Annotated in this window: 50 protein-coding genes, 3 pseudogenes and 1 riboswitch (2 of these 54 running past the window's edge); of the genes and pseudogenes, 31 read left to right on the top strand and 22 right to left on the bottom strand. The window is 73.2% G+C overall.

Going from position 1 to position 56,802, the window contains the following annotated elements; translation table 11 throughout:
• From ABZ128_RS00240 to sucD, 4 genes are all read left to right on the top strand, one after another.
• Positions 1-1,507 carry the 3' portion of a DUF5682 family protein gene (locus ABZ128_RS00240; protein ID WP_356845079.1) on the top strand. It extends 779 nt beyond the left edge of the window, so 1,507 of the gene's 2,286 nt are visible here — the last part of the coding sequence; its start codon lies beyond the left edge, outside the window; its stop codon occupies positions 1,505-1,507.
• Between the two features lie 156 nt (positions 1,508-1,663).
• Positions 1,664-2,857, top strand: a complete 1,194-nt coding sequence (locus ABZ128_RS00245) for a VWA domain-containing protein (RefSeq protein WP_356845081.1) — start codon at positions 1,664-1,666, stop codon at positions 2,855-2,857.
• A 289-nt stretch (positions 2,858-3,146) separates the two neighbouring features.
• Entirely contained in the window at positions 3,147-4,325 is a 1,179-nt protein-coding gene (gene sucC / locus ABZ128_RS00250; protein WP_356845083.1) for an ADP-forming succinate--CoA ligase subunit beta, read from the top strand.
• 21 nt (positions 4,326-4,346) lie between these two features.
• Positions 4,347-5,237 (top strand): succinate--CoA ligase subunit alpha, encoded by an 891-nt coding sequence (gene sucD / locus ABZ128_RS00255; RefSeq protein ID WP_054227728.1) that lies wholly within the window; start codon positions 4,347-4,349, stop codon positions 5,235-5,237.
• Between the two features lie 2,555 nt (positions 5,238-7,792).
• On the opposite strand, the pseudogene ABZ128_RS00260 reads toward sucD, so the two are convergent.
• Positions 7,793-7,987, bottom strand: a pseudogene (locus ABZ128_RS00260) (helix-turn-helix transcriptional regulator); the annotation flags it as partial.
• Between the two features lie 123 nt (positions 7,988-8,110).
• On the opposite strand from ABZ128_RS00260, the gene ABZ128_RS00265 reads away from it, so the two are divergent.
• Positions 8,111-9,808, top strand: coding sequence for a DUF6350 family protein (locus tag ABZ128_RS00265; RefSeq protein WP_356845085.1), 1,698 nt, complete (start codon positions 8,111-8,113; stop codon positions 9,806-9,808).
• A 30-nt stretch (positions 9,809-9,838) separates the two neighbouring features.
• Here the strand turns inward: ABZ128_RS00265 and ABZ128_RS00270 are convergent, their stop codons facing one another.
• Positions 9,839-10,426 (bottom strand): hypothetical protein, encoded by a 588-nt coding sequence (locus tag ABZ128_RS00270; RefSeq protein WP_356845087.1) that lies wholly within the window; start codon positions 10,424-10,426, stop codon positions 9,839-9,841.
• 243 nt (positions 10,427-10,669) lie between these two features.
• Between ABZ128_RS00270 and purN the strand changes: the two genes are divergently transcribed.
• Both purN and purH read left to right on the top strand, forming a co-directional pair.
• Positions 10,670-11,293 carry a phosphoribosylglycinamide formyltransferase gene (purN, locus tag ABZ128_RS00275; RefSeq protein ID WP_356845089.1) on the top strand — a complete coding sequence of 208 codons (624 nt, stop codon included), beginning with the start codon at positions 10,670-10,672 and terminating at the stop codon, positions 11,291-11,293.
• The gene (gene purH, locus ABZ128_RS00280; protein WP_356845091.1) at positions 11,290-12,885 is read left to right on the top strand and encodes a bifunctional phosphoribosylaminoimidazolecarboxamide formyltransferase/IMP cyclohydrolase; all 1,596 of its coding nucleotides are present in this window, start codon (positions 11,290-11,292) and stop codon (positions 12,883-12,885) included. Before purN ends, purH begins: the two co-directional genes overlap by 4 nt.
• Positions 12,886-13,006: 121 nt before the next feature.
• Here purH and ABZ128_RS00285 read toward each other — a convergent pair whose 3' ends face one another.
• Positions 13,007-13,663 carry a hypothetical protein gene (locus ABZ128_RS00285; protein WP_356845093.1) on the bottom strand — a complete coding sequence of 219 codons (657 nt, stop codon included), beginning with the start codon at positions 13,661-13,663 and terminating at the stop codon, positions 13,007-13,009.
• Positions 13,664-13,921: 258 nt separating this feature from the next.
• On the opposite strand from ABZ128_RS00285, the gene ABZ128_RS00290 reads away from it, so the two are divergent.
• The 6 genes from ABZ128_RS00290 (at position 13,922) to ABZ128_RS00315 (ending at position 19,593) form a co-directional block, all read left to right on the top strand.
• Positions 13,922-14,785 (top strand): bifunctional methylenetetrahydrofolate dehydrogenase/methenyltetrahydrofolate cyclohydrolase, encoded by an 864-nt coding sequence (locus tag ABZ128_RS00290; protein WP_356845095.1) that lies wholly within the window; start codon positions 13,922-13,924, stop codon positions 14,783-14,785.
• The gene (locus ABZ128_RS00295) at positions 14,775-15,197 is read left to right on the top strand and encodes a DUF3017 domain-containing protein (RefSeq protein WP_356845097.1); all 423 of its coding nucleotides are present in this window, start codon (positions 14,775-14,777) and stop codon (positions 15,195-15,197) included. Before ABZ128_RS00290 ends, ABZ128_RS00295 begins: the two co-directional genes overlap by 11 nt.
• A 239-nt stretch (positions 15,198-15,436) precedes the next feature.
• Positions 15,437-16,426: a malate dehydrogenase gene (locus tag ABZ128_RS00300; RefSeq protein WP_356845099.1), complete on the top strand. Its 990-nt coding sequence runs from the start codon at positions 15,437-15,439 to the stop codon at positions 16,424-16,426.
• A 136-nt stretch (positions 16,427-16,562) separates the two neighbouring features.
• Positions 16,563-18,338 (top strand): hypothetical protein, encoded by a 1,776-nt coding sequence (locus ABZ128_RS00305; protein ID WP_356845101.1) that lies wholly within the window; start codon positions 16,563-16,565, stop codon positions 18,336-18,338.
• A complete protein-coding gene (locus ABZ128_RS00310) occupies positions 18,328-18,699 on the top strand; it encodes a hypothetical protein (RefSeq protein ID WP_356845103.1) in 372 nt (123 codons plus the stop codon). Before ABZ128_RS00305 ends, ABZ128_RS00310 begins: the two co-directional genes overlap by 11 nt.
• A 3-nt stretch (positions 18,700-18,702) precedes the next feature.
• On the top strand, positions 18,703-19,593 hold the full coding sequence (locus ABZ128_RS00315; protein WP_356845104.1) for a hypothetical protein: 891 nt from the start codon (positions 18,703-18,705) through the stop codon (positions 19,591-19,593).
• A gap of 6 nt (positions 19,594-19,599) precedes the next feature.
• Here the strand turns inward: ABZ128_RS00315 and ABZ128_RS00320 are convergent, their stop codons facing one another.
• A complete protein-coding gene (locus ABZ128_RS00320; RefSeq protein ID WP_356845106.1) occupies positions 19,600-20,124 on the bottom strand; it encodes a carboxymuconolactone decarboxylase family protein in 525 nt (174 codons plus the stop codon).
• A 46-nt stretch (positions 20,125-20,170) separates the two neighbouring features.
• Here ABZ128_RS00320 and ABZ128_RS00325 point away from each other — a divergent pair, with 46 nt between their 5' ends.
• Positions 20,171-21,568, top strand: coding sequence for a PLP-dependent aminotransferase family protein (locus ABZ128_RS00325; protein WP_356845107.1), 1,398 nt, complete (start codon positions 20,171-20,173; stop codon positions 21,566-21,568).
• 2 nt (positions 21,569-21,570) lie between these two features.
• Here ABZ128_RS00325 and ABZ128_RS00330 read toward each other — a convergent pair.
• Positions 21,571-22,393: pseudogene (locus ABZ128_RS00330) on the bottom strand (hypothetical protein).
• A gap of 103 nt (positions 22,394-22,496) precedes the next feature.
• Between ABZ128_RS00330 and ABZ128_RS00335 the strand changes: the two are divergent.
• Positions 22,497-22,814, top strand: coding sequence for a hypothetical protein (locus tag ABZ128_RS00335; RefSeq protein WP_356845109.1), 318 nt, complete (start codon positions 22,497-22,499; stop codon positions 22,812-22,814).
• A gap of 5 nt (positions 22,815-22,819) precedes the next feature.
• Positions 22,820-24,016 (top strand): glutathionylspermidine synthase family protein, encoded by a 1,197-nt coding sequence (locus tag ABZ128_RS00340; RefSeq protein WP_356845111.1) that lies wholly within the window; start codon positions 22,820-22,822, stop codon positions 24,014-24,016.
• 9 nt (positions 24,017-24,025) lie between these two features.
• Here the strand turns inward: ABZ128_RS00340 and rocD are convergent, their stop codons facing one another.
• Positions 24,026-25,231, bottom strand: coding sequence for an ornithine--oxo-acid transaminase (rocD, locus tag ABZ128_RS00345; protein ID WP_356845113.1), 1,206 nt, complete (start codon positions 25,229-25,231; stop codon positions 24,026-24,028).
• Between the two features lie 144 nt (positions 25,232-25,375).
• Positions 25,376-25,466, top strand: a riboswitch (ZMP/ZTP riboswitch).
• Between the two features lie 35 nt (positions 25,467-25,501).
• Here rocD and glyA point away from each other — a divergent pair.
• From glyA to ABZ128_RS00365, 4 genes are all read left to right on the top strand, one after another.
• Positions 25,502-26,767 (top strand): serine hydroxymethyltransferase, encoded by a 1,266-nt coding sequence (gene glyA / locus ABZ128_RS00350; RefSeq protein WP_356845115.1) that lies wholly within the window; start codon positions 25,502-25,504, stop codon positions 26,765-26,767.
• A gap of 332 nt (positions 26,768-27,099) precedes the next feature.
• Entirely contained in the window at positions 27,100-28,113 is a 1,014-nt protein-coding gene (gene trpS / locus ABZ128_RS00355) for a tryptophan--tRNA ligase (protein ID WP_356845117.1), read from the top strand.
• A 97-nt stretch (positions 28,114-28,210) separates the two neighbouring features.
• Positions 28,211-28,828, top strand: a complete 618-nt coding sequence (locus ABZ128_RS00360; protein WP_356845118.1) for a 2'-5' RNA ligase family protein — start codon at positions 28,211-28,213, stop codon at positions 28,826-28,828.
• 169 nt (positions 28,829-28,997) lie between these two features.
• Positions 28,998-29,939, top strand: coding sequence for a YihY/virulence factor BrkB family protein (locus ABZ128_RS00365; protein ID WP_356845120.1), 942 nt, complete (start codon positions 28,998-29,000; stop codon positions 29,937-29,939).
• Positions 29,940-29,946: 7 nt separating this feature from the next.
• Here the strand turns inward: ABZ128_RS00365 and ABZ128_RS00370 are convergent, their stop codons facing one another.
• A complete protein-coding gene (locus tag ABZ128_RS00370; protein ID WP_356845122.1) occupies positions 29,947-31,218 on the bottom strand; it encodes a D-alanyl-D-alanine carboxypeptidase in 1,272 nt (423 codons plus the stop codon).
• Positions 31,219-31,339: 121 nt separating this feature from the next.
• On the opposite strand from ABZ128_RS00370, the gene ABZ128_RS00375 reads away from it, so the two are divergent.
• Both ABZ128_RS00375 and ABZ128_RS00380 read left to right on the top strand, forming a co-directional pair.
• Positions 31,340-31,600 (top strand): hypothetical protein, encoded by a 261-nt coding sequence (locus ABZ128_RS00375; protein ID WP_356845124.1) that lies wholly within the window; start codon positions 31,340-31,342, stop codon positions 31,598-31,600.
• Entirely contained in the window at positions 31,597-32,904 is a 1,308-nt protein-coding gene (locus ABZ128_RS00380; RefSeq protein ID WP_356845126.1) for a metallophosphoesterase, read from the top strand. The genes ABZ128_RS00375 and ABZ128_RS00380 overlap by 4 nt, the downstream gene beginning before the upstream one ends.
• 25 nt (positions 32,905-32,929) lie before the next feature.
• Here the strand turns inward: ABZ128_RS00380 and ABZ128_RS00385 are convergent, their stop codons facing one another.
• Positions 32,930-33,577: a TetR/AcrR family transcriptional regulator gene (locus tag ABZ128_RS00385; protein ID WP_356845127.1), complete on the bottom strand. Its 648-nt coding sequence runs from the start codon at positions 33,575-33,577 to the stop codon at positions 32,930-32,932.
• A gap of 109 nt (positions 33,578-33,686) precedes the next feature.
• Between ABZ128_RS00385 and ABZ128_RS00390 the strand changes: the two genes are divergently transcribed.
• Complete coding sequence (locus tag ABZ128_RS00390) at positions 33,687-34,676, top strand: NAD(P)-dependent alcohol dehydrogenase (protein WP_356845447.1); 990 nt, start codon at positions 33,687-33,689, stop codon at positions 34,674-34,676.
• Between the two features lie 27 nt (positions 34,677-34,703).
• Here the strand turns inward: ABZ128_RS00390 and ABZ128_RS00395 are convergent, their stop codons facing one another.
• The 11 genes from ABZ128_RS00395 to ABZ128_RS00445 form a co-directional block, all read right to left on the bottom strand.
• A complete protein-coding gene (locus ABZ128_RS00395) occupies positions 34,704-35,438 on the bottom strand; it encodes a TetR family transcriptional regulator (protein ID WP_356845129.1) in 735 nt (244 codons plus the stop codon).
• Between the two features lie 11 nt (positions 35,439-35,449).
• Positions 35,450-35,899 carry a DCC1-like thiol-disulfide oxidoreductase family protein gene (locus ABZ128_RS00400; RefSeq protein WP_356845131.1) on the bottom strand — a complete coding sequence of 150 codons (450 nt, stop codon included), beginning with the start codon at positions 35,897-35,899 and terminating at the stop codon, positions 35,450-35,452.
• 3 nt (positions 35,900-35,902) lie between these two features.
• A complete protein-coding gene (locus tag ABZ128_RS00405) occupies positions 35,903-36,307 on the bottom strand; it encodes a hypothetical protein (protein WP_356845133.1) in 405 nt (134 codons plus the stop codon).
• Positions 36,308-36,410: 103 nt separating this feature from the next.
• The gene (locus ABZ128_RS00410; RefSeq protein ID WP_356845448.1) at positions 36,411-38,333 is read right to left on the bottom strand and encodes a bifunctional metallophosphatase/5'-nucleotidase; all 1,923 of its coding nucleotides are present in this window, start codon (positions 38,331-38,333) and stop codon (positions 36,411-36,413) included.
• Positions 38,334-38,537: 204 nt separating this feature from the next.
• Positions 38,538-39,125, bottom strand: a complete 588-nt coding sequence (locus ABZ128_RS00415) for a hypothetical protein (protein ID WP_356845134.1) — start codon at positions 39,123-39,125, stop codon at positions 38,538-38,540.
• A 42-nt stretch (positions 39,126-39,167) separates the two neighbouring features.
• The gene (locus ABZ128_RS00420) at positions 39,168-40,262 is read right to left on the bottom strand and encodes a serine hydrolase domain-containing protein (RefSeq protein ID WP_356845135.1); all 1,095 of its coding nucleotides are present in this window, start codon (positions 40,260-40,262) and stop codon (positions 39,168-39,170) included.
• Between the two features lie 160 nt (positions 40,263-40,422).
• Positions 40,423-41,190: a succinate dehydrogenase iron-sulfur subunit gene (locus ABZ128_RS00425; RefSeq protein WP_356845137.1), complete on the bottom strand. Its 768-nt coding sequence runs from the start codon at positions 41,188-41,190 to the stop codon at positions 40,423-40,425.
• The gene (gene sdhA, locus ABZ128_RS00430; protein ID WP_356845139.1) at positions 41,190-42,944 is read right to left on the bottom strand and encodes a succinate dehydrogenase flavoprotein subunit; all 1,755 of its coding nucleotides are present in this window, start codon (positions 42,942-42,944) and stop codon (positions 41,190-41,192) included. Before sdhA ends, ABZ128_RS00425 begins: the two co-directional genes overlap by 1 nt.
• Before the next feature lie 24 nt (positions 42,945-42,968).
• Entirely contained in the window at positions 42,969-43,451 is a 483-nt protein-coding gene (locus ABZ128_RS00435; RefSeq protein ID WP_356845141.1) for a succinate dehydrogenase hydrophobic membrane anchor subunit, read from the bottom strand.
• Between the two features lie 5 nt (positions 43,452-43,456).
• The gene (sdhC, locus tag ABZ128_RS00440) at positions 43,457-43,837 is read right to left on the bottom strand and encodes a succinate dehydrogenase, cytochrome b556 subunit (RefSeq protein WP_356845143.1); all 381 of its coding nucleotides are present in this window, start codon (positions 43,835-43,837) and stop codon (positions 43,457-43,459) included.
• A gap of 133 nt (positions 43,838-43,970) precedes the next feature.
• A complete protein-coding gene (locus ABZ128_RS00445; RefSeq protein ID WP_356845144.1) occupies positions 43,971-44,609 on the bottom strand; it encodes a 2-oxo-4-hydroxy-4-carboxy-5-ureidoimidazoline decarboxylase in 639 nt (212 codons plus the stop codon).
• A gap of 400 nt (positions 44,610-45,009) precedes the next feature.
• On the opposite strand from ABZ128_RS00445, the gene ABZ128_RS00450 reads away from it, so the two are divergent.
• Complete coding sequence (locus ABZ128_RS00450; protein WP_356845449.1) at positions 45,010-45,765, top strand: RNA polymerase sigma factor; 756 nt, start codon at positions 45,010-45,012, stop codon at positions 45,763-45,765.
• Complete coding sequence (locus tag ABZ128_RS00455) at positions 45,765-46,751, top strand: hypothetical protein (protein ID WP_356845146.1); 987 nt, start codon at positions 45,765-45,767, stop codon at positions 46,749-46,751. Before ABZ128_RS00450 ends, ABZ128_RS00455 begins: the two co-directional genes overlap by 1 nt.
• 330 nt (positions 46,752-47,081) lie before the next feature.
• Here the strand turns inward: ABZ128_RS00455 and ABZ128_RS00460 are convergent, their stop codons facing one another.
• The gene (locus tag ABZ128_RS00460; protein ID WP_356845148.1) at positions 47,082-47,915 is read right to left on the bottom strand and encodes a L,D-transpeptidase family protein; all 834 of its coding nucleotides are present in this window, start codon (positions 47,913-47,915) and stop codon (positions 47,082-47,084) included.
• Between the two features lie 211 nt (positions 47,916-48,126).
• Between ABZ128_RS00460 and ABZ128_RS00465 the strand changes: the two genes are divergently transcribed.
• The gene (locus tag ABZ128_RS00465; RefSeq protein WP_356845150.1) at positions 48,127-49,707 is read left to right on the top strand and encodes a methylmalonyl-CoA mutase family protein; all 1,581 of its coding nucleotides are present in this window, start codon (positions 48,127-48,129) and stop codon (positions 49,705-49,707) included.
• Between the two features lie 45 nt (positions 49,708-49,752).
• A complete protein-coding gene (gene leuE / locus ABZ128_RS00470; RefSeq protein WP_356845152.1) occupies positions 49,753-50,403 on the top strand; it encodes a leucine efflux protein LeuE in 651 nt (216 codons plus the stop codon).
• Positions 50,404-50,446: 43 nt separating this feature from the next.
• On the opposite strand, the gene ABZ128_RS00475 is transcribed toward leuE, so the two are convergent.
• The gene (locus ABZ128_RS00475) at positions 50,447-51,811 is read right to left on the bottom strand and encodes a polysialyltransferase family glycosyltransferase (protein ID WP_356845154.1); all 1,365 of its coding nucleotides are present in this window, start codon (positions 51,809-51,811) and stop codon (positions 50,447-50,449) included.
• The gene (locus ABZ128_RS00480) at positions 51,811-52,797 is read right to left on the bottom strand and encodes a glycosyltransferase family 2 protein (protein ID WP_356845155.1); all 987 of its coding nucleotides are present in this window, start codon (positions 52,795-52,797) and stop codon (positions 51,811-51,813) included. Before ABZ128_RS00480 ends, ABZ128_RS00475 begins: the two co-directional genes overlap by 1 nt.
• A gap of 176 nt (positions 52,798-52,973) precedes the next feature.
• Between ABZ128_RS00480 and ABZ128_RS00485 the strand changes: the two genes are divergently transcribed.
• The 4 genes and pseudogenes from ABZ128_RS00485 to ABZ128_RS00500 form a co-directional block, all read left to right on the top strand.
• A complete protein-coding gene (locus tag ABZ128_RS00485) occupies positions 52,974-54,323 on the top strand; it encodes a DUF6716 putative glycosyltransferase (RefSeq protein ID WP_356845157.1) in 1,350 nt (449 codons plus the stop codon).
• A gap of 14 nt (positions 54,324-54,337) precedes the next feature.
• Positions 54,338-54,700 (top strand): annotated as a pseudogene (locus tag ABZ128_RS00490) (acylneuraminate cytidylyltransferase family protein); the annotation flags it as partial.
• A gap of 327 nt (positions 54,701-55,027) precedes the next feature.
• A complete protein-coding gene (locus ABZ128_RS00495; protein ID WP_356845450.1) occupies positions 55,028-55,951 on the top strand; it encodes an N-acetylneuraminate synthase family protein in 924 nt (307 codons plus the stop codon).
• A gap of 60 nt (positions 55,952-56,011) precedes the next feature.
• On the top strand, positions 56,012-56,802 hold the 5' portion of the coding sequence (locus ABZ128_RS00500; RefSeq protein ID WP_356845159.1) for a hypothetical protein. The gene runs 367 nt beyond the window's last position; 791 of the gene's 1,158 nt are visible here — the first part of the coding sequence; the start codon lies at positions 56,012-56,014; its stop codon lies off the right edge, out of view.

Here is a 56,802-nt window from a genome sequence, read left to right on the forward strand (position 1 = left end):
CTCGCCCGGTTGGTACGCCCACCTCTTCGCGGCCCGGGACCGGCCGGTGGAGCGCTGGCTGACCAAGGTCGCCGGTCTGCTCCGGGAGGAGGACCGGCAGGTCTCCTCGGCGCATGTCATCGAGGCGGTCCGGCTGGCCGAGACGCTGGCGGCCGTGCGCGGCCGGCCCCTGCCCGGGCTGGCGGAGACCCTGGAGGCCGTCCGGGCGGTGATGTGCGACGGCTCCGACGTACCGCTCGCGCTCGTCGAGGACCGGCTGGTCGTCGGCGACGTCCTCGGCGAGGTGCCCGACGCGGCCCCCGTCGTCCCGCTCCAGCGGGACCTGACCCGGCAGCAGCGCTCGCTGAGGTTGAAGGCCGAGGCGCAGGACCGCGAGCTGGAGCTCGACCTGCGCAAGGACACCGACGCGGCGAAGTCCCTGCTGCTGCACCGGCTGCGGCTGCTCGGCATCGAGTGGGGCACCCCGGCCGCCTCCCGCGGGAGCACCGGCACCTTCCGTGAGACCTGGCGGCTGCGCTGGGAACCGGAGCTGTCGGTACGGGTCGCCGAGGCGGGCATATGGGGGACCACCGTCCTCGCCGCGGCCACGGCCAAGGCCGAGGCGGAGGCGGCCGGGGCGGCGGAGCTGGGCGAGGTCACCACGCTGGCCGAGCAGTGCCTGCTGGCCGGACTGGCCGGCGCCCTGCCCGGCGTGCTGCGCGCCCTGGCCGACCTGGCCGCGCTGGACACCGACGCGGCCCGGCTCGCCAAGGCGCTGCCGGCCCTCGCCCGTTCCCTGCGCTACGGGGACGTCCGGGGGACCGACGCCTCCGCCCTGGGCACCGTGGCGACCGGCCTGGCCGACCGGATCTGCGTCGCGCTGCCCGCCGCGTGCGCCGCCGGCCTCGACGCCGACGGGGCGGCGGAGCTGTGCGGCCATGTGGATGGGGTGCACCGGGCGATCGGGCTGCTGGCGGACACCGGGACGGCGGACGGCCTGTGGGAGCGCTGGTCGGCGGTGCTCGGTGCGCTGGCCGGCCGGGACACCGTTCCCGGGCTGATCCGCGGCCGGGCCGCGCGGCTGCTGCTGGACGAGGGACGGCTGCCGGCCGAGGAGACGGCCCGTCTGATGGGCCTGGCCCTGTCCCCGGCCGCCGCGCCCCCGGATGCGGCGGGCTGGATCGAGGGCTTCACCGGCGGCGGAGCGGGCGGCGGCACCCTGCTGGTCCACGACGACCGGCTGCTGGGCCTGATCGACACCTGGCTGGTGTCGGTGCCGGAGCGCGCGTTCATCGACGTACTGCCGCTGCTGCGGCGGACCTTCGGGGCGTTCGAGCCGGGCGTGCGCCGCAGCCTGGGCGACCTGGTCCGCCGGGGCCCCGGAGCCGCCCCGGCCGCGGGCTCCGGCTCCGGGCAGGCCCCGGCGGGCTTCGCCCCGGAGCTGGACCCGGCGCGTGCCGACGCGGTGCTCGACGTGGTGCGGCTCCTGCTCGACGGGCCGGAGCGGATACCCGCGACCCCCGGCTGAGCCGGGGGTCGGGGACCAGCGACGCCGACGCACGCGCCGACGGCTCGGCCCACAGGCCCGGCACCCGGGCCCGGGCACGGCGAGCCCGGCACCCCGGGCCCTGCACACGGCCCGGCACACAGCAACGACGAACGACACGGACAGGGGGACGGACAGATGGTCGGCACGGGAATCCCGGCGGCGCCGAGCGAGGCCGCTGGGGCGGGTGGAAGCGACCGGCTGCGGCGGTGGCGGATGGTGCTCGGCGGCGGCGAGGCCGACGGGACCGGGCACGCGCTCAGCGGGCGGGACGCCGCCATGGACGCCGCACTGGGCGCGCTGTACGGGGGCGCGGGCGGCGGCAGCCGCTCCCGCAGGACGGCGGGGGAGCGCTCGGCGGGGCTCGGCGGATCCGCGCCCGGCGTGGCGCGCTGGCTCGGCGACATCCGTACGTACTTCCCCGGCTCCGTCGTCCAGGTGATGCAGCGCGACGCCATCGAGCGCCTCGGCCTGTCCGCGCTGCTGCTGGAGCCCGAGATGCTGGAAGCCGTCGAGCCGGACGTCCATCTCGTCGGCACCCTGCTCTCCCTCAACAAGGCCATGCCGGAGACGACCAGGGAGACGGCGCGCGCCGTGGTCCGCGCGGTGGTCGAACAGCTGGAGAGGAAACTGGCCTCCCGGACACGGGCCACCCTGACCGGCGCACTCGACCGCTGCGCCCGGATCAGCCGGCCCCGCCACCACGACATCGACTGGGACCGGACCATCCGGGCGAATCTGAAGAACTACCTGCCCGAGTACCGCACCGTGGTCCCCGAGCGGCTCATCGGGTACGGCCGTTCGGCCCAGTCGGTGAAGAAGGAGGTGATCCTCTGCATCGACCAGTCCGGTTCGATGGCCGCCTCCGTCGTCTACGCCTCGGTGTTCGGGGCGGTGCTCGCCTCCATGCGTGCGATCGCGACCCGCCTCGTCGTCTTCGACACGGCCGTCGTGGACCTGACGGATCAGCTCGACGATCCGGTGGACGTTCTCTTCGGAACCCAGCTCGGCGGCGGCACCGACATCAACCGCGCCCTCGCCTACTGCCAGTCGAAGATCACCCGGCCTGCCGACACCGTCGTGGTCCTGATCAGTGATCTGTACGAGGGCGGCATACGCAACGAGATGCTGAAGCGGGTCGCCGCGATGAAGGGCGCGGGTACCGAGTTCGTGACCCTGCTCGCCCTGTCCGACGAGGGCGCGCCCGCCTACGACCGCGAACACGCCGCGGCCCTCTCCGCACTGGGCGCCCCGGCGTTCGCCTGCACCCCCGACCTGTTCCCGGAGGTGATGGCCGCGGCCCTGGAGAAGCGCCCCCTCCCGGTCCCCTGAACGGCTTCCCGCAGCACTCGGCGCGGCCCCCTGCCCATCGGCAGATCACACGAAGTTCCAGTTCAACCGTGAGGTGTTCTGTGACAGGTATCACCGCTCAGGTGTGAGCTGCGATTTAGGGACCCACGGCCCGCGGGGATAACCTGCGGGACGGACATGCCGCGTCCACGGTCACCGTGTGCGCATCCCCTGTGACAGCGCCGTCACGTTGCCCTCCGCGGCACGCCCACGCAGATAGCAGACAACCGCGATCACTGCGAATCTTAAAAAAGACAAGGGACGGACGCGCGTGGACCTGTTCGAGTACCAGGCGAGGGACCTCTTCGCCAAGCACGGTGTACCGGTGCTGGCCGGTGAAGTCATCGACACGCCTGAGGCGGCTCGCGAGGCCACCGAGCGGCTGGGCGGCAAGTCGGTCGTCAAGGCGCAGGTGAAGGTCGGCGGCCGCGGCAAGGCCGGTGGCGTCAAGCTCGCCGCGACCCCGGACGAGGCCGTCGCCCGCGCGACGGACATCCTGGGCATGGACATCAAGGGCCACACGGTCCACAAGGTGATGATCGCGGAGACCGCTCCCGAGATCGTCGAGGAGTACTACGTCTCCTACCTGCTCGACCGCACCAACCGCACCTTCCTGGCCATGGCCTCGGTCGCGGGCGGCATGGACATCGAGCAGGTCGCCGAGGAGACCCCCGAGAAGCTCGCCAAGGTCCCGGTGAACGCCAACGAGGGCGTGACCATCGAGAAGGCCCGCGAGATCGTCGCCCAGGCGCAGTTCCCGGCCGAGGTCGCCGAGAAGGTCGCCGAGGTCCTCGTGACCCTGTGGAAGACCTTCATCGCCGAGGACGCGCTCCTCGTCGAGGTCAACCCGCTCGCGAAGGTCGCCTCCGGCGAGGTCATCGCGCTCGACGGCAAGGTCTCGCTCGACGAGAACGCCGAGTTCCGCCAGCCGGGCCACGAGGAGTTCGTGGACCACGCGGCCGCGAACCCGCTTGAGGCCGCCGCCAAGGCGAAGAACCTCAACTACGTCAAGCTCGACGGTGAGGTCGGCATCATCGGCAACGGCGCGGGTCTCGTCATGAGCACCCTCGACGTCGTCGCCTACGCCGGCGAGAACCACGGCGGCGTCAAGCCCGCCAACTTCCTGGACATCGGCGGTGGCGCCTCCGCCGCCGTCATGGCCAACGGTCTTGAGATCATCCTCGGTGACCCGGACGTCAAGTCCGTCTTCGTCAACGTCTTCGGTGGCATCACCGCGTGCGACGAGGTCGCCAACGGCATCGTCCAGGCGCTGGCGCTGCTGGAGGAGAAGGGCGAGGCGGTCACCAAGCCGCTCGTCGTCCGTCTCGACGGCAACAACGCCGAGCTGGGTCGCAAGATCCTCTCGGACGCCAACCACCCGCTGGTCCAGCGCGTGGACACCATGGACGGTGCGGCCGACAAGGCCGCCGAGCTCGCGGCTGCGAAGTAAGGGCAGAGGTCACAGACTCACATGGCTATCTTCCTCAACAAGGACAGCAAGGTCATCGTCCAGGGCATGACCGGTGCCACGGGCATGAAGCACACCAAGCTGATGCTGGCTGACGGCACCAACATCGTCGGTGGCGTGAACCCGCGCAAGGCCGGCACGTCCGTCGACTTCGACGGCACCGAGGTCCCGGTCTTCGGCTCGGTCGCCGAGGCGATGGAGAAGACGGGCGCCAACGTCTCCGTCCTCTTCGTCCCGCCGGCCTTCGCCAAGGCCGCCGTCGTCGAGGCCATCGACGCCGAGATCCCGCTGGCCGTCGTCATCACCGAGGGCATCGCGGTGCACGACTCCGCCGCCTTCTGGGCGTACGCGACCGCCAAGGGCAACAAGACCCGGATCATCGGCCCCAACTGCCCGGGTCTGATCACCCCCGGCCAGTCCAACGCCGGCATCATCCCGGGCGACATCACCAAGCCCGGCAAGATCGGTCTCGTGTCCAAGTCCGGCACGCTGACCTACCAGATGATGTACGAGCTCCGTGACATCGGCTTCACCTCCGCCGTCGGCATCGGTGGCGACCCGGTCATCGGCACCACGCACATCGACGCCCTGGAGGCCTTCGAGGCCGACCCGGAGACCGAGCTCATCGTCATGATCGGCGAGATCGGCGGCGACGCCGAGGAGCGTGCGGCGGACTTCATCGCGAAGAACGTCACCAAGCCGGTCGTCGGCTACGTCGCGGGCTTCACCGCCCCCGAGGGCAAGACCATGGGCCACGCCGGCGCCATCGTCTCCGGTTCTTCTGGCACCGCACAGGCCAAGAAGGAGGCCCTTGAGGCCGCCGGCGTGAAGGTCGGCAAGACGCCGACCGAGACCGCCAAGCTGGCGCGCGAGATCCTGAACGCCGCGCAGTAGTCGCCTGCCGCTGCGGTACTGCGGTACGGCGTAGGCGCCGTGCCGGCCGTGCACACGGGCGTGGCCCGCATCCCCTCGGGGGGTGCGGGCCACGCCCGTTTCGCGTACCTGCGCGCGGCCGCCTACTCCATCTCCGGGGCGAGACGGGCAGGGCCGGCGTCCGGATCGGCGCGCAGTTTGTCGTGGAGCTCCTTGTTCTGCTGGGTGAGCTGCTGGGGGCCGCTGAGCGGGGGCACCCCGGAGACGCTGACGCCCGGGGCGATCGGGGGCTCGTACTGGCGGGGCGCGGTCACGGTGGTGTACGCGGTCGCGACGGCGATCACCGTGGTCAGGCCGAAGACCGCCCGGCTCCAGCGGCGGGCCCGGTACTCGGCGGCCCTCCGTACGACGGCCGCGGGGCGCGGGACCAGCGGGGCCGGTGGCCGCACCGCGCCGAGCCGCTCGCGCAGCACCGCGGACCGCCTCTCGGGCGGGGCGGCGGCCAGGTCGGGGATCCGGTCGGCCAGCTCGGCGTGGGCGGTGAGGAGGCGGTAGCCGACGATGGGGGTGCTGCACTCGGTCTCGGCGGCGGTGTCCGGGAGGTCGAGGCCGACACCGTCGTAGAGCAGGACGGTACGCCGGTGGGTCGGCGGCAGCGCGAGCATCGCGTCCATCACGATCCGGTCGGCGGGGTCCGCCGGGGGCTCCTCGGGGTGCTTGTGGGAGCGGCGCAAGCGGTGCCAGGGGGAGAGGGCGTACTCGTACGCGACTGCGCGCACCCAGCCGACGGGGTCGGGATCGGTGGCCACCTCGGGCCAGCGCGCCCAGGCCTGCTCGAACGCCCGCTCCACGGTTTCCCGGGCCAGTTCGCGGCGGCCGGTGAGCAGGTAGAGCTGCCGCACGAGGGAGTACGCGGCCGCCTGGTGCAGCCGGTCGAACGCCCCGGCAGGCCCCCGCTCCACGGGCCCCGCGCCCGCCGCCTCGCCCTGCTCCCGCCCCGGGTCGCCGGTGTCCTGGGCGTCGCCCCCCTCCCCGACGACCCCGACCCCGACCCCTCCCCACACCCCGACCCCGAACACGACCTCGGCCGCAACCTTGGGATCGACCACCTCCCCGACCCCGCCGTCGGCTTCGGCCCCGACCCCCTGCCCGGCGTCGTCACCGACCTGGGCTTCGCACGCGGCCTCGGCCCCGTCGCCCGCACCGGCCCCGCGCCGGGCATCGTCCCCGGGCCCGGCCCCCTGCCCGGCCCGGGCCTCGGCGTCGCCACCGGCCCCGGCGTCCCCACCGGCCTCGGGCCCGGAGTCGGCACCCGCCCCGGGCGCGGCCGCGCCACCGGCACTGGCGCCGTGCCCGGCGCCGACGCCGGCTCCGGTCCGCCCGTCCACACCGGTCCCGGTCATAACCTCGGCCGAGGCGTCGGTGTCGCTCCCGTGCCGTGCCTGGGCCTGAGCCTCGGGCGGGGCGTCGCCACCGGCTTTGGCGCCGTGCCCGGCGTCGGCACCGGTCCCGGACACGGCCTTGGCTCCGCCGTCGGCATCGCTCCCGCGCCCGGCTCCGCGTGCGGCGTCGTCATTGCTCCCGGCCCCGTGCCCGGGCTGGGCTCCGGCCGCAGGCGCGGCCGCGACACCGGCGTCGGTACCGGCCTCGGTCCGGCCGTCGACACCGGTCTCGGACGCGCCCTCGGCCCCGGAGCCCGTACCGGTCCCGGGTCCGGCTCCGGCCCCGGCGTCGGCACCGGGCTCGCCCCCGTACCCGGGCTGGGCTTCAGCCTCGGGCGCGGGCGCGGCACCGCGCCCGCCCGCGGCACCCGCCCCCCGTGCGGCGTCGCCATCGGCCTCGGGCGCTGCCTCGGGCCCGGAGCCCGTATCGGTCCCGCGGCCGGCTGCTGGCCTGGCGTCGGCACCGGGCTCGGCCCCGTGCCCGGCCTGATCCTTGGCCGCGGGTGCGGCGTCGACACCGGCCTTGGCGCCGTGTACGGCGTCGGTACCCGCCTCAGGCTCGGCGTTGGCAGCGGTCCCGGACGCGGCCTTGGCCCTGGCGTCGGCACCCGGCCCGGCCCCGGGCCCGGGCTGGGCTCCGGCCTCGGGCGCGCCACTGGCGCCGGCTCCGTGCCCGCCCTCGGCGCTCGCTTCGCGCGCGGCGTCGCCCTCGGCCCCGGAGCCCGTATCGGTCCCGCGTCCGGCGTCGGGCCTGGCGGCGATGGCCTTGGGTGCGGGAGCGGGGGCGGTACCGGTGTCGGCGGGGACGCCCGCCGGGGACGTGGCACCGCCGGGGGTTTCCGCCTCGGGCCGGGGGTCGCCCCCGGAGTCGTCCCCCGCCTCGGCCACTGCCTGCGGAGGCCCGGACTCCACGCCGGCCTCGGCGTCGCCAGGGGGGTCGGTCTCTGCACCCGTATGGGGGAGCGTCCCGGCTTCGGCGTGCGGTGCGGCAAGGGGCTCGCCCCCGGCGTCGCCGGCCCGGGCCTTGGCGCCCGTACCGGTCATGCCCTCCGCAGGGGCTGCGGGGGGCGGGGTGGCAATCGGGGCCGGGGAGCGGGGAGTGGACGCGGCGTCAGCCCGGGTGGGGCGGCGCAGGGGGGAGAGGAAGGCGGCGTACGCGCGGCGCTGGCGGCCGCGGGGGGTCGTGCGGCCCGCTTCCCAGGAGCGGACCGTCGTGGCGGTCACCCCGACCGCCGCCGCCACCTCCGCACGCGTCAGGCCCGCCGCCTCGCGCAGTCTGCGGCGTTCCTTCGGCGAGGGGAGCCTCGGCTCCTCGACGCTCTGTGTCATGCCACGCTCCCCGCGACCTTCCGACCGTCCTGGGCGAAAAAATACATAAAACGTATATTGGGCGACACCACGGACATTCGCCTATTACCCGCCCATAGCGCGTGTCGTTGGCACCATGGCGGGGTGACCCAAGTGACCGAACACGGGACCCCGTTGCCCCCGGCCCCCCTGCCCACGGCCCCGACCCCGGCCCCGTCGGCCCCGGCCCCGCGCCCCGCCGCCCGGCGGCGCCGTTCGCCGGCGGCCGCCGCCTGTGTCCTCGGCGGTGCCGTTGCCGCCGGGCTGGGGCTCGGCTTCCTCGCCGTGCTCGTGATCGTGCTGTGGATCAGCTCCCCGTACCCCGACAGCGGCCCCGGCGGCGCCCTGCACCTCGCCGCCGGACTGTGGCTCCTCGCCCACGGCACCGAGCTGGTCCGCTACGAGACCCTGTCCGGGATGCCGGCCCCGGTCGGGGTGACCCCGCTGCTGCTCGTCGCGCTTCCCGCGCTGCTCATGCGGCGTGCCGCGCGGCTCGGCAGCGCCGCCGACGACGGGGACGAGGTCCTGCCCGGCAGTGCCATCTTCTCGGCGGTGACCTGCGGTTATCTGAGCGTCGGCTCGCTGGCCACCGTCTACGCGGCCGGCGGCCCGATGCCCGCCGACCCGCTCAGCGCAGCCTGGCACGTCCCGCTCGTCGCCGTCCTCGCGGCGGGCGCCGGCGTGTGGTCGGCCAAGGGGCGCCCGCTCGGGCCGCTGCCCCGCTGGGTGCCCGGGGCGCTGCGGCAGGCCGTTGCCCGGCCCCGCTACGCGCTGGCGCTCCGGGCGGGGACCGCCGGAGCCCTCGTGCTGCTGGGCGGCGGCGCGGTGCTCGTCGGGGCCTCGCTCGTCTGGCACGGCGCGGAGGCGCGGTCCTCCCTCATGACGCTGACCGGGGTGTGGTCGGGCCGGTTCGCCGTGCTGCTCCTCACGCTCGCGCTGCTGCCGAACGCCGCCGTCTGGGGCGCCGCCTACGCCCTCGGGCCCGGTTTCGCCCTCGGGACCGGCGTCACCGCCACCCCGCTCGGCCTGGCCCGTCCGCCGTCGCTGCCGCGGTTCCCGCTGCTGGCGGCGCTGCCGCCGGAGGGGCCCGGCACCCTGCTGACCTGTGCGACCGCGGGGCTGCCGGTGCTGGCGGGGCTGGCGGTGGGGTGGTTCGCGGTCCGCCGGGCGCGTGAAGTGACCTGCGGTGAAGCTGCCCTGACGGCGGCTCTGGGCGCCGTGGTGTGCGGGCTGCTGATGGCCGGCCTCGCCGCCGCCTCGGCCGGGCCGCTCGGCTCCCGGCAGCTGGCGAGCTTCGGGCCGGTGTGGTGGGCGGCCGGGGCGGCGGCCTTCGCGTGGACGCTGCTGCCCGCCGTACCGGTGGCGGCGGCGGTCCACTCCTGGCGCAACCGCCCGGCCCGAGGGGACGCCGCCGTGGAGGACGACTGGCACGACAGCGGCGTACGGGAGGTCCGCTGGGAGGCCCTGCGCCGCACGGCGGTGGCCCTGGTCCCCGAACTGCCCGGGGACACGGCCCCGGCCCCGGCCCCGGCTCCGGTGCCGGCCCCGGCCGCTCACCCGGGCCCGCCCGCCCGGGTGAAATCCCCGCGCCCGGTGACGGTGGTGACGGGGCTTCAGCTGGACCTGGCCGCGCTCAAGGCGGCGCCGGCCCTCCCGCCACCGGCTGCCTCCGCGCCGGCCGCCTCCGCGCCGGCCGCCCCTATGGCGCCGGCCGGGCCGCCGCCGCAGCCACCGGCCGGGGAGCCGCTCGTACCGCCCGTCGCGGGCGCGCGCGTCCTGGCCCGCCGCAGGCCCCCGGCCTGAGCCGACGCACCGGCAGGTCCGGGCCGGATCCTAGGTCCGGACCTTGAGGTACGTGCCGAGCAGGTTGTCCGGCAGCAGCCTGTTGCACTGCAGTTCCGCCGTCTGCGTGAGGGCGTCCTCGCGGCAGACGTAGAAGTCCTTGTACGCGAGCTGCACGGCGTACGAGCTCAGCGCCAGCAGGATCGCCAGCGAGGCCGTGACCAGGCCGCTGATCGCAGCGGTCCGCTGGGGCCGGGCGGCGGGCCCCAGGGCGGCGAGCCCGCCCCGGGCGGCCGCCCCGTCCGAGCCCGGCTCCGCCGGGGCCACGGGCCTGCCGCGCAGTCCGCTGATGCCCCAGTACAACGCGAGCGCACCGAGCAGCAGCCCCACCGAGGGGATGTCGAAGAGCCCGAAGAAGAAGCCCCACATGCCGGCCAGCAGTGCGTACCGGGCGTGGCGCTGGATCGGGTCCGTCGGGTCCCAGCGCACCGGCCCCTCGGGGCCCGTGCCGGGCTCCCCGGCCGGGCCGCCGCCGTCACCGCCGCCGCGCGGCTGCCACGGCTGGTCGGGCCGGCCTTCCGGGGGAGCCGCGAAGGGGTTGTCGTCGGTGGAGGAGTCGGGCTGACGGCGGTCCGGCATCGAGTGCGTTACTTCCCCTGTGTCATGGACACCCGTGGTGGGCGTCGAGTGCGGCGCGGGCGTGTACGGCATGCATGCCGCACGCTACCCCTCGGCCGTCCCCCCGTCCCTCGGGGGCTGTCCGGTGTGCCGGTATCGTTGCAGGCGGTCGGTGGCTTCGTATGGTCCCCCGTATACCGGGGCCCCGAAGTTTCGTATGACCACACAAGACGAACGACGTGTTCCCGCGAGAAAGGGCCTCCCATGGCCGCCTCCCGCCTGGTCGTGCTGGTCTCCGGCTCCGGCACCAACCTCCAGGCCCTGCTCGACGCCATCGACGCCCACCCCGGGGGGCCCGAGGGCTTCGGGGCCGAAGTCGTCGCCGTGGGGGCCGACCGCGAGAACATCGTCGGCCTGGAGCGGGCCGAGAAGGCCGGGATCCCCACTTTCGTGTGCCCGGTCAAGGCGTACGCGAGCCGCGAGGAGTGGGACGTCGCCCTCACCGAGGCGACCGCCGCCCACGCACCGGACCTCGTGGTGTCCGCCGGGTTCATGAAGATCGTGGGCAAGGAGTTCCTCGACCGCTTCGGCGGCCGGTTCGTCAACACCCACCCCGCCCTCCTCCCGGCCTTCCCGGGCGCCCACGGCGTACGGGACGCCCTCGCCTACGGCGCGAAGGTCACCGGCTGCACCGTCCACTTCGTGGACTCCGGCGTGGACACCGGTCCGATCATCGCCCAGGGTGTGGTCGAGGTCCGGGACGAGGACGACGAAGCCGCTCTCCATGAGCGCATCAAGGAAGTCGAGCGCCAGCTGCTCGTCGATGTCGTGGGGCGCCTGGCCCGGCACGGCTACCGCATTGAGGGACGAAAGGTAACGATCCAGTGACCGCCGTAGAGAGCAGCACCACCTCGTCGAAGCGACCGATCCGGCGCGCGCTCGTCAGTGTCTACGACAAGACGGGACTGGAGGAGCTGGCCCGCGGCCTGCACGAGGCGGGCGTCACGCTCGTCTCCACCGGCTCCACCGCCTCGCGGATCGCCGGGGCCGGCGTGCCCGTCACCAAGGTCGAGGAGCTCACCGGTTTCCCCGAGTGCCTGGACGGCCGGGTCAAGACCCTGCACCCGCGCGTGCACGCCGGCATCCTCGCCGACCTGCGCCTGGAGGACCACCAGCGCCAGCTCGCCGAGCTGGGCGTCGAGCCCTTCGACCTGGTCGTCGTCAACCTGTACCCGTTCCGGGAGACCGTCGCCTCCGGCGCCACCCCCGACGAGTGCGTGGAGCAGATCGACATCGGCGGCCCGTCCATGGTCCGCGCCGCCGCCAAGAACCACCCGTCCGTGGCCGTCGTGACCAGCCCCGACCGCTACTCCGACGTCCTCGCCGCGGTCCAGGGCGGCGGCTTCGACCTCCCCGCGCGCAAGCGGCTGGCGGCCGAGGCCTTCCAGCACACCGCCGCCTACGACGTCGCCGTGGCCTCCTGGTTCACGAATGCGTACGCCCCGGAGCCGGAGGCCGTGCTGCCCGAGTTCCTGGCCGGTGCGTGGGAGCGCAAGTCCACCCTCCGTTACGGCGAGAACCCGCACCAGGCCGCCGCCCTCTACACCGACGGGCAGCCGGGCGGGCTCGCCAACGCCGAGCAGCTGCACGGCAAGGAGATGTCCTTCAACAACTACGTGGACACCGAGGCCGCGCGCCGCGCCGCCTACGACCACGACGAGCCCTGTGTCGCGATCATCAAGCACGCCAACCCGTGCGGCATCGCCGTCGGCGCGGACGTGGCCGAGGCGCACCGCAAGGCCCACGCCTGCGACCCGCTCTCCGCGTTCGGCGGCGTCATCGCCGTCAACCGCCCCGTGACGGTCGAGCTGGCCGAGCAGGTCGCGGAGATCTTCACCGAGGTCATCGCGGCGCCCTCGTACGAGGACGGGGCCGTCGAGGTCCTCGCCAAGAAGAAGAACATCCGCGTCCTGAAGGTGGACGGCCACCCGCACCAGCCGGGCGACCTCAAGCCGATCTCGGGCGGCGTGCTGCTCCAGCAGTCCGACACGTTCGGACCGGAAGGGGCCCAGGCGGAGGGCGACGACCCGCAGAACTGGACCCTCGCCACCGGCGAAGCCCTCTCCGCGCAGGAGCTCGCCGAGCTCGCCTTCGCGTGGAAGGCCTGCCGCGCGGTCAAGTCCAACGCCATCCTGCTCGCCAAGGACGGCGCCTCGGTCGGCGTCGGCATGGGCCAGGTCAACCGGGTGGACTCGGCGAAGCTCGCCGTCGAGCGGGCGGGCGCCGAGCGCGCGCAGGGCTCGTACGCCGCCTCCGACGCCTTCTTCCCGTTCCCCGACGGGCTGGAGATCCTGACCGCCGCGGGCATCAAGGCCGTGGTCCAGCCGGGCGGTTCGGTCCGTGACGAGCAGGTCGTCGAGGCCGCGAAGGCGGCGGGCGTGACCATGTACTTCACCGGGACCCGGCACTTCTTCCACTGAGCCGGCACCCCGAGTACGGCGAAGGCCGCCATCCGCAGCAGTGCGGGTGGCGGCCTTCGCCGTGTACGCCGTGAGGACGGCGGTGCTTCCGGTGCCCGGTGCTTCCGGTGCCGCGCCGCCCTCAGTACTGCGGGCGGCGGAAGTACGCGCCGGCGGCCGAGTTGGCCAGGCCGACGAGCACCCACAGGGCCAGGCCGAGCTGGATCAGGGCCAGGAGCAGCGAGAACACGACGGCGCCGGCGGCCGTGTCGCTGCCGAGCGCGGCGAGGTTCATGATCACGCTGAGCCCGGAGAAGAGGGTCATCAGGGAGCCGTAGATGATGCCGGAGACGCGGACACCGCCGCGGCCCTTGCCCAGCTTGGCGGCGGTCAGGAGCGGCCACAGCGCGAAGGCGAGGCAGAAGATGCCGGCGACGACGATCACGCCGCCCGCCAGCGTCCCCGCATCACTCGCCGAGGAGCTGGAGGAGTCCGCGAAGAGGGAGGCGAAGAACGCCCCGCCGAGGAGCAGGACCACGCCGCCCAGGACCTGCAGGCCTCCGACGATGAACAGGATGACGCGAGCCGCCTTCACACCGCCCGGCATGGGCATCTGGGCGCCCGGGACGGGGTATCCGCCGGGGGCCGCCGGGTACGCCGGGTAGGCCTGCGGGGCCTGCTGCGGGTAGGCGTAGCCGCCCTGCGGCGGCACGCCCTGCGGGGCCTGCTGCGGGTAGCCGTAGCCGGGCTGGCCCTGGGGCTGCTGCCCGTACGGGTTGTTCGGGTCGCCGAAGCTCATCTGGGGTGTTTCCTCCGTGGAAGTGCGGGGACGCACGGCACGCGCGAGGGAAAAACACCCTGGTCTACGGTCCGCCCCCCGGCAGTGCCCGCGGCACTCTTTCGGCCATCGTCTTCCGACCGGGCGGGACTTGTCCAGCGAGCGCGTCATCGGGCCGTCACTTGTTGTGCAAGTGCAATGAATGGTTCAAGCCTGTGACGAACCGGCGGGGAGCGCCACGACTGGAACCGGGGCCGCTCCATCCGGGAGGATGGGTGCATGACCGCCCAGATTCTCGACGGCAAGGCCACCGCAGCCGCGATCAAGTCCGAACTGGCCGCCCGCGTGTCGGCCCTCAAGGCCCGGGGCATCACCCCCGGACTCGGCACCCTGCTGGTCGGCGACGACCCGGGCAGCCGCTGGTACGTCAACGGCAAGCACAAGGACTGCGCGGAGGTCGGCATCGCCTCCATCCAGCGCGAACTGCCCGGGACGGCCTCCCAGGAGGACATCGAGGCGGTCGTACGCGAGCTCAACGCGAACCCGGAGTGCACGGGCTACATCGTCCAACTCCCGCTGCCGAAGGGCATCGACACCAACCGGGTCCTGGAGCTGATGGACCCGCTGAAGGACGCCGACGGCCTGCACCCGATGTCGCTGGGCCGCCTCGTGCTCAACGAGCCCGGCCCGCTGCCCTGCACCCCGTACGGGATCGTCGAACTGCTCCGCCACCACGGCGTGGAGATCAACGGCGCGCACGTCGTGGTCCTCGGCCGCGGCATCACCGTCGGACGCTCCATGGGCCTGCTGCTGACCCGCAAGTCGGAGAACGCCACCGTGACCCTGTGCCACACCGGCACCCGCGACCTGCCCGCGCAGCTGCGCCAGGCCGACATCGTCGTCGCGGCGGCCGGCGTACCGCACCTGGTCAAGCCCGAGGACGTGAAGCCGGGCGCGGCCGTCCTGGACGTGGGCGTCAGCCGCGACGAGCACGGCAAGATCGTCGGGGACGTGCACCCGGGCGTCGCCGAGGTGGCGGGCTGGATCTCCCCGAACCCGGGCGGCGTCGGGCCGATGACCAGGGCGCAGCTCCTGGCCAACGTGGTCGAGGCGGCGGAACGGGCGACGACCAGTGCAGGCTGACCCCGACGCGCAGGAGCCCGCGGCCCCCCGGTCCCGGCGCTTCCCGCCCGTCACCCAGGACACCGCCCGTCCCGAGGGCGCCGGCCGCGCCGCGCCCGGGGACGCGCTCGCCGCCCGCCAGTGGCCGATGCTCAGCGTGCTCACCGCGACCGCGGTCGGCCTGCTGCTCACCGCGGTCGGCCACCCCCGGGTCGGCTGCCTGGTGATCGGCGTGGCCCTCATCGCGGCCGCCGTCCTGCGGCGCGTCCTGCCCTCGGTGGGCATGCTCGCGGTGCGCTCCCGGTTCACGGACATGGTCACGTACGGGGTGCTGGGCGTGGCGATCACGCTGCTCGCGCTGGTGATCGCCACGCCCAAGCCGTGGCTGGACATCCCGTTCCTGGAGGACGCGGTCCACTTCACCGTCCGCTGAGGCCTGCGTACACCCGTCCGGCGGGTGCCCGCAGTCCCGGAATCCGGGGCGAAGTCCCGCCCGCGCCTTCGAACTCCCGGTCCGTGTGCCGTGCACCACACGGACCGGGGGATTGGGTCGCTCCAAGGTCGGATAGCCTGACGCCGGATGTCTCTTCACATCAAGATTCGCAGGGGAGCGGCGTCCGCCAGCACATGGGGCACGGACGCCCCACCGCCAGCTGTCTAACGGAGAAGGCCATGACCCGCACTCCCGTGAATGTCACCGTCACCGGCGCCGCCGGCCAGATCGGCTACGCGCTGCTCTTCCGCATCGCCTCCGGCCACCTGCTCGGCGCGGACGTGCCGGTCAAGCTCCGCCTCCTGGAGATCCCCCAGGGCATGAAGGCCGCCGAGGGCACCGCCATGGAGCTCGACGACTGCGCCTTCCCGCTGCTGAAGGGCATCGACATCTTCGACGACCCGAACCAGGGCTTCGAGGGCGCGAACGTGGCCCTGCTCGTGGGCGCCCGCCCGCGGACCAAGGGCATGGAGCGCGGTGACCTGCTCTCCGCCAACGGCGGCATCTTCAAGCCGCAGGGCGCCGCGATCAACGCGCACGCCGCGGACGACATCAAGGTCCTGGTCGTGGGCAACCCGGCCAACACCAACGCGCTCATCGCGCAGGCCGCCGCCCCGGACGTCCCCGCCGAGCGCTTCACCGCGATGACCCGCCTGGACCACAACCGCGCGATCTCGCAGCTCGCGAAGAAGACCGGCGCCGACGTCACCGACATCAAGCGCCTGACCATCTGGGGCAACCACTCGGCCACCCAGTACCCCGACATCTTCCACGCGGAGATCGCCGGCAAGAACGCCGCCGAGGTCGTCGCCGACGAGCAGTGGCTCGCCGACGCCTTCATCCCGACCGTCGCCAAGCGCGGCGCGGCGATCATCGAGGCCCGTGGCGCCTCCTCGGCCGCCTCCGCCGCCAACGCCGCCATCGACCACGTCCACACGTGGGTCAACGGCACCGCCGCGGGCGACTGGACCTCCATGGGCATCCCGTCGGACGGCTCCTACGGCGTCCCGGAGGGCCTGATCTCCTCCTTCCCCGTCACCTGCAAGGACGGCAAGTACGAGATCGTCCAGGGCCTGGACATCAACGAGTTCTCCCGTACGCGCATCGACGCGTCGGTGGCGGAGCTCGTCGAGGAGCGCGACGCGGTGCGCGAGCTCGGCCTCATCTGATCCGGACGTGCTGATCACGCGGTCCGCCTGATCGCCAGACCGGCACGAACACCCTTGCGCCCCGGCCAAACCTGGCCGGGGCGCTTTGGCGTGAATCGGCCTGTCGGTTCATGTAAAGGCCACATAAGGTCGCTCGGTGACCGACCACCTGATTCCCCCTCAGCCCGGCGGCGACGTCCCGGCCGACCCGCGCAACGGCCGCCCTCCGGTCCACCCCTCCCTGAGCGAGGCCGGCCGCTTCCTGTGCGCGGGGACCTACCTCGACGCCGCGTACCGCGATCGGGTGATCGACGAGCTGTACGTGCACGAGGAGCGGATCGCCGCCCCGTCCTACGGTTTCGACGCCACGCGGGTCCTGGCCCACGCACTGCGCGCCCGGCGCGTCGAGCTCGCCTGGGCCGGCGGGATCATCGGCGCCTGGTTCGTGGGGTCCCTGCTGACCAGCGGGCTGCTCACCCTGCTTCTCGCCCCCTTCCTGCTGCTGAGCCTCGCCAACTGGCTCCGGCGCAGGCAGAGCCTCCTGCTGCGGTTCCTGTCCGTGCTGGTCAGGATCTACGGCTGGCTGACCCTGGCCTTCACCCTCGCCATGTTCTGGCTGGTCGCGACCGACGACGGGGAAGGCGGCGCCCTCTTCCGGCAGTTCTACGGCGGCGGCTCCGGCGGCTACGGCGGCTACGACGGGTACGGAGGTGCGAGCGGGTTCGACCCCTACGGCGGCTCCGGCGGCTCCGGCGACTCCGCGCCCCTGGCCCTGTGGCTGGTCCCCCTCGTGTTCGCGGCCCTCGTCACCCTGGTCGCCCTCCAGCGCGGATACGGCGCCCGGATCGTCTCCCGGGAACTCGACCCGCACCGGTACGCCGACCAGTCGGCCGATCCCGTCACGCAGAGCCCCCGCTTCGCCCGGGTCCGCGACCGCATCCGGGGCGAGCAGCACGCGCCGCTGATCATGTACGACATCAACGGCCCGTTCAGGGGGGCGGGGGACGCCTACCGGCCCTGGCAGCTGTCCGTCGAACTGCGCCCCCGTGACGACCTCGGCGTCGACCGCAAGCCGCAGCCCGTCTCCAACGCCGACATCGTGCGGCGCATCGTGCCGCTGCTCCAGACCCTGCGCATCCCGTCCCCGCACGGCTCCGCGCAGGCCCAGGCCGACGTACTGGACCGGCTGCGCGAGCTGGTCGTCGACGAGTGCGTGTTCATGCCGGCCGTCGGCCTGGCGCACCGGGACGAGGCCCGGTGGGCGCGGGAGCAGTTCACCGCGCACCGCCTCGGCGCCATGGAGGAGGGCGGCGAGCGGCGCCGGCACTTCCTCCGCATCAGGGTCGGCGGCTGGGAGGAGAACCTCGTCGTCACCGTGTTCGTACGGGTCCACACCCAGGGCGGCATGCTGATGCTGGAGGTGGCCCCGCACGTGCTGCTGCCCGTACGGACCGGCTTCCAGAACGCCGAGGCCGACGCCCAGCGCTTCCTGAACAACACCTGGTTCGGCAAGGCGGTCGCGGCCCTCGCCGCCACCCCCGGCTCGTTCGCGGGAGCCCTCGCCTCCCTGTTCCGGGGGCTCGCCACCTGGTGGCGGATCGTCACGGGCGGCCACGGCGGCGCCCGGCCGGAGGGGCCGCTGCTGTCGGTGAGGGAGATCGCCGCGATGGACGACGGCTCGCTCTTCCACCTCATGGACCTGGACCGGTACCTGAAAACCATTCAGGACCGCGTGGTCGGCGGCGTTACCGTCGCCCTGCACGAAGCGGGCTGGCACACCGAGGAGTTCGCGCGACGCGCGGTCCACGTCGCCGAGGGCGCCACCTTCATCCAGTCGGTGAGCAACAGCGCCTTCAGCGTCGGAGGCACGGGCCATTACAACAGCACCGCCGGGGGCGGTACGAGCGGCAAGGGGAGCAGTGGTGGGAAGTAACGGCGAGGAGCGCCCGGTCCGGATCGGCGACATCACCGGCAGCGCCTTCAGCATCGGCGGCAGCAACAACACCAACACCGTGCACCACGGCGGTACGGGGACGGACGCGCCCGGCGCGCCGGAACTGCTGGAGGCCGTGCTCGACCTGCGCGCCGCCCTGGTCCGGCTGCCCCGCGGTACGGACAGGGCCGCACTGGACGGCGTACTGGACGAGGCGGCCGGGGACCTGGAGGGCGCGCAGGCGATCCGGCCCGGTCTCGTCGGGCGGCTTCGGGAGGCCCTGCAGCGGTGGGCTCCGCTCGTGGAATCGGTGAGCGCGGCCGCAGCCCTGGCGGGCCTGCTCAGCACGCTGGGGGGCTGAGCCGTGGCGCCACCGCCGTCGGGCGAGCCCCGCTGGGACGCGCAGGCGCAGCGCTGGGTGCGGGACGCGCCGGCCGCGCCGCCCGCCCCGGCCCCGCCCCCGCCCCCGCCCCTGCACGCTCCCCCGGCCCCGGCCCCGGCCCCGGCCCCGGCCCCGCCGCCGGCGTACGACCCGCACCGGCCGCCCGTACCGGCGGGGCCCCCGCGCCCCGCCGGGCCGCGTGCCCGGTGGCTGACCCCGGCGACGGCGGGCATCGCCGTGGCCGCGGCCGTGGTTGCCGCCGGGGCCGTGTGGTACGTCCGGGGCGGATCCGACGACCCGGCGCGGGCGGACGGGAAGCACGCGACGGCGGTGTCCCGCACGCCGGCCACCCCGGACGGGACGTCCGCCGCCCCGTCGCCCTCGACGAGCCGCTCCCCGTCGCCCGGCCCGAGCGGGACCGGCGGCCACCGGACCGTGCAGGACCCGAAGGGGTTCACCGTCGCCGTGCCCAAGGGCTGGGTACGGGAGGAGGGCACGGGTGGTGTCTTCTACCGCTCGCCCGACCGGACCGCCCTGCTCCAGATCTTCCAGGTGAAGGAGGCGGACCTCACCCCGCTCGAAGCGGTCAAGGGCGCATCCACGTACCTGCGCGCCCAAACCCCCGCCTACGAGGAGATCGGCGTCGGAGGCGTCCCGGGCGACCCCGTCGCCGCGGAGCTCGTCTACGAGTACGACAGCGCGGAGTCGCACGGCCGCCGACGCGGTGTGGAACGGGTGTTCCTCCCGTCCGGCGGCAGCGGCAGCGCCGGCGGGGGCGCCAAGTGGGCCGTCCTGACCGCGGGCCCCGCGGACGAGTGGACGGTCACCCGGGAGCACCACGAGGCGGCCCTGGCGGCGTTCCGGGCGCCGTGAGGCCGGTCAGGAGCGCTGGTGCACGCCCGGGGTGTAGTGGCCCGGCACCATGCGGGTGCTGACGGCGAAGCGGTTCCAGGCGTTGATCGTCACGATGAGGGAGATGAGGCGGGCGAGCTCCGGCTCCTCGAAGTGCTTCGCCGCGTTCGCGTACACCTCGTCCGGGACGAAGCCGTCGGTCAGCACGGTCACCGCCTCGGTCAGCTCGATCGCGGCGGCCTCCTTCTCCGTGTAGAAGTGGCGCGACTCCTCCCAGGCGCTGAGCTGGATGATCCGCTCCACGCTCTCGCCCGCCGCGAGCGCGTCCTTCGCGTGCATGTCGAGGCAGAACGCGCAGTGGTTCAGCTGCGAGGCGCGGATCTTGACCAGCTCGACGAGGAGCGGGTCCAGGCCCTTCTTGGAGGCGACCTCCAGGCCCGTCATGGCCTTGTAGACGTCGGGCACGTGCTCGGTCCAGCGCATGCGGGAGGTGGGCTCGGGGGCGTACTCGGGAGTCTGGTCTGCGGTGTTCTGCCGCGTCTGCGTGGTCATGGGCCCAGCCTACGAAGCGGGCGGCCCGCCGATATGGTCCATCTTCATGAAGGAATCCTGGGCCACTTTCGGTGCCGACCTGCATCTGGACCTGTCCGCCGGACGCGGCTTGCGGGCCGGGCTCACCGAGGCGTTGCGGGAGGCCGCGCGCAGCGGGCGGCTGGCTCCCGGGACCCGGCTGCCGTCCTCGCGTTCCTTCGCGGCCGACCTCGGGATCGCCCGGAACACGGTCGCGGAGGCGTACGCCGAGCTCGTCGCCGAAGGCTGGCTGACGGCCCGCCAGGGCTCGGGCACCCGGGTCGCGCAGCGGGCCCGGCCGCGCGCCCGGCCGGCGGCGGCGGCCCGGGTGCGGGGCCCCGCGCGGCCCGGAACCGCCTACAGCCTGCTGGCCGGCAGCCCGGACCTCGGCGGGTTCCCGCGGGCGGCCTGGCTGTCGGCGGCCCGGCGGGCCCTGACCGGCGCGCCGAACGAGGCCTTCGGGTACGGGACCGACCCGCGCGGCCGGGTCGAGCTGCGGGAGGCCCTGGCGGGGTACCTGTCCCGGGCGCGGGGGGTGCACGCGGATCCGGAGCGGATCGTGCTGTGCGCCGGGTTCGCGCATGCGCTGATGCTGCTGGCGGGGGTGCTGCGGGCCCGGCGGGTACGGGAGGTGGCGGTGGAGGGGTACAGCCTCGACGAGCACCGGGAGCTGCTGACCCGGGCGGGGCTGCGGACCCGGCCGCTTCCGGTGGACGGGGCGGGGGCGTGCACGGCGCAGGTGCCGGACGGGGCGGGGGCGGTGCTGCTGACTCCGGCGCACCAGTTCCCGACCGGGGTCGCGCTGACGCCGCAGCGGCGGGCGGCGGCGGTCGACTGGGCGCGGACCACGGGCGGGATCGTCCTGGAGGACGACTACGACGGCGAGTTCCGCTACGACCGGCAGCCGGTCGGGGCGCTGCAGGGGCTGGACCCGGAGCGGGTGGTCTACCTCGGCACGGCGAGCAAGTCCCTGGCGCCCGGGCTGCGGATGGGGTGGATGGTGCTGCCAGCGGGGCTGGTGGACGAGGTCGTCGCGGTGAAGGGGCGCATCGACTGGACGTCGAGCGCGCTGGACCAGCTCACGCTCGCGGAGTTCATCCGGTCGGGGGCCTACGACCGGCACGTGCGGGGGATGCGGCTGCGGTACCGCCGCCGGCGCGACGAGCTGGTGGCGGCGGTCGCGGGTCGGGTGGAGGTGTCGGGGATCGCGGCGGGACTGCACGCGGTACTGGACCTCCCCGAGGGGACGCAGCCCTCGGTGCTGCGGGCCGCGGCCTGGCAGGACCTGACCCTCGAAACGCTGTCCCGCTACGCCCATCCGGAGGCCGCGCTCCCGCCCCGCGAGGCCCTGGTGGTCGGCTACGGCACCCCCTCGACCAGCGCCTGGTCCCCCACCCTGCGGGCGCTGGTGGCCGCCCTCCCGTGAGGTCAGGCGGGCTCGGGGCCCGGCGGGGGCTCGCCGAAACGGGACAGGGCCAGGGCTCCGCACACCGCCACCGCGAAGCCCAGGACGGCCAGCCAGACCAGGCCTTCGCGGGTGCGGTCGCCGAGCCAGGCCACCCCCACCACCGCCGGTCCGATCGTCTCGCCCAGCACCATCCCCGCGGTGGCCGCCGTCACCGAGCCGCGCTGCAGCGCCGAGGTGAGCAGCAGGAAGGCCGCACCGCCGCCCAGCAGCAGCGCGTACAGGGCCGGGTTCGCGAAGGAGATCCCGTCGATGAGGCGGACGGCCACCTCCACCACCCCGAAGCCCGTCCCCGCGGCCAGGCCGAGGAGCAGCGCCCGGGGCCGGTCCGGCAGGCCGCCCGCCACCGCCCCCACCAGCAGCACCAGCCCGGCCACCCCGAGCAGCCCGAGCTTCAGGGCGAGGGAGCCCTTCCCGGAGCCCTCCTCGCCCGAGGCCAGTCCCAGCATCGCCAGCCCCGCGCACACCACGGCCACCGCCGCCCACTCGGCTCCGCTCAGCCGGACCCGGAGCAGCCGCGCCGCGACCACCGCCGTCACCGCGAGGCTCGCCGCCAGCGCGGCGCCGACCGCGTAGATGGGGGATGTGTCTGAGCGCCACGATCTGCAGGACGAAGCCGATGGCGTCCAGGCCGAGGCCCGCCACGTACCGCCACTGCCGCAGCGCCCGCAGGAGCAGCGCCGTGTCCACCCCCGAGCCCGTCCCCGGCTCCGCGGCGCGGGCCGCCATCGCCTGCAGGACCGATGCCGTACCGAAGCAGACCGCCGCACCGAGCGCGCAAATCATCCCAAGGAGCACGAATTGACTTTAGGTCATGGAGGTGTGGCGAGGGTTCGGGCGGCCGGATTCCATCGCCCCGCCGTCCCGTTCTAGTCTGTCGCCCATGGTCATGGACAGCACGAGTACGAGCAGCAGCACCGCCCGCCGCCGCATGCGCTCCGGCGCCGTCGCCCTCGGCGGGATGGGACTGCTGGCCGCCGCGCTCGTGGCCTGCGGCAAGAGCGACGAGCCCGACAAGCGCTGCGTGGACCGCGTCACGCTGGAGAAGCTGAACAGCAAGGAGTGCAAGAGCGGCGGCAGCAACAGCCGCGGCGCGTACTACTACGGCGGAAGCGTCCGCAACAACAAGGTCAGCGGCGGCAGCTTCGACAAGTCCGCCGTCACCCGCGGCGGCATCGGCGGCCACTCCAGCTCCAGCGGCGGCTGAGCCCCGTGCGGCGCCACACCATCGAGCCCCGCCCGGACTGGCAGCGGACCGTCGAGGAACAGGGGCTGATCTACCCCCTGACCCGCTATCCGGACGACTCGCTGCGCCCCTACTGGGACGAGAGCGCGTACTACTCCTTCTCGCTGCCCGAGGTCGAGGCGCTGGAGGACGTCGTCGAGGAGCTGCACGCCATGTGCCTGGCCGCTGCCGCGCACATCGTCGAGCACGACCGCTTCGCCGACCTCGGCATCACCGACCGCGGACTCGCCGCCCTGATCGCCGAGTCCTGGCGCAGGCGCGCCGAACAGCCCTCCCTGTACGGCCGGTTCGACCTGCGCTACGACGGCTCCGGCAGCCCGGCCAAGATGCTGGAGTACAACGCGGACACCCCCACCTCCCTCGTCGAGGCGGCGAGCCCGCAGTGGTTCTGGATGGAGGAGCGCTTCCCCGGCGCCGACCAGTGGAACTCCCTGCACGAGCGGCTCGTCGAGGCCTGGCGCCGGCAGGCGGAGCTGCTCCCGCCCGGGCCGCTGCACTTCGCGCACTCCGAGACGGACGAGCTCGGCGAGGACCTGATGACGGTGGCCTACCTCCAGGAGACCGCCGAGCAGGCGGGCCTGGAGACCGAGGCGCTGTCCGTCGAACAGATCGGCTGGGACGCACTGTCGGGCCGGTTCGTGGACCAGAAGCTCCGCTTCATCCGCAGCTGCTTCAAGCTCTACCCGTGGGAGTGGCTGGCCACCGACGACTTCGGCCCGCAGGTCCTCGGCACGTACGACCACGGCGGCGGATCCGGCAGCACCTGCTGGATCGAGCCGCTGTGGAAGATGCTGCTGTCCAACAAGGCGCTGCTGGCGATCCTGTGGGAGCTCTTCCCCGACCACCCGAATCTGCTGCCCGCCTACCTCGACGGCCCCCGCGAACTCGCCGGCACCACCGGCTACGCGGCCAAGCCGCTGCTGGGCCGCGAGGGCGCCGGGGTCACCCTGCACGAGGCCGGTCCGGGCGGGCAGCCCTTCGTACCGGCCGAGGGGGAGACGTACTGCTTCCAGGCCCTGGCCCCGCTGCCCGACTTCGACGGCAACCGGGTCGTGCTCGGCGCGTGGGTCGTCGAGGAGGAGGCCGCGGGGCTCGGCATCCGGGAATCGGCGGGGCCGGTCACGGACGAGTACGCCCGCTTCCTGCCCCACGTCATCCTCTGAATCCTGCGATCACCCGGCGAGCACGCTCCGCAGCTGGTCCAGGCCCCAGTCCAGGTCCTCCTTGCTGATCACCAGCGGCGGGGCGAGCCGGATCGTCGTCCCGTGCGTGTCCTTGACCAGCACGCCCCGCTGCATCAGCTGCTCGGACACCTGCCGGCCGGTGCCGTGGCCCGGGGCGATGTCCACGCCCGCCCACAGCCCGCGCCCGCGGACGGCGGTCACCGCGCCGCCGCCGACCAGCAGGCCGAGCTCGCGGTGCAGGTGGTCGCCGAGTTCGGCGGCGCGCTGCTGGTGCTCGCCGGTGCGCAGCATCGCGATCACCTCCAGGGCGACCGCGCAGGCCAGCGGGTTGCCACCGAAGGTCGATCCGTGCTCGCCGGGCCGGAACACCCCGAGCACGTCCCGGTCGGCGACGACCGCGGAGACCGGGACCACACCGCCGCCCAGGGCCTTGCCGAGGATGTAGACGTCCGGCACGACCCCCTCGTGCTCGCAGGCGAAGGTCGTGCCGGTCCGGCCCAGGCCCGACTGGATCTCGTCCGCCATGAACAGGACGCCCCGCTCGCGCGTCAGCTCCCGTACGCCCTGCAGGTATCCGGGCGGCGGCACGAGGACGCCCGCCTCGCCCTGGATCGGCTCCAGCAGCACGGCCACGGTGTTCGAGGTGACGGCGTGCGACAGCGCGGTGAGGTCCCCGTACGGGACGATCTCGAAGCCCGGCGTGTACGGGCCGAAGTGGTCGCGGGCCTCGTGGTCGGTCGAGAAGCTCACGATGGTCGTCGTGCGGCCGTGGAAGTTGTCGGACGCGACCACGATCTTGGCGTGGCCGTCCGGGACGCCCTTGACCTCGTAGCCCCACTTGCGGGCGGTCTTCACCGCCGTCTCCACCGCCTCCGCACCGGTGTTCATCGGCAGCACCATCTCCTTGCCGCACAGCGCGGCCAGCTCGGCGCAGAACTCGGCGAAGCGGTCGTGGTGGAAGGCGCGCGAGGTGAGCGTGACGCGCTCCAGCTGTGCGTGGGCCGCGTCGATGAGACGGCGGTTGCGGTGGCCGAAGTTGAGCGCCGAGTAGCCCGCCAGCATGTCGAGGTAGCGACGGCCTTCGACGTCGGTCATCCACGCCCCTTCGGCGGACGCCACGACGAGGGGCAGCGGGTGGTAGTTGTGCGCACTGTGGGCCTCCGCGGCACGCAGGGCATCAGCGGTTGTCGACACGGGGTCTCCGATCGTCGGTGGTGCGGGCGGGCCGGCCGCCCCGGATGACGAGGGTGGCGCCACCCTGTATACGGGTATACGGCTATACGTCGCTCGTATACCGGGCGCGGAAACCTTTCTTGTGGCCCGCCCGCTATGGTGGGCGGTACGCACGGCGACTGGCGTACGGAGAACCAACTCCGGGGGAGTCGTGCGCGGACGACCGCACACAGGGCCGCTCGCCTGGGCCTCGCGGGGACGAGACCTGACATCGACCCCGGAGGAGCCGCCGTGAACGCGCGCCGCCATCCCGCCCTTTCCGCGACCGACCCCGAGCTGGCGTCCTTCGTCGTGGCGGAGGAAACCCTGCAGGCCGAGACCCTGCGCCTGATCCCGAGCGAGAACTACGTGTCGGCGGCGGTGCTCGAAGCCTCCGGCACGGTGCTGCAGAACAAGTACAGCGAGGGCTACCCCGGCCGGCGCTACTACGAGGGCCAGCAGAACATCGACCGCGTCGAGGCGCTCGCGGTCGAGCGGGCCAAGGGCCTGTTCGGCGTGGACCACGCCAACGTCCAGCCGTACTCGGGCTCGCCCGCGAACCTGGCCGTGTACCTGGCCTTCGCGAAGCCCGGCGACACGGTGATGGGCATGGCCCTGCCGATGGGCGGGCACCTCACGCACGGCTGGGGCGTCTCGGCGACGGGCTCCTGGTTCCGGGGCGTCCAGTACGGCGTCCGCGCCGACACCGGCCTCATCGACTACGACGCGGTGCGCGACCTCGCCCTCGCGGAGCGCCCCAAGCTGATCTTCTGCGGCGGCACGGCGCTGCCCCGCACGATCGACTTCGAGGCCTTCGCCTCGATCGCCGCCGAGGCGGGCTCGGTCCTCGTCGCGGACGTGGCGCACATCGCGGGCCTGATCGCGGGCGGCGCCCACCCGTCGCCGGTCGGGCACGTGGACGTGGTCTCCACGACGACGCACAAGACCCTGCGGGGGCCGCGCGGCGCGATGCTGATGTGCAAGGAGGAGCACGCCAAGGCCATCGACAAGGCGGTGTTCCCCGGCCTCCAGGGCGGGCCGCACAACCAGACGACGGCGGGCATCGCGGTGGCCCTGCACGAGGCGGCGCAGCCGTCGTTCGTGACGTACGCGCACGCGGTGGTCGCCAACGCGCGGGCGCTGGCCGCGCAGTTGCTGGCGAGGGGCTTCGACCTGGTCTCGGGCGGTACGGACAACCACCTGATCCTGGTGGACCTGACCTCCCGGGGCGTGCCGGGCAAGGTGGCGGCCAAGGCGCTGGACCGCGCGGGCATCGTGGTGAACTACAACACGGTCCCGTTCGACCCGCGCAAGCCCTTCGACCCGTCGGGGATCCGGATCGGCACCCCCTCGCTCACCTCCCGCGGCCTGACCGAGGAGCACATGCCGGTGGTGGCGGACTGGATCTCCCGGGCGGTGGACGCGGCGGCCAAGTCCGACGAGGCGGCGCTGTCCGCGATCCGCAGCGAGGTCACCGCCCTCATGGCCGCCCACCCGGCCCCGGGCCTCCCGGTCTGACCGGCCCCCGCGCCTCACACGCCGGCGGGGCCGGATGTGCCGGCCCCGCCCCCGCGGGGCGCCGGCGGTACGGGGGCTGCGCCCGAGCGATCTGGGGCTCCGCCCCAGACCCCGCGCCTCACACGCCGGCGGGGCTGGATGTGCCGGCCCCGCCCCCGTGGGGCCAAAGCGGTCGCTTGCTTCGGGCAAGATCCGGACGTGCCGTTACGCGGGAGTACCCGCGGGCACCGCCCGCCGGGCCCGGCCCCGCCGACCCGCACCCCCGCAAGGACCCGTCGGCTTCCGGCCACGGAACGGCCGGAGTCGGCCCCCGCACCTGAGAGAATGGAGCCATGGCTTCTGATCGTCCTCGCGCGCTCTCCGGCATCCAGCCCACCTCCGGCTCGTTCCACCTCGGGAACTACCTCGGGGCCATCCGCCAGTACGTCGCCCTGCAGGAGACGCACGACGCCTTCTACATGGTCGTCGACCTGCACGCGATCACCATGCCCCAGGATCCGAAGGACCTCCGCGCGAACACCCGCCTGTCCGCCGCGCAGCTCCTCGCCGCCGGCCTCGACCCCGACCGCTGCACGCTCTTCATCCAGAGCCACGTCCCCGAGCACGCCCAGCTCGCCTGGGTGATGAACTGCATCACCGGCTTCGGCGAGGCCAGCCGGATGACCCAGTTCAAGGACAAGTCCGCCAAGGGCGGGGTGAACAGCGCCAGCGTCGGCCTGTTCACGTACCCGATCCTCCAGGTCGCGGACATCCTGCTCTACCAGGCGAACGCCGTCCCCGTCGGCGAGGACCAGCGCCAGCACATCGAGCTGACCCGCGACCTGGCCGAGCGCTTCAACCAGCGCTTCGGCGAGACCTTCACGCTGCCCGCCGCGCACATCGTCAAGGAGGTCGCGAAGATCTACGACCTCCAGGACCCGTCGATCAAGATGTCGAAGTCCGCCTCGTCCCCCAAGGGCCTGATCAACCTCCTCGACGAGGCCAAGGCCACCGAGAAGAAGATCAAGAGCGCGGTCACCGACACCGAGGCCGAGGTCCGCTTCGACACCGCGGCCAAGCCCGGCGTCAGCAACCTGCTCACGATCTACTCCACCCTCACGGGCGAGAGCATCCCCGCCCTGGAGGCGAAGTACGAGGGCAAGGGCTACGGCGCGCTGAAGACGGACCTGGCCGGTGTGATGGTCGATTTCGTCACACCGTTCAAGCAGCGCACCCAGGAATACCTCGACGACCCGGAGACGCTGGACTCCATCCTGGCCAAGGGAGCGGAGAAGGCCCGCGCCGTCGCCGCCGAGACCCTGGCGCAGGCGTACGACCGGCTCGGTCTGGTGCCCGCCAAGCACTGACCGCTGGAGGCCCTGGCAATCCGGGGGGTGTCGGCCCCACACTGGGGCGGCAGGCCGCATACGCGGACGAACACAGCAGACGACGGAGGAGACAGACGTGGGGACCGTAACGCTCGGCGTTTCGATCGCGGTCCCGGAGCCGTACGGCAGCCAGCTCCAGCAGCTGCGCGCCGGCTTCGGGGACGCCGCCGCGCACGGCATCCCCACGCATGTCACCCTCGTCCCGCCCACCGAGGTGGAAGCGGAGCGGCTCCCGGAGATCCGGGCCCACCTGTCCGAGGTCGCGTCCGCCTTCGGGCCCTTTGCGATGCGTCTGGCGGGCACGGGAACCTTCCGTCCGCTCTCACCGGTCGTCTTCGTCCAGGTCGTCGAGGGCGCCACGGGCTGCACCCGGCTCCAGGGCCTGCTCCGTGACCCGGAGGGGCCGCTCCGGCGGGAGCTGGCGTTCCCCTACCACCCGCACGTCACCGTCGCCCACGGGATCTCCGAGGAGGCGATGGACCTGGCGTTCGACACCCTCGCCGACTACGCGGCCGACTGGACGTGCTCCGGCTTCGCGCTCTACGAGCAGGGCCCGGACGGGGTCTGGCGCAAGCTGCGCGAGTACCCCTTCGGAAGCGGCCCGGCCGGGGGCGTACCGGCGCAGCTCGGCTCACCGGTGGACGAGGCGACGGGGGCGAACGGGCCGGGCACGTCCTCCGTGCCGCGCTCCTGACGCAGCGGCCGCAAGCTCCGCCGCAGGACCTGGCGGGCGTGGAACGTGAGCGTCCGAAGGACCAGCGTGTGGAACGGACGAGTCGTGGGGCGAAAAGTCACAATCGACGACCGTAATGCCCAAAAGCGACAATCCTCGCTATTTCCATCGGCTCCTTTACGGTGACCCCATGGACTGGCTGACGAAACTCCCGGTGATCGGGCCGCTCGCGGCCCGTCTCCTGCGCACCCACGTGTGGCGCTCGTACGAACGCCTCGACCGCGTCCACTGGACCCGGCTGGCCGCCGCGATCACCTTCATCAGCTTCCTCGCCCTCTTCCCCCTGATCACCGTGGCGGCGGCCGTCGGCGCCGGGCTGCTCAGCCAGGAGCAGCTCGACCGCCTGCAGAAGAACCTCGCCGAGCAGGTCCCCGGCATCTCCGACCAGCTCGATCTCAACAACCTCGTCGCGAACGCCGGCACGATCGGCCTCGTCGCCGGCGCCGTGCTGCTGTTCACCGGCATCGGCTGGGTCGGCTCGATGCGGGACTGCCTGCGGGCGGTCTGGGAGAGGGACGACGAGGACGAGGGCAACCCCTTCGTCCGCAAGGGCAAGGACGCGCTCGTCCTCCTCGGCCTCGGCGGCGCGGCCCTCGGCTCGGCGGCGGCCTCCGTCATCGGCTCGACCGCGGTCGGCAGGTTCGGCGCGTGGCTGGGCATCCCCCCGCACGGGGCGGGCGGCGTACTCCTGCGCATCGGGGCCTTCCTCGTCGGCGTCCTCGCGGCCTTCCTGCTGCTGCTGTACGTGCTGAGCCTGCTGCCCGGGGTCGAACCCTCCCGCAGCCGCCTGATCCAGGCCTCCCTGATCGGCGCGGCGGGATTCGAACTGCTCAAGCTCCTGCTCAGCGGTTACATGCGCGGGGTCGCGGCGAAGAGCATGTACGGGGCCTTCGGGGTGCCGGTCGCCCTGCTGCTCTGGATCAACTTCACCTCGAAGCTGCTGCTCTTCTGCGCGGCCTGGACGGCCGCGGACGCGCCCGCCGGGCCCCGGGCGCGGGAGTCCCAGCGCGCGGGGGCCCCGGAGGCGCGGGAGTCCCAGCGCGCGGGGGCCCCGGAGGCGCGGGAGTCGTAGCGGTTTCCTAGACGAGGGGGGTGTCCTGGGAACCGCCGTCGCGTCCGCGCGGGCTGCGCGGCCAGCGGCGGTTGACGGCGTACGCCACGGCCGCCACCACCGCGAGCGCAACCCCCCCGACCCCGAGCGCGGTGCCGGCACCGCCGCCGGAGCCGGCGGCCACCGCCGCGGCGCCGTGCTTGTGCGACCGGGCCGGGGAGCCGAACGGGGTGGTGTCGGCGCTCTTCGGCGGGACCAGCTCACCCACCGGCTTGACCTTGCCGAGGGCGGCGAAGCCCCAGTCGAAGAGCGCGGCGGTCTCCTCGTAGACGGAGTTGAGGCCCCCCGCGGCCGGGTTCATCACCGTGACGAGCAGCCTGTTCTTGCCGCGCTGGGCCGCGCCGGTGAAGGTGGAGCCGGCCATGGTGGTGTTGCCGTTCTTCACCCCGGCGATGCCCTTGTACGGGGTGATGCCGCCGGCGCCCGTCATCAGCCGGTTGGTGTTCTGGATCTCGAAGTACTCGCGGGGCTTCCCGGGCTCCTGGCGGCCGGGGAACTTGGCGTTCGCCGTCCCGCAGTACTCCCGGAAGTCCTCCTTCTGCAGGCCGGAGCGGGCGATGAGCGTGAGGTCGTACGCACTCGACACCTGCTCGGGGGCGTCGTACCCGTCGGGGGAGACCACATGGGTGTCGAGGGCCTGCAGCTCCTCGGCGTGCGCCTGCATGTCCTTGACGGTCTTGTCGATGCCGCCGTTCATGGCGGACAGCACGTGCACGGCGTCGTTCCCGGACCGCAGGAACACCCCGAGCCACAGGTCGTGGACGGTGTACTCGTGGTCCTCCTTGACCCCGACCAGGCTGGAGCCCTCACCGACGCCGGACATGTCCGCCTCGCTGACCTTGTGGACCGCGTCCTTGGGGAGGGTGGGCAGCACCGTGTCCGCGAAGAGCATCTTCATGGTGGAGGCCGGGGGCAGCCGCCAGTGCGCGTTGTTCGCCGCCAGCACCTCGCCCGTCTCCGCGTCGGCCACGATCCACGACCGGCCCGTCAGGTCCGTCGGCAGCGCCGGCGCACCGGCCAGCGGATTCACCTGTACCCCGGGCTTGCCCAGGGCGGCCCCGCCGACCGTGGACATGGACGCGGGCGGCGCGGCCGCCCGGGCGGCCTGCGGGGCCTTGGGCGGCCGTCCCTTTGCGTCGGGACCGGTCGGCGGCGGCGCGGCATGCGCGGGCGCCACGAGCACGGCGGGGACCAGCAGCGCGACGGAAAGGACCGCCAACGCGGTCTTTTTGGCAGACACGCAGGTGAACGTACATCCCGATGGGCTGTCCGGCGCCGCGGTCCGGCCCACGTGTCGGAACCACTGCCGGGACAGCCCACCCGGACGCGTCCGTCCTGGGGACGAAACCCATACTGGGAGCATGAAACTCAGCCGCGCCGCCTCCTGGTTCCTGCTCGCCTTCGGAGTGTGGAGCTGGGTCATCTGGGCAACCTTCGTCAAGAACCTGTGGAAGGACGCCAGTGGCCTGGCGTTCGACGCGGCGGGCGAGCCGACGGCCTATTTCTGGGTCCACCTTCTCCTGGCCGTCACGTCCTTTCTCCTGGGGACGGCCGTTGGGGTGATCGGGTTGCGCAGTGTGCGGGCGCTGCGGCGCGCATCACGCGAGGACACCCGCGCATGAGGATCGCGGTCTTCGCGGCCGTGGCCCTGCTCGTCCTGGGCCTCCTGGCGCTGGTCCACCGCTGGCTGTGGATCCGGCTGGTCCGCGACACGACCCGTCCGGGCGGGCCGGCCCGCCGGGTGGGCACCGCCCTCGCCTTCGCCCTGCCGCTGCTGTCCCTGGCCGCCCTGACGGCGGGCCGGGCAGGGGCTCCGTTCCTGCTCCAGCAGGTGGTGTCCTGGCCGGGCTACCTGTGGCTGGCGGTGCTGTTGTACCTGACCCTGGCCGTGCTCGTGACCGAACCGGTCCGCGCCCTCCTCCTCCGACGCAGCGGGGCGGCGGCCGGGCCGGAGCTCCGGGTGCGGGCGGGCGCTCCGGTCGAAGCGCCCCCGCAGGGCCCCGACGCCGGCCCCGACGCCGGGCCCGGCACCGCGCCGGCCGCCGCGCCCCCGGCCGCCCGGGAGGCGGAGGCCACCGCTGCCGGGGGCGGCGGCGACGGGGTCACCCGGCGGCGCTTCGTGGCGCGCTCGCTCGGCGGGGCGGCCGCCGCAGCCGCCCTCGGCACCGTCGGCCTCGGCACGTACGGCGTCCTGCGCGGCCCCCGCGTCAAGCACGTCCGCGTCCCCCTCGCCAAACTTCCGCGCGCCGCCCACGGCTACCGGATCGCCGTCGTCAGCGACATCCACCTCGGCCCGGTCCTCGGCCGCGACCACACCACCCGCATCGTCGAGACGATCAACCGCACGCAGCCCGATCTGATCGCCGTCGTCGGCGACCTCGTGGACGGGAACGTCCACGACCTCGGCCCCGCCGCCGAGCCCCTCAGGTGGCTGCGCGCCCGCCACGGCTCGTACTTCGTCACCGGGAACCACGAGTACTTCTCCGGCGCGCAGCAGTGGATCGACGAGGTGCGCGAGCTGGGCCTGACCCCCCTGGAGAACGCCCGCCGGGCCCTGCCCCACTTCGACCTCGCCGGGGTCAACGACGTCCAGGGCGAGTCCGAGGGCCACGGCCCCGACTTCCGGGCGGCGCTCGGCGACCGCGACCGCGCCCGCACGGCCGTCCTCCTCGCCCACCAGCCCGTCGTCATCCACGACGCCGTCCGCCACGGAGTGGACCTCCAGCTCTCCGGCCACACCCACGGCGGCCAGCTCTGGCCCGGCAATTACCTCGCCGAGCTCGCCAACCCCACCGTCGCGGGCCTGGAGCGCTGTGGGGACACCCAGCTCTACGTGTCCCGCGGCGCCGGCGCCTGGGGTCCCCCGGTCAGGATCGGGGCGCCGTCCGACATCACCGTCGTCGAACTCGCCTCGTACCAGGCCTGACCCGCCGCCGCGGCGCGGCGCGGGCTCAGGCGGCGGCGAGGCGCCGTTCGAGGCCGTCGAGGATGAGCTCCAGCCCGTAGTCGAACTCCGCCCCGTGGTCGTACCCCGGCGCGAGCACGTGCTCCCGGGTGAACTCGGCCAGGTGCGGGTAGCCGTCAGCCGGGAACGCGGCCAGGAACTCCGCGGCGGCCCCGCCCGCGTCCTGCGGGTCGAACGGCAGGGCGGCCTCCGTGAGGGCGAACCCGTAGACGTAGCTGTCCAGCAGCGAGTAGGCGTGCGCCGCGAGCGCGAAGGGGAAGCCGCCGCGCCGCAGCGTCGCGATCACCGCGTCGTGGTGGCGCAGCGTGGCCGGGCCGGGGTGCGCGCGCGACTCCATCACCGCGGTCGCCCACGGGTGGCGGCGCAGCACGGACCGGGCCGAACGGGCGCGGTGGCGCAGGGCCGTGCGCCAGTCGGCGTCGGCCGGCGGCAGGTCGATCTCGCCGAAGACCACGTCGACGATGCCGTCGATGATCGCCTCCTTGTTGGGCACGTGGTGGTACACGGACATCGGCTTGACGCCGAGCTCCTGGGCGAGCGACCTGATCGTGAGCGCGGCGATGCCGCCGGTGTCCGCGACGCCGACCGCCGCGGCGAGCACCTTGTCCCGGCTGAGCGGAGCCTGCTTGGCCATGTCTCTTCCGTCGTGGTGGGGGAGTTGACTGCTGCCCGGAGGATACCGTACTAAGTAAGTCGTACTTAGTACGGCTGAGAGGGTGAGCGGATTGAGCGGCATGGAATCCATGAGGGCGATCGTCCAGGAGGGCTACGGCTCTCCCGACGTGCTGCGGTCGGCGGAGGTGCCCCGGCCCGTCCCCGGGGCGGGCGAGGTGCTCCTGCGGGTCCGGGCGGCCGGCGTGGACCGGGGTACGTGGCACGCGATGGCCGGCAAGCCGTACGCCGTACGTCTGGCCTTGGGGCTGCGCGCGCCGAGGGACCGGGTGGCCGGGCTGGACGTGGCGGGGACGGTCGTCGCGGTGGGCGCCGGGGTGAGCGGCTTCGCGGTCGGAGACGAGGTGTACGGCGTCGCGCGCGGCTCCTTCGCCGAGTACGCGGCCGCCCGGGCGGACCGGATCGCCCCCAAGCCGGCCCGGCTCGGTTTCGAGGAGGCCGCCGTCGTGGCGGTCTCGGCGTGCACGGCGCTCCGGGGTCTGCGGGACGCCGGCCGGGTGCGCCCGGGGCAGCGCGTCCTGGTGGTCGGGGCGTCGGGCGGAGTGGGGACGTACGCGGTGCAGCTGGCCAAGGCCTTCGGGGCGGAGGTGACCGGCGTGTGCAGCGCGGCCAAGGCCGACCTGGTCCGCTCGATCGGCGCGGACCGCGTCATCGACTACGCCCGCGAGGACTTCGCGGCCGGCGGCCGCAGCTGGGACCTGGTCCTGGACATCGGGGGGAGTACCCCCCTGTCCCGGCTCCGCCGGGCCCTCACGCCCCGCGGGACCCTCGTCATCGCGGGCGGCGAGGACGCCGGCGACTGGATCGGCATGGGCCGGCAGTTCGGTGCGCTCGCGCTGTCGCCGTTCGTGCGGCAGCGGCTGGCCGTGTTCTTCGCGGCTCCGCGCCGGGCTGATCTCGACACGTTGAACGGGCTGATCGAGGCGGGGAGCCTGACCCCGGTCGTGGGCGCCACGTACGGCCTGGACGGCGTGCCCGAGGCGGTGCGCCGGCTCGCGGCGGGCCAGGCGCGCGGCAAGACCGCCATCACGCTCACCCCGGCGGCAACGGACCTGCTCTAGGTCGTGTCGCCGGACGTCCCGGACCGGCTACTCGGCCGGTTCGGGCTCCGGGTCCGAGGCGCGCTTCTTCTTGGCCACGACCGTCTGGGCCATACCCGGCAGGAAGTCCGCGAACAGTTCGTGCAGCTCGCGCACCAGCGGCCGCAGCACCCGGAACCGGGCCAGCACGATGCCCCGCGTCGTCAACTGCGCACCGCGCTGGGCGAGCCTTCGCGTCTTCTCGCTGTCCGGGGACCGGTCGAAGACCCAGTACAGCACCAGTCCCATGTGCGAGAGCCACATCAGCTCCGGCAGCACGTCGGCCAGTTCGTCCGGCACCTTCGTCTTCGCACCGGCCAGCACCTCGCGGTGCATGTCGATCGCGGCCTTGCGGGCGGGCTCGGACTCGGGGGAGAAGGGGCTGAGCGGACTCTCGGGGTCCGCCGCGTTCTTGAAGAACTGCGAGGCGAACTCGTGGTACGGGGCCGCGATGTCGAGCCAGCTCGTCAGTACGCCCGCGAGCCGCTTCTGCAGGTCGCTCTCCTGCTCCAGGATGGGCCGGACCGCCGCCTGGTGTGCGGCGCCGATCCGGTCGTAGAACCCCTGGACCAGGTGTTCCTTGGACTCGAAGTAGTAGTAGGCGTTGCCGACCGAGACCCCGGCCTCCTTGGCGATGGCCCGCATGGTCGTCTTGTCGAAGCCGCGCTCCTGGAAGAGCCGGAGCGCGGTTTCGAGGATGAGCGTGCGGGTCTGCTCGCTCTTGGGAGCCTTCTGATCAGTCACGGTGTACGAGCCTATCGGGGCACGGAGCAGTGGTCGTCACAGGCCGGTTCATCCACCTCCGGCTCCCCCTCCGCACCGCCCGCCGCCCCGCCCTCGGTCCGTACGGCCTGCCGCCACGCGGAGGCGGTGTACATGGCCGCCCGGGCGAAGGGCCGGCCCGCCGGGGTGGCGAGCCAGTTCGCCTTCGGCCGGTGCTCGGCCAGCGCCCACAGGCACACGATGAAGGCATCGGTACCGGTCCACACCTGGCCCCTGTCCCCGATGACCGTGATCTCCCGGAGGGTTTCCGCGTGCGGGAGGTTCGGGAACAGCCGCCAGGCCCCGGCGGACGCGGCGGGCACGAGCCGGAGCGGCACCAGCTGATGCTGCCCCAGCAGCCAGTGCCGGATGTGGACGCACAGCGGGCAGTCGGCGTCGTAGAGGACGGTCAGGTGCCGGGTGGCCGGCGCTGCCGGGGTCACCGGTCAGGCCCCGGCCGGAGCGGTCCACCCCTGCGGGGCGACCGGCGGCGTCTGCTGGCGCTCCATGATCCCCCGGCGGCGCATCTTGTTCAGCACCCAGACGTTGCCGAGGTGCATGACGCCGAGGACGAGCAGGACGACGCCGAGCTTGACCGAGAGCGCCTCGAACAGTCCGCGGGCGTCGAGGATGGCATCGGCCGACCGCAGGTAGAGGGTGACGAAACCGATGTTGACGAGGTAGAAGCCGACCACCAGGAGGTGGTTCACGGCTTCCGCGAGCTTCTCGTTCCCGTGCAGGACGTCGGCGATGAAGATGCGCCCGTTGCGGCTGAGGGTGCGGGCCACCCAGATGGTGAGCCCGATGCTGATGAGCAGGTAGATGACGTATGCGACGACGGTGAGGTCCATGCCTCGCCCCCCTTGAACGTGTTCAACTCGTTGGCAGGACTGACTGTAGACCTCTTTTTGAACAGGTTCAAGCCTTGCGGGAGCCCGGGACCGGGGGTGTGGATCAGCAGGGCGGCCGCAGGCCGTCGTACGGGGCAGGGGTACGGGCCGCCGAGACGATGGCCGCCTCGGGGCGGGGCATCGGGGTGCCGTCGGGGAGGAGGAGGGGGCCCGGTTCCAGGACGGTGCCGACGTCGGCGCCACGGCTGGTGGTGTTCTTGGCCGCGACGCGGGTCAGGGGCGAGGGCGTGAGGGTCTGCGTCTCGCGCACGTACGCGACGAAGCTCTCGAAGTCGCGCTGGTGGCGGTACGGCGCCTGGAAGCCGGACAGCGCCGGGTAGCCGTCGTTCGCGAGGAAGGTGTACGAGGGGGCCGCGAGCCGGTAGGTGCGCGCGAGGTCGAGCGGCGCCCCGTCGATGAACACCTCGGCCGGGTCCACGCGGTCACCGACCCGGCCCAGGGAGTCGAAGGAGTAGCGGACGTTCTTGGAGACGGCCAGGGGCGCGAACACCAGCTCCCCGCTCGCCGAGGTCGTCCACTGCTGCTCCAGGGCGTCGTGGATCTGCTGCCCGGTCACCGTCGCGCTGACGATCGGGTCGCCGAAGCCGACGGCCTTCCAGGCGTGGCCGAAGGTGACGGCGCCGGCCGAGGCCGCGTCGCGGACCAGGTCGCCGGCGATGAGGGCCTGGCCCACCCGGGGGGCCGCGGCGACCAGGGCGAGCTGGGCCGGGATGTTCGGGTGGACGTTCGCGTCGTTCTCGGGGTCGGCCGGCCGGCTGCCCGCCCACAGGGCCCAGTCGGCGACGAGGTCGCCCATGGTGCTCTCCCCGGCGGTGCTGCGCGTCCGCAGGAACGAGCCGGTCTGCCTGCCGATCCGGGAGGCGTCGCGCACGGCCGCCTGGCCGGCCCAGTAGTCCACGACCTCCTTGAGGGCCGGATCGGGCGTGACGTCGCGGGTGTTGGGGTGGTTGGTGGAGACGGTCAGCTCGCGGACCACCTTTCCGGTGACCGGGTCGAGCCGGAGGCTGATCTCGTTGACGAGCTGGCCGTAACAGCCGGCCTCGACGAACGGGCGCGGCACGCCGTTCGGGTCGGGCAGCATCATGTTGAACCGGGTGTGCCAGTGGCCGGTGACGATCGCGTCGATGTCCGGGGAGACGCGCAGCGCCAGGTCGAGGGCGGGTCCGGAGGGGTCGGAGCCGCTGTTGAAGTCGGCGCCCGCCACCGCCCCGTCGTGCATGCTGAGCACGATCGCGCCGACGCCCTGGGCCTTGAGCAGGGCCGCGTGGTGATCGGCGGTGGCGATCTCGTCGAGGGTGGCCAGGCCCGGCTGGTAGGAACCGGGGAAGAGCTCGGTGCCGAGGGCGGTGAGGTGGATGAAGCCGATCTGCAGTTCCCGCCCGGCGGCGGTGCGGACCGTCTCGATGCTGTACGCGGGCAGGACGGTGCGCCGGTCGGCGCCCCAGACGGTGTTGGCGCTGTAGTAGCGGAAGTCGGAGCCGTGGAAGCGGGCGCCGGAGGAGTCGGTGAAGGAGGCGTCGCGGCCCTCGACGGGGAACGGGACCCCCTGCTCCATGTGACGTTGCAGCATGGCGGGCGACTTGTCGAACTCGTGGTTCCCGGCGGTCGCGAAGTCGAGCCCCATGCGGTTCAGGGCCTCGATGGTGGGCTCGTCGGCGAAGGCGGCGGCGTCGAACTCCCAGCCGGAGAAGGCGTCCCCGCAGGAGAAGAAGAACGAGTTCGCCCGCCCGGCGCGCAGGCGGGCGAGGTGGGCGGCCATGTAGGCGACCCCGCCGACGGTGTAGGTCCGTCCGCCGTTGCCGGTGATGGTGGCGTTGCTGCCCGGAGCGGCCTGGAGGTAGCCGTGCAGGTCCGTGATGTTGAGCAGCTGGACGTCGACGTACTCGTCGGCGGTGGCGGCGTCGCGCGCGTGGTCGGTGGCGTGGGCGGGGACGGCGGTCGCGAAGGTGGCCGCGAGGGTTCCCATGGCGGTGAGGAAGTTCCTGCGGCCGAGCGGGGTCCTGGAGTGCGATGGCCTCGTCACGCAGGCCATCGTCCCGCCGGCCGCCCCCGCTGTCGACGCGCCGCTCCGGCCGAGGGCTACCGGACGCCGGCGCCGGCCCCCGGCAAGGCGGTGATGCCGGCGGACGACAAGGGCATCACCGACCCGACCTGATCACCCGGCAGATCCTCAGATGCTGACCGAGCGGGCGTAGTTGACCTGGCTCATCACCCAGTGGAAGGTGCCCGGGTCGGTGGCCGGGACCATCGTGGAGTGGTGGCGTCCGCCGCTGGTGACCGTGACCTGGATGTAGCCCGTGGTGGTCCGCTCCTTCATCAGGAGGAAGAGCAGGCCGAGCAGGCAGAACAGGAAGAAGATGATCGCGAGCACCACGGCGTGCGTGGGGATCTTCGTCTCGGTGCGGGAGAAGTCCGTGGCGTTCCACATCGCGCCCTTGAGCGGCATGGCACCGGACGGGGTGATGATCTGGTCCCCGGCGATGGTGATGTCGCCGAGCGAGAAGCCGCTCGCGCCCGCGCCGCCGCCCATGGCCGGAGCCGGCGCATAGGCCGGCGGCTGGCCCGCCGGCATCGCCGGAGGTATGGCCGGGGGCATCGCCGGGGGCTGGCCCGGGGCCTGGGGCTGGGCCGGAATGCCCGCGCCGCCCACGGTCGGCTGGTAGCCGGGCGCCGCCGGGTAGGGCTGGGGATAGCCGTAACTGGGGTTGCCGGAGCCCCCGTTGTCGCTCGCGTACGGATTCGGCTGCTGCTCGCTCATGGGGCCGATCTTTCCACAGCCGCCCCCCGTGCCGTACCCCGGTCAGAAGGCGGCCTCGATGAGATCGTACGCGCGGGCACGCTGCTCGCCGGGGTCGTTGCCGACGCCGGTGTACGAGTAGACGAGGACGCGGCGCCCGTCGGCGGTGGCGAACACCCCGTTGGTGTTGGGGTACATGGAGCCGGTCTTCCCCCAGACGACCGTTCCGTCCCGCAGGGTGCCGCGCAGCAGCCCGCCCCGGCTGAACCGGTCCTTCCCGCCCTCCGAGAGCGCCGGCATGGCGAACAGCTCACGCTGCTGGGCGGGGGGCAGCAGCCGCCCGCGCAACAGCGAGCCCAGGAAGCGCTCCAGATCCGGCGCGTTGGAGATCATTCCGCCTTCGGCCCACGCCCACGGCTCGATCTCGGCGGGGGCGGCGAGCGACGGGGTGGGCATCGAGGTGTCGCCGGCCTGCGGGACGTAGGTGTGGCGCAGGCCGAGCGGCCGGGCGATCCGGTGCTGGACCTCTTCGGCGTACGAGTGGCCCGTGACCCGCTCGATCACCATGCCGGCCAGGAAGTAGTTGAAGCCGTTGTACTGCTGCGTGGTGACCGGGTACTGCGGCGCCGGGCAGGCGGGGTCGGTCAGCGCGGCGATCACCTCGGCCGGGCTCGGAGCGCCCGGGTGCGCGGGGTCGACGCACGGCAGGCCCAGACCGCTGGTGTGGCTGAGCAGCTGGCCGACGGTGATCGGCTGCCAGTGGGCGGGCAGCGTGCCCGGCAGGATCCGCTGGACCGGGGTGTCGAGGCTCAGCCTCCCCTCGCCCACCAGCTGGAGGACCACGGTGGAGGTGAACAGCTTGGTGATGCTGCCGATCCGGAAGGAGGCCGCCGGATCCTGCGAGAGCGGTCCGGACGCCCCCGTCCACCGGATACCGGGGCCGCCGACCCGGACCATCGTCCCGGCGGCCACCCCGTCCGGGGCCATCAAGGCCCGCAGGGCAGCCGTGTCCGAGGGCCGGACGGCAGCGACCGCGGGGGAGGGCCGCGGACCGGCCGCCGCCGCGGCCGGCAGGGTACCGGCCGCCACCGACACGAGGACCGCGCAGCCGGCGGCCAGGAATATCCGACGGGCCGTGCGCACAGGGGAGTTCGTCATGCGCCAAGCCTGCCGCCGGGAAGATCCACGGCCATCGGGGACAGCCCCGACCCGGCCCCGGCCCGACCCTGATGCCGACCCGCACCCGGGTACGGGCGAGGCCCCGGGCCCCGGAGGTGAATCCGGGGCGCGGGGCCTCGTACGGCCGGCTGTGAAGGGATCAGAAGCGGCGCGTGATCAGGGCGCGCTTGACTTCCTGGATCGCCTTCGTGACCTCGATGCCTCGCGGGCAGGCGTCGGTGCAGTTGAAGGTCGTGCGGCAGCGCCACACGCCGTCCTTGTCGTTCAGGATCTCCAGCCGCTGCTCGCCGGCCTCGTCACGCGAGTCGAAGATGAAGCGGTGCGCGTTGACGATCGCCGCCGGGCCGAAGTACTGGCCGTCGTTCCAGAACACCGGGCACGAGGACGTGCACGCGGCGCACAGGATGCACTTGGTGGTGTCGTCGAAGCGCTCGCGGTCCTCGGCGGACTGCAGGCGCTCACGCGTCGGCTCGTTGCCCGTGGTGACCAGGAACGGCATGACATCGCGGTAGGCCTGGAAGAAGGGCTCCATGTCGACCACGAGGTCCTTCATCACCGTGAGGCCCTTGATGGCCTCGACGGTGATCGGCTTCTCCGGGTTGATGTCCTTGATCAGCGTCTTGCAGGCGAGCCTGTTCTTGCCGTTGATCCGCATCGCGTCGGAGCCGCAGATGCCGTGCGCGCACGAGCGGCGGAAGGTCAGCGTGCCGTCCAGGTCCCACTTGATCTTGTGGAGACCGTCGAGCACGCGCTCCTTCGGGTCGATCTCGATCTGGAAGTCCTGCCACTGCGCCTCGTCCGAGACCTCGGGGTTGTAGCGGCGGATCCGGAACGTGACCGTGATGTACGGGGAGGCCGCGGCCGCCTCTTCCATCTTGTCCGTCTTGGACAGGGTCGGGGTAGCCATCAGTACTTACGCTCCATCGGCTGGTAGCGGGTCGTGACGACCGGCTTGTAGTCGAGCCGGACCGAGTCCGAGCCGTCGGCTCCGACCTCGCGGTACGCCATGGTGTGGCGCATGAAGTTGACGTCGTCGCGGTTGGGGTAGTCCTCGCGGTAGTGACCGCCGCGGGACTCCTTGCGCGCCAGCGCGGACACGGCCATGACCTCGGCCAGGTCGAGCAGGTTGCCCAGCTCGATGGCCTCCAGCAGGTCCGTGTTGAAGCGCTTGCCCTTGTCCTGGACGGACACGTTCTTGTAGCGCTCGCGCAGCTCCGCGATCTTCTCGACCGCGGTCTTGATGGTCTGCTCCGTACGGAAGACCATCACGTTCGCGTCCATCGTCTCCTGGAGCTCCAGGCGCAGGTCGGCGACCCGCTCGTTGCCCGTGGAGTTGCGCAGCCGCTCGACCTGCTCCTCGACGAGGGAGGCCGGGTTCTCCGGCAGCTCGACGTAGTCGTTCTCGGCGGCGTACCGGGCCGCCGCGATGCCCGAGCGCTTGCCGAAGACGTTGATGTCCAGCAGCGAGTTGGTGCCCAGGCGGTTGGCGCCGTGCACCGAGACGCAGGCGACCTCGCCGGCCGCGTACAGGCCCGGCACGACGGTGGTGTTGTCGCTGAGGACCTCACCCTCGACGTTCGTCGGGATGCCGCCCATGGCGTAGTGCGCGGTGGGCTGGATCGGGATCGGGTCCGTGTACGGCTCGATGCCCAGGTAGGTGCGCGCGAACTCGGTGATGTCCGGGAGCTTCGCGTCGAGCTGCTCCGGCGGCAGGTGGGTGAGGTCCAGGTACACGTGGTCACCGGCCGGACCGCAGCCGCGGCCCTCGCGGATCTCGGTGTAGATGGAGCGCGAGACGACGTCACGGGACGCGAGGTCCTTCATGACCGGCGCGTACTTCTCCATGAAGCGCTCGCCGTCCTTGTTGCGCAGGATGCCGCCCTCACCGCGGGCGCCCTCCGTCAGCAGGATGCCCATGCGCCAGATGCCCGTCGGGTGGAACTGGAAGAACTCCATGTCCTCCAGCGGCAGGCCGCGGCGGTAGCAGGCCGCCTGGCCGTCACCCGTCAGGGTGTGCGCGTTGGAGGTCACCTTGAAGAACTTGCCGGTGCCGCCGGAGGCGTAGATGACGGCCTTGGCCTGGAACACGTGGATCTCGCCGGTGGCGAGCTCGTACGCGACCACACCGGCCGACTTCTTGACGCCGTCCTCCTCGACGATCAGCTGGTCGAGGACGTAGAACTCGTTGAAGAACTCGACGCCCTCCTTGACGCAGTTCTGGTACAGCGTCTGGAGGATCATGTGGCCGGTGCGGTCCGCGGCGTAGCAGGACCGGCGCACCGGGGCCTCGCCGTGGTTGCGCGAGTGGCCGCCGAAGCGGCGCTGGTCGATCGTGCCGTCCGGGGTGCGGTTGAACGGCAGGCCCATCTTCTCCAGGTCGAGGACGGCGTCGATGGCCTCCTTCGCCAGGATCTCGGCGGCGTCCTGGTCGACCAGGTAGTCACCGCCCTTGACCGTGTCGAAGGTGTGCCACTCCCAGTTGTCCTCCTCCACGTTCGCCAGCGCGGCGGCCATGCCGCCCTGCGCGGCGCCCGTGTGGGAGCGGGTGGGGTAGAGCTTCGTCAGCACGGCGGTGCGGCTGCGCTTCGTCGCCTCGATGGCGGCGCGCATGCCCGCGCCGCCGGCGCCGACGATGACGGTGTCGTACTTGTGGATCTTCATTGGTTTACGCCTCAGCCCCGTTGCCTAGCGGATGTTCGGGTCGAAGGTGAAGATCACCAGCGTGCCCAGAAGGATGGTGAACACCGTGGCGGTGTAAAGCAGGCCCTTCAGCCACAGCCGCGTGCCCGCGCGCTCCGCGTAGTCGTTGATGACGGTACGCAGACCGTTCGCGCCGTGCAGCATGGCCAGCCACAGCATGAGCAGGTCCCAGACCTGCCAGAACGGGGACGCCCAGCGGCCGGCCACGAAGGCAAAGCCGATCTTGGAGACGCCGCCGTCCAGCACCAGCTGGATGAGGAGGTGGCCGATGACCAGGACGACGAGCACGATGCCCGACAGGCGCATGAAGAGCCACGCGGCCATCTCGAAGTTGCCGCGGGTCGAGCGCGGCGTCTTGCCGGTGCGCTTGCGCGGGGCCTCGATGTAGGGCGCCGGGTTGTCGACGTCGTAGAGGGAAGCGCCCTCCACCTCACCGATGGCCTGGGCGGAAGAAGTGTCAGTGGACATGCGCGTCACTTCCCGAACAGCTCAAGGTAGGCGTGGTTGAGGACCGGGTAGACGGCACCGATCATCAGCAGGATCCACACGCTCACGACGGACCAGAGCATCTGCTTCTGGTACCGCGGGCCCTTGGACCAGAAGTCCACGGCGATGACACGGAGACCGTTGAGCGCGTGGAAGAGGATGGCGGCGACGAGGCCGTACTCCAGCAGCGCGACGATCGGAGTCTTGTAGGTAGCCACCACGTCGTCGTACGCCTCGGGGGAGACGCGGACGAGAGCGGTGTCGAGGACGTGTACGAACAGGAAGAAGAAAATGAGGACGCCGGTGACTCGATGAGCCACCCAGGACCACATTCCTTCCCGGCCGCGGTACAACGTTCCAGCCGGCACGGAAAACCCTCCGGAAGCGGGGCGGGGGCCAGCCGGCTTCGTTGTCGGTCGGGCCCGGCCGGGTACGGTCCTCCGGCCCCGGACATCGTAGCGACGCTTCGTCGGTTCCTTCGCCCGGGGGTCATCGGTGTGATCAAACAGGCACGGACGGGCTATCCCACAGGGGTGAATAGCCCGAATCGGCCGCGGACGCCCCGTCCGGCGAGGTCAGCCAATGTGTCAGGTCGGCGAGCCGCGCCTGCGCCAGCCGGCGCAGCTCGTCCGCGGTGATCGCCCGCTCCTCGTCGGCGTCGAGCCCCATCCGCCGCCGGATCGCGGCCAGCAGCTGGGACGCCTGCTCCTCCTGCGGGTGCCCGTCCAGGCAGATCACGAAGGCGTGGCCGAATTTGCGCTCGTACTCCGCATGGGCGGCGTCCAGCGCCACCAGCGCGGCGTACGGGGCCCCGTGGGCCAGCTCCGCCGGGGGCTCCAGGGCCAGGGCCTCGCTCAGGTCCGTCTGGGCGAGGTCGTACGAGGCCTCGTCGGCGGCGGCGCGCAGCGCTCCGGCATCCGGGTAGGGCCGGTGGGCGGCCACGCGCTGCGCCCAGCGCCTGCTGCCGCAGCAGTGCAGCAGGACGGCCTCGGCGGCTTCGCAGGACAGGGCGTTGAACCGCGCCAGGCCCGGGCCGCCGGGGGCGTCCGCGTCACAGGGGCCGGAGCATCCGCGGGCCTGCGCCGGAAGGTGGCTGGACAGCGGGGGGCTCCTCGGGGCGAGACGCGGGTGTACCGCCACGCTAGCCACGTGGGGAGGGGCCTGTCGTACCCATCCGAGGTTTTCACCCGTAAGTGAGCCGAAAGGATGACGCGAGCGGGTCGAGCGCGACCTGAGGCCCCGTCGAATCCGGTGACCCGGGAGGGCGTCGAGGGGAGGGAGGCCCGAAGATGAACGCAGGGGCCGTGGAAGGAGGAAGACGACCGAGGCCGCCACCCCCCACAGGAGAGGCCCCGGTCGTCGTCCGTACGGGCTCGTGCGACAAGCCCGTACCCCTGTCAGCGCCGCGACTGCGTTTTGTGTCACACCCCGCTTCGCGCACGATTGGTTGCTGCCTGTACAACTCGTGGACGAAGGTACTTGAAAGCCGTAACGTGCTGATTTGCGCCACACATACAGGACACTGAACGGGTTGGGGACTTTGCTGGGGGACGACGCGGAGCTGACCGCCGCGGTGCTCGCGGCACAGGGCGGCGACGAGAACGCGTTCCGTGCTGTGTACCGCGCCGTGCACCCGCGCCTGCTCGGATACGTACGCACGCTCGTCGGGGACGGCGACGCCGAGGACGTCACGTCCGAGGCCTGGCTGCAGATCTCCCGCGACCTCGCCTCCTTCACCGGTGACGCCGACCGCTTCCGCGGCTGGGCCGCCCGGATCGCCCGCAACCGCGCCCTGGACCACATCCGCATGCGCGGACGCCGTCCGGCCATCGGCGGCGACGAGACGGAGCTCACAGGACGCGCCGCGGACAGCGACACCGCGGGCGAGGCGATGGAGGCCCTCTCCACCGGCCGGACCATGGCGCTCATCGCGCAGCTCCCCCAGGACCAGGCCGAGGCGGTGGTGCTGCGGGTCGTCGTCGGCCTGGACGCCAAGAGCGCGGCCGAGACCCTGGGCAAAAGGCCCGGCGCCGTACGAACGGCAGCGCACCGGGGCCTGAAGAAACTGGCCGAGCTGCTCGGCGCGGAGGCCGCTGCCGGGACGGGTCCGGACGCCGGAGGGGACGGGGGCTCGGACTCCGCGCGGGCCGTCGGCCATAATGCCGGTGGGCCGGCGCCGGCCGGCGGGGGCCTGCGGGACCTCGACGCCGTACCCGCACAGCGCGGCCGGGGCGGGGGCCTCGTAGGGCGAACCGGTGTGACGCATTCACGTTGGCGGACGCAGAAGGACATGTGATGGCCGACGAGCGCAACAGGTGGCTGGACAGAGCCGCGGCGGAACGAGTGCTGCGCGGCGGGCCGCTCGCCCCTGTCGCCGATCACGACGCACGCGAAGCGGAGGCCCGGCTGCGGGACGCCCTCGACTCCCTGAGGGTGCCGCCCGCACGCCCCGGTGAGCAGCTGCCCGGCGAGGCCGCCGCGGTGGCCGCGTTCCGCGCGGCGCGCGGCGGGACCCCGGCGACGGCCGCGGACGCGGCCGGCTTCGACGAACCCCTGGTGGACCTCGGCACGGTCCTCCCCGCCCCCGTCCCGGTCCGGGCGTTCGGCTCCGGCCGCAGCCGCCCGGTGCGCTTCGGCCTGGTCGCGGCGCTGGCCGGGGTGGCCGTCGGCGGTCTCGCCGCCGCCGCGGGAGCCGGCCTGCTGGACCGGGTCACGCACGACAGTGCGGGCCCGGCGCCGGCCGTGTCCCTCAGCGCGGACGAGGACCCGCAGCCCAGCGGCGACGTCACGGGACCGTCACCCGGACCGCAGCTGCGTCCCACCCCGCTGCGCGACGGCTTCGCCCCCAGCCCGGGCGCGCCCGCCACCCTGGGCCCGGACGGGAACACCTGGACCGGAAGCGGAACGGGCAACGGCGCCGGGACCGGCACCGGTTCGGGAAGCTCCCCGGGCTCGGCCGCGGGCGGCACCGCCGGCAAGGACAAGTTCTCGGGCGCCACCGACGGGCTCCGCGACTCCGACAAGGAGAACCGCCTGAAGGCGGTGGACCTGTGCGAGGCCTACCGCGCGGGCCACATGGACGCCGACCGACGGGAGCGGCTCTCGAAGCTGGCCAAGGGTCTGGCGCGCATCCCGCACTACTGCGAGGCGTTGCTCGACGCCCCCGCCGCCCCGCGCAGCTCCGGCGACGGCAGCATCATCCTCAAGGCGCCGCGGGTGGCCTCGCCGAGCGCCTCGCCGAGCCCGGGCAGTCCCTCGGCCGGTCTGCGCCTCCCGCGCTGACGTCCGGCGCGTGGGCCACCCGGTCGTGGTTCGCGGCGCTCCGTGCGCGGCGCCCACCGCTCGGCACGAACGGCCTGTAACACTTTTCGAACCTGCGGCGCAGTACACAACGAGCCGACTGGTCATCGGCCGCGCATGAGCCGGGGTTCCCCCCGTACCCCTGGGCTCTGCGCACCCGGCGCGGGCGGGGTTCGTTCCCCCGGCCCTGCCCGCGCCCCTTACTTCTGCGACCGTCCCGCCCGGGCCGCGGGCCTTCTTTGCGGGCCCCGGGCCTTCCGGGCTCCTGCGCCCTTCCGGCCCGCCGCCGTCCTTCCGGCCCGCCGTGACGGATCACCAGTAGACGACGACCTTGTCGCCGACCTGGACCTGCTCGAACAGCGCGGCCAGCTTGCCCTTGTCCCGGACGTTGACGCAGCCGTGCGAGGCGCCCGCGTAGCCGCGGGCCGCGAAGTCCGCCGAGTAGTGGACCGCCTGGCCCTGGCTGAAGAACATCGAGTAGGGCATCGGCGTGTGGTAGATCGTCGACGTCCAGTCCTTGGCCTTCCACTCCACCTTGAACTGGCCCTCGCGGGTCGGGGTGTTCTCGGATCCGAAGCGGACGTCCATGGTGGAGATGATCTTGCCGTCGATCATCCAGGCGAGCGTGCGGCTCTCCTTGCTGATGCACATGACGCGGCCCGTCATGCAGCGCGGGTCCGGCGCGTCGACCTCGTTGACGGTCGGCGGGCGCAGCTCCTCGGCGGTGGGCTTCTTGCTCACGCTCTGGATCTTCTTCCAGGTGGCCTCGTCGACCGCGCCGGAGGCGGTGAGGCCGTTCTTGCCCTGGAAGGCCTTGACCGCGGCCGTCGTCTTGGAGCCGTAGAAACCGGTGGGCGCGACCGACATGTACTTGAGCTGCTTCAGGCGCGCCTGGAGCTCGCGCACCTGCTCGCTCTCGTCGCCGTTCGCCATGATCGCCTTGACGGTCGGGGAGGGCGAGGCGGACGGCGAGGCCGACTGCGAGGCGGACGCGGAGGGGGAGGGGTCGGCGGGCTTGCTGTCCGGCGACGGGGAGGAAGGGGAGGAACCCGCCGTGGACGCGGACGGGACCGAGGAGGCGGAGCCGGCCGGCTCCGTCTTCTGCGGCCCGCAAGCGGTCGCGGCGAGCGCGACGGCGGTGGCCATCCCGAGCGTGCGGATTATGACTCTCTGGCGGTGCATCGCATTCCCCCGATTTCGGTGTCGTGTCATGTAGGTGATGCCTGGCGGGCGTGGAGAGTTGCGGAAGATCGCCGGATGTTGCGCCATTGTGACCAGCTGCCCCGGCCTCCCCAGCGGTGGACGGAGGAGGTTGTATCAGCCCCGGACCCGTTTGCTCCATGGAGGGTTTCGTCACATGGCAGGCACCGAAAGCGGATTTCCCATCGAACCGGTCTACGGACCGGGCGATCTGACGGGGTGGGACCCGGAGGTCAAACTGGGTGAACCAGGGGCGTATCCATACACGCGGGGGATCTACCCGACGATGTACACCGGCAAGCCGTGGACCATGCGGCAGTACGCCGGGTTCGGGACCGCCGCCGAGTCCAACGCCCGCTACCGCCAGCTCATCGCCGGCGGCGGCACCGGGCTGTCCGTGGCCTTCGACCTGCCGACCCAGATGGGGCACGACTCGGACGCCCCGCTCGCGCACGGCGAGGTCGGCAAGGTCGGCGTCGCGATCGACTCCCTCGACGACATGCGGGTGCTGTTCGACGGGATTCCCCTCGACCGGGTCTCCACCTCGATGACCATCAACGCTCCGGCGGCCCTCCTGCTGCTGCTGTACCAGCTGGTGGCCGAGGAACAGGGGATCGGTGGCGGGCAGCTGACCGGGACCATCCAGAACGACGTCCTCAAGGAGTACATCGCCCGGGGGACGTACATCTTCCCGCCCGGGCCCTCGCTCCGGCTGACGGCCGACACCTTCGCGTACTGCCGCGCCGCGCTCCCGCGCTGGAACACCATCTCCATCTCCGGCTACCACATGGCCGAGGCCGGGGCCACACCCGCCCAGGAGATCGCCTTCACCCTCGCCGACGGCATCGCGTACGTCCGTACGGCCCTGGCCGCCGGGATGGCGGTGGACGAGTTCGCCCCCCGCCTGTCCTTCTTCTTCGTCGCCCGCACCACGCTGCTGGAGGAGGTCGCCAAGTTCCGGGCGGCCCGCCGGATCTGGGCCCGGGTCATGCGGGAGGAGTTCGGCGCCCGGGACCCGAAGTCGCTGATGCTGCGCTTCCACACCCAGACGGCCGGTGTCCAGCTGACGGCGCAGCAGCCCGAACTGAACCTCGTACGGGTGGCCGTGCAGGCGCTGGGCGCCGTACTGGGCGGCACCCAGTCGCTGCACACGAACTCCTTCGACGAGGCGATCGCCCTGCCGACGGAGAAGGCGGCCCGGCTGGCGCTGCGCACCCAGCAGGTGCTGGCGTACGAGACGGACGTGCCGCACACCGTCGACCCGTTCGCCGGCTCGTACGCGGTCGAGCGGATGACGGACGAGGTGGAGGAGGCGGCGCTGGCGCTCATGCGGCGGGTCGAGGACATGGGCGGGGCGGTGGCCGCCATCGAGGCCGGCTTCCAGAAGGCGGAGATCGAGCGGAGCGCCTACCGCATCGCGCGGGAGACCGACAGCGGCGAGCGCGTGGTGGTCGGGGTCAACCGCTTCGCCCTGGACCAGGAGGAACGCTACGAGCCGCTCCGCGTCGACCCGCAGATCGAGACCCGCCAGCGCGCGGCCCTGGCCGACCTGCGGGCCACCCGCGACGCGGCGGCGGTCGCCTCGGCCCTCACGGCCCTGCGGGAGGCGGCGGCGGGTACGGACAACGTCCTCTACCCGATGAAACGGGCCCTCGGCGCCCGGGCCACGGTGGGTGAGGTCTGCAACGCGCTCAGGGAGGTCTGGGGAGCCTACGAACCGGCCGGATCCACATGGTGAAATGCGGTGGCGCGTCAGGTGCAACCCTGTGGGACACTCCTGCCCATGCTGGGTGTCACCGATCTGCCGACCTATCTCCTCGGGCTCGTCCTGATCATTCTGCTGCCGGGGCCGAACTCGCTCTACGTACTCTCCGTCGCCGCGCGGCGCGGAGTGCGCACCGGGTACAAGGCCGCCGCCGGGGTGTTCAGCGGGGACGCCGTGCTCATGGCGCTGGCCGCCGGGGGCGCGGGGGCGCTGCTCCAGACCAGCCCCGTGCTGTTCGGCATCGTCAAGCTGCTGGGGGCCGGGTACCTGACCTGGCTCGCCGTCGGGATGATGCGGGGCGCGTGGGCGCTGTGGCGGTCGCGGACCGAGCGGTCCGAGGAGGAGACGGCGCCCGGGGCGGATGCCGGGGAGCTGGAGCGGCCCTACCGGCGGGCGCTGCTGATCAGCCTGTTCAACCCCAAGGCGATCCTGTTCCTCGTCTCCTTCTTCGTGCAGTTCGTCGACCCCGCGTACGCCTACCCCGCGCTGTCCTTCCTCCTGCTGGGCACCCTGCTCCAGCTCGGCAGCTTCCTCTACCTGACGGTGCTGATATTCGGCGGCACCCGCCTGGCCGCGGCCTTCCGCCGCCGCAAGCGGCTCTCCGCCGGGGCGACCTCGGCGGCCGGTGTGCTCTTCCTCGGCTTCGCCGCCAAGCTCGCCACGGGCTGAGCGGTCCGCGCGGGCACGGGCCCGCCCGCGGCCGCCGCGGAACTCACCTCGGGCGGGCGGTGCGCAGCCGCCGCAGCCGGCGCACCGCCCGGCGGACGGCCGGGCTGTGCGGGAGGAACGACAGCCGGGCCGGGATACCGCCCGGCAGGCCGAGGGAGGCCAGCCGCCGCCGCGTGAAGTAGCGCCGGGTCCGTTCGTCCAGGTGCCGGGCGAGCCAGGCCTCGGCCTCGGGCCGCCGGGCCGCCAGGACCTGAGGTTGCATGGTGAAGCCGACGGCGGTGAGAAGTCCCGTCAGCCCGGCCGCGACCCGGTCGGGGCCGGGCGGGCTCCAGCGCGCCACGGCTTCGGCGTCCGCGAGCGGCGGCAGCAGGGCGTCCACCAGGGTCAGCGGGATCCGGTTGCTGTTCTGGTAGGGGGCGAGGCGGGCCAGTACGGCCTCGGTGCCGGTGCGCGCGACGGGCAGCCCGTACAGGGTGGCGGCGGTCAGCAGGCCGGTGGAGAAGCAGCCGACGACCAGGGCCGGGCGCAGCCGCCGGTAGAGGGTCTCGGCGAGGACCGGAGTGCGGACGACGGTCAGGCGGGCGCCGAGCCGCTCGGCCTCCGCCTCGGCCCGGCGGGAGTAGGCGGCGGGGGCGCTGGGGTGGGGCTTGAACAGCAGCTCCCGGTGGCCGAGGGCGTGCGCCCCGCGCACCATCTCCCCGTGCAGGTCCTCCTCTTCCCGGGCGGAGAGCAGGCCGAGGGCGGAGAGGTACTGGCCCAGCAGCAGCGCCGGGGCTTCGCCGACGCCGTCCAGCTCGGGCGCGTCGGCGGGCAGTTCGCCGAGCACCTTCAGGACCTCGGAGGCCGTCACCAGCTCGGGCCGTACGTCGAACTCGGTGAGCAGCAGCGGGTCCAGGCCCGGCACCAGGTCCAGGTGCAGTACGCGGCGCACCCGCATCCCGAGCTGCGGGTCGAGCCGGAAGCGGGTGGGCCCGTAGCTCATCAGCCCGTCCGCGTACACGTCGACGGCGGCGCCGGGAAAGATCTGGCACAGGCTGCGTGCGGGCGGCACCTGGACCGACTCCACGATCAGCTCGACGCGGTCCTCGCCGAGCCCCCACGCGCTGCGCAGCTGCCGTTCCCACAGGGGGACGTCCTCGGGGCGCGGGGCCCAGGTGCCGGGATGCTGCGGGGCGATGACGGCGTTCCAGTCGAGCACCTCGTCGAAGCGGGCCCGCAGGGCGGCGAAGCCCGGCATGTCGGCGAGGCCGGGGGAGACCTCGGCGGTCAGGGCGTGGTTGCTGGTGAGCAGGATGCGGCGGTCGGCGGCCGGGAAGCTGCCCGCGTCGATGCCGGCGGCGAGCGTGACGGTCCCGTAGAGCGTCGAGGCGAGGAAGACCTGCGTGGTCCGCAGGGCCGCGGCGGGCATCAGAGCCCGGCTCCGGCCCGGGCGGTACGGGCGGTGCGGCGGCGCAGACGGCGCAGCAGCGCGGAGCGTCCGGAGTCCATCGCGTCCAGCGCCCGGTCCAGTACTTCCTGGGGCATGCGTCCGAGAGCGGCCGCGCTCATCGAACGGAGTTTCCTGGCCACGGCCGGTTCGAACCTTTCGATGGACCCGATATGGTGCGCGATGACCGCACAATATGTTCGGACGGCTTTCGGGAGCAGCAGGTCGGAATCGGGATCCGCCGCCGTCTCCGACAGCACCTGGTCGAATGCCCGGATGAAATCGAGCTGACGCTCGTCTTTGATCTGCGTCAACGAGGTGGAAACCCCGCGCCGGTAGAAGGTCCCCGGCATTCCCACCGCGGCGAAGGACCGCGCCTGCCGGTGCAGCCGCCAGATCCAGGGCCGGTCCTCCGCCGTCCGCAGCCCGTCGGTGAAGTGCAGCAGCCCCCGGTCCAGCAGCCGCCGGTGGTACATCCCCGCCCAGGCGTACGGGTAGTCGACGGCGGTGGCCCGGGAGGCGGGCAGGATCGCGGCGCGCGGATCGGCCACCACCAGCTGCGGACCGTACGGGACGCGCTGCACGGAGCGGCTCCTTCCCGTCACCTGCACATGGTCCGTGCGGACGAAGTCGCAGCTCAGCGCCTCGATGGCGGCCAGCGTCCGGGCCAGGTGCCCCGGGGCCAGCCAGTCGTCCCCGTCCAGGAAGGCCACGTACGCGCCGCGCGCCGCGTCCAGGCCGGTGTTCCGTGCGGTGGCCAGCCCGCCGTTCCGCTCGTGTCTGAGCAGCACCGCACCGGGCAGCTCGCGCGCCGCCCGCTCCAGGAGCGCGGGCGTACCGTCCGTCGAGCAGTCGTCGACGAGCAGGAACTCGAAATCCTCCCGCGCGTTGAGTTCGAGGCTTTTCAGGGCGTCCGGTGCGTATGTCTGCACGTTGTAGAACGGCACGACGACGGAGAGCTTGGGCACCCGCGAGACATTAGGGCGCCGTCCGGCATTCACCATGGCCCGGATGCGGATTCCGTGTGAACGAAGCGGGGCGGGCGTGTTAACCGGTACGGATTCGCGCGCAGTCGGCGGGCTGTTAACCCGCTGTTGTGCGCTCGTTGGGCCGCTCACCGGAATTGCGGAATAGCTTCTGCCGGGTGCCAGTCAGCAAACCTGCAGCCACTCGTACGGGTAATGATCTTCGCGTCGCCGTACTCGCGGATTCCGATACGCGCTGGAAATGGGGCGCACTCACCGCCCGCCGGCTCGTACCGGATCCCCACCTCACCGGATACCTGCTGCGCGGCCGGGCCACCCCGACCGCCCGCCAGCTCGGCGAGGTCGGCGTCCGGGCCGACCGGCTGGACGAGGTCACCTGCGCGCAGTTCCTCGCCGCGCTCCGGCGGGAGCGCTACGACGTGGTCGTGCTCGCCCTCGTCGGCGGGGCCGTCCAGGCCGTCCTGCACGGGGTGCGCGCCCTGTGGCCCGAGCCGGCGGCCCGGCCGGTGCTCGTCACCGGATACGTGGGCGTCGTCTACGAGAAGCTCGCCGACGGGCTCCTGCTGCGCCACGGCGCGGACCTCGTCCTCGCCAACTCCCGCCACGACGCGGCCCGCTTCCGCGCGGTCTACGAGGGGGTCGGCGCCGATGCGGACGCCGTCACGGAGACGGCCCTGCCGTTCCTGGACGGCGCGCCCCACGAGCCCGCCGGGAGCAGGGCGCCGACCGTGGTCTTCGCCGTACAGCCTTCGGTCCCGGAGTCCCGCACGGAGCGCGCCTACCTGTTGGGGCGGGCGGCCCGGCACGCGCGACTGCACCCGGACCGCGAGGTGCTGGTCAAGCTGCGCAGCAGGCCCGGGGAGCACACCACACACCTGGAGGAACAGCCCTACCAGCGGCTCGCCGAGCGGATCCCGGGCGGGCTGCCCGCCAACTGCCGCCTGGTGTACGGGAACATGGGCGCCGTCCTGGACGGGACCGACCTGCTGGTCACCGTCTCCTCCACCGCCGCACTGGAATCGCTGCACCGGGGCATCCCGACGGCGGTCCTCACCGACCTCGGCATCCGCGAGGCGCTCGGCAACCACCACTTCCTCGGCTCGGGCTGCCTGGCCTCCTGGGACCACCTGGACGCGGGCCTCCTCCCGCAGGCCGACCCGGGCTGGCTGCAGGCCCACGGGGTGGCCCCCGCCGCAGAGGACGGCGCCCCCGGCGAGCCCTACGCCGCCGCCCGGGCGAAGCTCCACGGGCTGCTGCAGCGGGCCCAACTGCCCCCCGTGGCCCCCTACTACACCCCCGCCACCGCCCCGGGATACCTGCCCGGGATCCTGGCCCGCCAGCACCTCGCCCCCGACGGGACCCCGCTGCCCGGCTCGGTCCGGGCGGACGCCCCGGAACCCCGGCTGCGCCGCTGGCTGCGCGCGCACCTGCGGGAGGCGGCCCGCGGCGCCTACCGCCACGGCGTCCAGCGCGTGGCGCCGGTGATCCGCCGCCTGGGGGAGCTGTGAGCCCCCGTCGGCGGGTGCTCGCCGTCATCCCGGCCCGGGGCGGGTCCAAGGGGGTGCCGGGGAAGAACCTCGCCGAGGTGGGCGGGGTACCGCTGGTGGTGCGGGCCGTACGGGCCTGCCTCGCCGCTCCGACCGTCACCGACGTCCTCGTCTCCACCGACTCCGAGGCCATCGGCGAGGCCGCCCGCACCGCCGGCGCGGGCGTGGTCCGCCGCCCCGCCGCCCTCTCGGGGGACACCGCGAGCAGCGAGGCCGCCCTGCTGCACGCCCTCGACTCCTTCGAGGAACTGCACTCCCTCGCCGTGGACGTGGTCCTCCTCGTCCAGTGCACCAGCCCCTTCCTGACCCCCTCCGACGTCGAGTCGGTCGCCGCCGCCGTCGCATCCGGCGCGGCCGACTCGGCCCTGACCGCCGCCCCCTTCCACGGCTTCCTGTGGCGGGAGCAGGACGGCGGCGGAGCCGGGGTCAACCACGACAAGGCCGTACGGCCGCGCCGCCAGGACCGCCCCCGGGAGCTGCTGGAGACCGGCGCCGCCTACGCCATGGACGCCACCGGCTTCCGCACCGCCCGGCACCGCTTCTTCGGGCGCACCCTGCCCGTCGCCACCGACCCGGCCCGGGTCCTGGAGATCGACGACCCGCACGACCTGGCCCGCGCCCGCCTCCTCGCCCCCCTCTTCCCCGATCGAAGGACCGCCCCCGCCATGACCGCCGCCCTGCCCACCCCGCTCCCCGACCCCCGCCGGCGCAGCTTCGGTTCGCGCACCGCCGGCCCCGGATGCCCCGTCTACGTCGTCGGCGAGATCGGCATCAACCACAACGGCGAGCTCGCCAACGCCCTTGCCCTCATCGACGCCGCGGCCGAGGCCGGCTGCGACGCCGTGAAGTTCCAGAAGCGCACCCCGGAGATCTGCACCCCCCGCGACCAGTGGGACGTCGAGCGGGACACCCCCTGGGGCCGCATGACGTACATCGAGTACCGCCACCGCGTGGAGTTCGGCGAGGCCGAGTACCGCGCCATCGACGAGCACTGCGCCAAGCGCGGCATCGACTGGTTCGCCTCCCCGTGGGACACCGAGGCCGTCGCCTTCCTGGAGAAGTTCGACGTCCCCGCCCACAAGGTGGCCTCCGCCTCCCTCACCGACGACGAACTGCTGCGCGCCCTGCGCGCCACCGGCCGCACGGTCGTCCTCTCCACCGGCATGTCCACCCCGAAGCAGATCCGCCACGCCGTCGAGGTGCTCGGCAGCGACAACATCCTGCTCTGCCACGCCACGTCGACGTACCCGGCCAAGGCGGAGGAGCTCAACCTGCGGGTGGTCAACACCCTCCAGGAGGAGTACCCCAACGTCCCGATCGGCTACTCGGGCCACGAGACGGGCCTGCAGACCACCCTGGCGGCCGTGGCCCTCGGCGCCACCTTCGTCGAACGCCACATCACCCTCGACCGGGCCATGTGGGGATCCGACCAGGCCGCCTCCGTCGAGCCCGGCGGCCTGACCCGTCTCGTCCGCGACATCCGCACCATCGAGACCGCCCTCGGCGACGGCGTCAAGCGCGTCTACGCGTCCGAGCTCGGCCCCATGAAGAAGCTCCGCCGGGTCCAGGGCGAACCGGCCTCGGTCTGAACCCCCGGCCCGCGCCCGCCGAGGTCCCGCCCCGCCCCCGCCCCTGACGAGGAGTACGTGGTGACACCCTCAGCCCCCGCCCTGGCTTTCGTCGAGAGTCCGGTCCAGCTCCTGAACGTCCTGGAATGGGCGTACGCGGCCGGCGCCGCCCCCGCGGGCCGCGCCGCCCTCCTGGACGGCGTCCCCCGCCAGCCGGGCCGCGGCGCCGGCGACCGCGGCTCCCCTTCCGCGGGCGCGCCGGCCCTGCGGATCGTCGTGCTGCCGCCCACCGACCCCATGTCCCGCGGCCAGCTGCGCCGGATGGCGGCCCTGGCCCGGGACGAAGGGCACGAGGTCCGCTGGCAGGAGGCCCGCGGCGGTCGGCTCGCCCCGCTCCGGGCGCTCGCCGCGCTCGCCCGCGACGTGCGAGCGGCCCGGCGGGTCGTCGTCGGCGATCCGTTCTCCCGGTACGTGCAGCTCCTGCTCACCCTCGTCCGGGCCGAGGAGCTCGTGGTGGTCGACGACGGCACCGCCACCATGGAGTTCGTCGCCCAGACCGCCCGCGGCGAACGCCTCGTACGCTGGCACCGCGTCGGCGGCGGCGGACCGGCCGGCCGGCTGCGCGAGCTGGCGTACGCGCCGGTCTCGGCGACCGCCCGGCGCCGCTTCACCCCGCCCGCCGGCCACGGGCGCCGCGTCGAGGTGTTCACCTCCATGCCGGTCACCGTCCACGGGGCGATGACGCTGCGGGCCAACACGTTCGCCTGGACCCGGGCCCGCTTCGGCCCGCCCCGCCTGACCCGGGGCACCGACCTCGTCGGCACCTCGCTCGTGGAGACCGGCGTGGTCGACCCGGTCCGCTATCTGGAGGC

The organism is Streptomyces sp. NPDC006326, assembly GCF_040612915.1.
Lineage (GTDB): Bacteria > Actinomycetota > Actinomycetes > Streptomycetales > Streptomycetaceae > Streptomyces.

Coding starts and splice junctions, on each gene's coding strand:
- ABZ128_RS00410 (WP_356845448.1), bottom strand. CDS start 38,333: ATGGGAACCCTCGCGGCCACCTTCGCGACCGCCGTCCCCGCCCACGCC.
- ABZ128_RS00270 (WP_356845087.1), bottom strand. CDS start 10,426: ATGCCGGACCGCCGTCAGCCCGACTCCTCCACCGACGACAACCCCTTC.
- ABZ128_RS00385 (WP_356845127.1), bottom strand. CDS start 33,577: ATGGCCAAGCAGGCTCCGCTCAGCCGGGACAAGGTGCTCGCCGCGGCG.
- ABZ128_RS00465 (WP_356845150.1), top strand. CDS start 48,127: ATGGCAGGCACCGAAAGCGGATTTCCCATCGAACCGGTCTACGGACCG.
- ABZ128_RS00245 (WP_356845081.1), top strand. CDS start 1,664: ATGGTCGGCACGGGAATCCCGGCGGCGCCGAGCGAGGCCGCTGGGGCG.
- ABZ128_RS00405 (WP_356845133.1), bottom strand. CDS start 36,307: ATGGACCTCACCGTCGTCGCATACGTCATCTACCTGCTCATCAGCATC.
- ABZ128_RS00335 (WP_356845109.1), top strand. CDS start 22,497: ATGGACAGCACGAGTACGAGCAGCAGCACCGCCCGCCGCCGCATGCGC.
- ABZ128_RS00300 (WP_356845099.1), top strand. CDS start 15,437: ATGACCCGCACTCCCGTGAATGTCACCGTCACCGGCGCCGCCGGCCAG.
- sdhA (WP_356845139.1), bottom strand. CDS start 42,944: ATGAAGATCCACAAGTACGACACCGTCATCGTCGGCGCCGGCGGCGCG.
- ABZ128_RS00285 (WP_356845093.1), bottom strand. CDS start 13,663: ATGAGCTTCGGCGACCCGAACAACCCGTACGGGCAGCAGCCCCAGGGC.
- trpS (WP_356845117.1), top strand. CDS start 27,100: ATGGCTTCTGATCGTCCTCGCGCGCTCTCCGGCATCCAGCCCACCTCC.
- ABZ128_RS00425 (WP_356845137.1), bottom strand. CDS start 41,190: ATGGCTACCCCGACCCTGTCCAAGACGGACAAGATGGAAGAGGCGGCC.
- ABZ128_RS00495 (WP_356845450.1), top strand. CDS start 55,028: ATGACCGCCGCCCTGCCCACCCCGCTCCCCGACCCCCGCCGGCGCAGC.
- sucD (WP_054227728.1), top strand. CDS start 4,347: ATGGCTATCTTCCTCAACAAGGACAGCAAGGTCATCGTCCAGGGCATG.
- purN (WP_356845089.1), top strand. CDS start 10,670: ATGGCCGCCTCCCGCCTGGTCGTGCTGGTCTCCGGCTCCGGCACCAAC.
- ABZ128_RS00390 (WP_356845447.1), top strand. CDS start 33,687: ATGAGGGCGATCGTCCAGGAGGGCTACGGCTCTCCCGACGTGCTGCGG.
- ABZ128_RS00415 (WP_356845134.1), bottom strand. CDS start 39,125: ATGAGCGAGCAGCAGCCGAATCCGTACGCGAGCGACAACGGGGGCTCC.
- ABZ128_RS00435 (WP_356845141.1), bottom strand. CDS start 43,451: ATGTCCACTGACACTTCTTCCGCCCAGGCCATCGGTGAGGTGGAGGGC.
- ABZ128_RS00455 (WP_356845146.1), top strand. CDS start 45,765: ATGGCCGACGAGCGCAACAGGTGGCTGGACAGAGCCGCGGCGGAACGA.
- ABZ128_RS00380 (WP_356845126.1), top strand. CDS start 31,597: ATGAGGATCGCGGTCTTCGCGGCCGTGGCCCTGCTCGTCCTGGGCCTC.
- ABZ128_RS00475 (WP_356845154.1), bottom strand. CDS start 51,811: ATGCCCGCCGCGGCCCTGCGGACCACGCAGGTCTTCCTCGCCTCGACG.
- ABZ128_RS00325 (WP_356845107.1), top strand. CDS start 20,171: ATGAAGGAATCCTGGGCCACTTTCGGTGCCGACCTGCATCTGGACCTG.
- ABZ128_RS00290 (WP_356845095.1), top strand. CDS start 13,922: ATGACCGCCCAGATTCTCGACGGCAAGGCCACCGCAGCCGCGATCAAG.
- ABZ128_RS00460 (WP_356845148.1), bottom strand. CDS start 47,915: ATGGCCACCGCCGTCGCGCTCGCCGCGACCGCTTGCGGGCCGCAGAAG.
- leuE (WP_356845152.1), top strand. CDS start 49,753: ATGCTGGGTGTCACCGATCTGCCGACCTATCTCCTCGGGCTCGTCCTG.
- ABZ128_RS00365 (WP_356845120.1), top strand. CDS start 28,998: ATGGACTGGCTGACGAAACTCCCGGTGATCGGGCCGCTCGCGGCCCGT.
- ABZ128_RS00420 (WP_356845135.1), bottom strand. CDS start 40,262: ATGACGAACTCCCCTGTGCGCACGGCCCGTCGGATATTCCTGGCCGCC.
- ABZ128_RS00320 (WP_356845106.1), bottom strand. CDS start 20,124: ATGACCACGCAGACGCGGCAGAACACCGCAGACCAGACTCCCGAGTAC.
- ABZ128_RS00375 (WP_356845124.1), top strand. CDS start 31,340: ATGAAACTCAGCCGCGCCGCCTCCTGGTTCCTGCTCGCCTTCGGAGTG.